The organism is Salegentibacter echinorum (assembly GCF_900129445.1).
GTDB classification, from domain to species: Bacteria; Bacteroidota; Bacteroidia; order Flavobacteriales; family Flavobacteriaceae; genus Salegentibacter; species Salegentibacter echinorum.
Map to the genome: position 1 here is coordinate 230,687 of NZ_FQVT01000001.1, position 57,202 is coordinate 287,888.

57 protein-coding genes and 1 pseudogene (1 of these 58 only partly in view) are annotated in these 57,202 nt (G+C 36.8%); 23 read left to right on the forward strand and 35 right to left on the reverse strand.

All coding sequences use genetic code 11. The annotated features are described in order from the left end of the window. From BUA71_RS01085 to BUA71_RS01105, 6 genes are all read right to left on the reverse strand, one after another. Positions 1-698, reverse strand: the 5' portion of a protein-coding gene (locus BUA71_RS01085) for a cupin-like domain-containing protein (RefSeq protein WP_072875868.1). Its footprint begins 166 nt before the window's first position; only the first 698 of its 864 coding nucleotides appear in the window; it begins with the start codon at positions 696-698; its stop codon lies off the left edge, out of view. Positions 699-948: 250 nt separating this feature from the next. Further along, positions 949-1,440 carry a YdcF family protein gene (locus BUA71_RS01090; protein WP_083572011.1) on the reverse strand — a complete coding sequence of 164 codons (492 nt, stop codon included), beginning with the start codon at positions 1,438-1,440 and terminating at the stop codon, positions 949-951. 98 nt (positions 1,441-1,538) lie between these two features. Next, positions 1,539-2,216 carry a hypothetical protein gene (locus tag BUA71_RS01095; protein WP_072875870.1) on the reverse strand — a complete coding sequence of 226 codons (678 nt, stop codon included), beginning with the start codon at positions 2,214-2,216 and terminating at the stop codon, positions 1,539-1,541. A gap of 187 nt (positions 2,217-2,403) precedes the next feature. Further along, positions 2,404-2,559, reverse strand: a complete 156-nt coding sequence (locus BUA71_RS17455; RefSeq protein WP_139277046.1) for a lmo0937 family membrane protein — start codon at positions 2,557-2,559, stop codon at positions 2,404-2,406. A gap of 456 nt (positions 2,560-3,015) precedes the next feature. Then, positions 3,016-3,657 carry a flavin reductase family protein gene (locus BUA71_RS01100; RefSeq protein WP_072875872.1) on the reverse strand — a complete coding sequence of 214 codons (642 nt, stop codon included), beginning with the start codon at positions 3,655-3,657 and terminating at the stop codon, positions 3,016-3,018. A 348-nt stretch (positions 3,658-4,005) separates the two neighbouring features. Next, complete coding sequence (locus BUA71_RS01105) at positions 4,006-4,251, reverse strand: hypothetical protein (protein ID WP_072875874.1); 246 nt, start codon at positions 4,249-4,251, stop codon at positions 4,006-4,008. Between the two features lie 220 nt (positions 4,252-4,471). Between BUA71_RS01105 and BUA71_RS01110 the strand changes: the two genes are divergently transcribed. Further along, complete coding sequence (locus tag BUA71_RS01110; RefSeq protein ID WP_072875876.1) at positions 4,472-5,830, forward strand: FAD-dependent oxidoreductase; 1,359 nt, start codon at positions 4,472-4,474, stop codon at positions 5,828-5,830. Between the two features lie 81 nt (positions 5,831-5,911). On the opposite strand, the gene BUA71_RS01115 is transcribed toward BUA71_RS01110, so the two are convergent. From BUA71_RS01115 to BUA71_RS01130, 4 genes are all read right to left on the reverse strand, one after another. Then, on the reverse strand, positions 5,912-7,396 hold the full coding sequence (locus BUA71_RS01115) for a potassium/proton antiporter (protein WP_072875878.1): 1,485 nt from the start codon (positions 7,394-7,396) through the stop codon (positions 5,912-5,914). 88 nt (positions 7,397-7,484) lie between these two features. Continuing rightward, positions 7,485-8,147 carry a peptide-methionine (S)-S-oxide reductase MsrA gene (gene msrA / locus BUA71_RS01120; RefSeq protein ID WP_072875880.1) on the reverse strand — a complete coding sequence of 221 codons (663 nt, stop codon included), beginning with the start codon at positions 8,145-8,147 and terminating at the stop codon, positions 7,485-7,487. 328 nt (positions 8,148-8,475) lie between these two features. Further along, positions 8,476-9,249 carry a zinc ribbon domain-containing protein gene (locus tag BUA71_RS01125; protein ID WP_072875882.1) on the reverse strand — a complete coding sequence of 258 codons (774 nt, stop codon included), beginning with the start codon at positions 9,247-9,249 and terminating at the stop codon, positions 8,476-8,478. Positions 9,250-9,251: 2 nt separating this feature from the next. After that, entirely contained in the window at positions 9,252-10,346 is a 1,095-nt protein-coding gene (locus BUA71_RS01130; RefSeq protein WP_072875884.1) for a Nif3-like dinuclear metal center hexameric protein, read from the reverse strand. A 230-nt stretch (positions 10,347-10,576) separates the two neighbouring features. On the opposite strand from BUA71_RS01130, the gene lpxK reads away from it, so the two are divergent. Then, positions 10,577-11,581: a tetraacyldisaccharide 4'-kinase gene (lpxK, locus tag BUA71_RS01135; protein WP_072875891.1), complete on the forward strand. Its 1,005-nt coding sequence runs from the start codon at positions 10,577-10,579 to the stop codon at positions 11,579-11,581. 102 nt (positions 11,582-11,683) lie between these two features. Here the strand turns inward: lpxK and BUA71_RS01140 are convergent, their stop codons facing one another. From BUA71_RS01140 to BUA71_RS01165, 6 genes are all read right to left on the reverse strand, one after another. Continuing rightward, positions 11,684-13,912 (reverse strand): tetratricopeptide repeat-containing hybrid sensor histidine kinase/response regulator, encoded by a 2,229-nt coding sequence (locus BUA71_RS01140; protein ID WP_072875892.1) that lies wholly within the window; start codon positions 13,910-13,912, stop codon positions 11,684-11,686. A 39-nt stretch (positions 13,913-13,951) separates the two neighbouring features. Next, the gene (gene gap / locus BUA71_RS01145; protein ID WP_072875893.1) at positions 13,952-14,959 is read right to left on the reverse strand and encodes a type I glyceraldehyde-3-phosphate dehydrogenase; all 1,008 of its coding nucleotides are present in this window, start codon (positions 14,957-14,959) and stop codon (positions 13,952-13,954) included. 15 nt (positions 14,960-14,974) lie between these two features. Continuing rightward, positions 14,975-15,853, reverse strand: a complete 879-nt coding sequence (gene lipA, locus BUA71_RS01150; protein ID WP_072875894.1) for a lipoyl synthase — start codon at positions 15,851-15,853, stop codon at positions 14,975-14,977. Between the two features lie 209 nt (positions 15,854-16,062). Further along, positions 16,063-16,635 (reverse strand): RNA polymerase sigma factor, encoded by a 573-nt coding sequence (locus BUA71_RS01155; protein WP_072875895.1) that lies wholly within the window; start codon positions 16,633-16,635, stop codon positions 16,063-16,065. Beyond that, positions 16,626-17,729 (reverse strand): glycosyltransferase, encoded by a 1,104-nt coding sequence (locus BUA71_RS01160; RefSeq protein ID WP_072875896.1) that lies wholly within the window; start codon positions 17,727-17,729, stop codon positions 16,626-16,628. Before BUA71_RS01160 ends, BUA71_RS01155 begins: the two co-directional genes overlap by 10 nt. Positions 17,730-17,738: 9 nt before the next feature. Then, positions 17,739-17,942, reverse strand: a complete 204-nt coding sequence (locus tag BUA71_RS01165; protein ID WP_072875898.1) for a membrane or secreted protein — start codon at positions 17,940-17,942, stop codon at positions 17,739-17,741. Between the two features lie 325 nt (positions 17,943-18,267). Between BUA71_RS01165 and BUA71_RS01170 the strand changes: the two genes are divergently transcribed. Continuing rightward, on the forward strand, positions 18,268-18,579 hold the full coding sequence (locus BUA71_RS01170) for a rhodanese-like domain-containing protein (RefSeq protein ID WP_072875900.1): 312 nt from the start codon (positions 18,268-18,270) through the stop codon (positions 18,577-18,579). A gap of 96 nt (positions 18,580-18,675) precedes the next feature. Here BUA71_RS01170 and BUA71_RS01175 read toward each other — a convergent pair whose 3' ends face one another. The 4 genes from BUA71_RS01175 to BUA71_RS01190 all read right to left on the reverse strand — a co-directional run bounded on the left by BUA71_RS01175 (position 18,676) and on the right by BUA71_RS01190 (position 24,271). Then, complete coding sequence (locus tag BUA71_RS01175) at positions 18,676-19,890, reverse strand: hypothetical protein (protein WP_072875902.1); 1,215 nt, start codon at positions 19,888-19,890, stop codon at positions 18,676-18,678. Between the two features lie 386 nt (positions 19,891-20,276). Further along, complete coding sequence (gene uvrB, locus BUA71_RS01180) at positions 20,277-22,286, reverse strand: excinuclease ABC subunit UvrB (RefSeq protein WP_072875904.1); 2,010 nt, start codon at positions 22,284-22,286, stop codon at positions 20,277-20,279. 243 nt (positions 22,287-22,529) lie between these two features. Further along, complete coding sequence (locus BUA71_RS01185) at positions 22,530-23,366, reverse strand: ABC transporter permease (RefSeq protein WP_072875907.1); 837 nt, start codon at positions 23,364-23,366, stop codon at positions 22,530-22,532. Continuing rightward, positions 23,366-24,271: an ABC transporter ATP-binding protein gene (locus BUA71_RS01190; protein ID WP_072875909.1), complete on the reverse strand. Its 906-nt coding sequence runs from the start codon at positions 24,269-24,271 to the stop codon at positions 23,366-23,368. Before BUA71_RS01190 ends, BUA71_RS01185 begins: the two co-directional genes overlap by 1 nt. Positions 24,272-24,367: 96 nt before the next feature. Here BUA71_RS01190 and BUA71_RS01195 point away from each other — a divergent pair, with 96 nt between their 5' ends. Continuing rightward, positions 24,368-25,438 (forward strand): hypothetical protein, encoded by a 1,071-nt coding sequence (locus tag BUA71_RS01195; protein ID WP_072875911.1) that lies wholly within the window; start codon positions 24,368-24,370, stop codon positions 25,436-25,438. Between the two features lie 501 nt (positions 25,439-25,939). On the opposite strand, the gene BUA71_RS01200 is transcribed toward BUA71_RS01195, so the two are convergent. Genes BUA71_RS01200 through ribD form a run of 4 tightly spaced genes read right to left on the reverse strand, consistent with a single transcriptional unit; the run spans position 25,940 to position 29,100 of the window. Next, positions 25,940-26,551, reverse strand: a complete 612-nt coding sequence (locus BUA71_RS01200; protein WP_072875912.1) for an IMPACT family protein — start codon at positions 26,549-26,551, stop codon at positions 25,940-25,942. Between the two features lie 38 nt (positions 26,552-26,589). After that, positions 26,590-27,462, reverse strand: a complete 873-nt coding sequence (locus BUA71_RS01205; protein ID WP_072875914.1) for an EamA family transporter — start codon at positions 27,460-27,462, stop codon at positions 26,590-26,592. Beyond that, entirely contained in the window at positions 27,459-28,067 is a 609-nt protein-coding gene (locus BUA71_RS01210) for an HAD family hydrolase (RefSeq protein ID WP_072875916.1), read from the reverse strand. Before BUA71_RS01210 ends, BUA71_RS01205 begins: the two co-directional genes overlap by 4 nt. Continuing rightward, complete coding sequence (gene ribD / locus BUA71_RS01215; RefSeq protein WP_072875918.1) at positions 28,060-29,100, reverse strand: bifunctional diaminohydroxyphosphoribosylaminopyrimidine deaminase/5-amino-6-(5-phosphoribosylamino)uracil reductase RibD; 1,041 nt, start codon at positions 29,098-29,100, stop codon at positions 28,060-28,062. The genes BUA71_RS01210 and ribD overlap by 8 nt, the downstream gene beginning before the upstream one ends. Positions 29,101-29,128: 28 nt before the next feature. Here ribD and BUA71_RS01220 point away from each other — a divergent pair, with 28 nt between their 5' ends. Further along, entirely contained in the window at positions 29,129-29,617 is a 489-nt protein-coding gene (locus BUA71_RS01220; protein ID WP_072875921.1) for a GNAT family N-acetyltransferase, read from the forward strand. A gap of 193 nt (positions 29,618-29,810) precedes the next feature. On the opposite strand, the gene BUA71_RS01225 is transcribed toward BUA71_RS01220, so the two are convergent. After that, entirely contained in the window at positions 29,811-30,047 is a 237-nt protein-coding gene (locus tag BUA71_RS01225) for a DUF1456 family protein (RefSeq protein ID WP_072875922.1), read from the reverse strand. 23 nt (positions 30,048-30,070) lie between these two features. Further along, a complete protein-coding gene (locus BUA71_RS01230) occupies positions 30,071-31,366 on the reverse strand; it encodes a DUF2254 domain-containing protein (RefSeq protein WP_072875924.1) in 1,296 nt (431 codons plus the stop codon). A 178-nt stretch (positions 31,367-31,544) separates the two neighbouring features. On the opposite strand from BUA71_RS01230, the gene BUA71_RS01235 reads away from it, so the two are divergent. The 3 genes from BUA71_RS01235 (at position 31,545) to BUA71_RS01245 (ending at position 34,102) form a co-directional block, all read left to right on the forward strand. Next, positions 31,545-31,988 carry an Hsp20/alpha crystallin family protein gene (locus tag BUA71_RS01235; protein ID WP_072875926.1) on the forward strand — a complete coding sequence of 148 codons (444 nt, stop codon included), beginning with the start codon at positions 31,545-31,547 and terminating at the stop codon, positions 31,986-31,988. A gap of 643 nt (positions 31,989-32,631) precedes the next feature. Next, a complete protein-coding gene (locus BUA71_RS01240; RefSeq protein ID WP_072875928.1) occupies positions 32,632-33,351 on the forward strand; it encodes a porin family protein in 720 nt (239 codons plus the stop codon). A 106-nt stretch (positions 33,352-33,457) separates the two neighbouring features. Continuing rightward, the gene (locus BUA71_RS01245; protein ID WP_072875929.1) at positions 33,458-34,102 is read left to right on the forward strand and encodes a type ISP restriction/modification enzyme; all 645 of its coding nucleotides are present in this window, start codon (positions 33,458-33,460) and stop codon (positions 34,100-34,102) included. A 25-nt stretch (positions 34,103-34,127) separates the two neighbouring features. Here BUA71_RS01245 and BUA71_RS01250 read toward each other — a convergent pair. Further along, a pseudogene (locus BUA71_RS01250) lies at positions 34,128-34,796 on the reverse strand (ATP-binding cassette domain-containing protein). 382 nt (positions 34,797-35,178) lie between these two features. On the opposite strand from BUA71_RS01250, the gene prfA reads away from it, so the two are divergent. From prfA to BUA71_RS01265, 3 genes are all read left to right on the forward strand, one after another. Next, a complete protein-coding gene (gene prfA, locus BUA71_RS01255; RefSeq protein WP_072875930.1) occupies positions 35,179-36,255 on the forward strand; it encodes a peptide chain release factor 1 in 1,077 nt (358 codons plus the stop codon). 68 nt (positions 36,256-36,323) lie between these two features. After that, positions 36,324-37,142: an orotidine-5'-phosphate decarboxylase gene (pyrF, locus tag BUA71_RS01260; protein ID WP_072875931.1), complete on the forward strand. Its 819-nt coding sequence runs from the start codon at positions 36,324-36,326 to the stop codon at positions 37,140-37,142. A 73-nt stretch (positions 37,143-37,215) separates the two neighbouring features. After that, on the forward strand, positions 37,216-37,989 hold the full coding sequence (locus BUA71_RS01265) for an ABC transporter substrate-binding protein (RefSeq protein WP_072875932.1): 774 nt from the start codon (positions 37,216-37,218) through the stop codon (positions 37,987-37,989). Here the strand turns inward: BUA71_RS01265 and BUA71_RS01270 are convergent, their stop codons facing one another. Further along, positions 37,990-38,172, reverse strand: coding sequence for a Lacal_2735 family protein (locus tag BUA71_RS01270; protein ID WP_072875933.1), 183 nt, complete (start codon positions 38,170-38,172; stop codon positions 37,990-37,992). Positions 38,173-38,306: 134 nt separating this feature from the next. Next, positions 38,307-39,005 (reverse strand): DUF4197 domain-containing protein, encoded by a 699-nt coding sequence (locus BUA71_RS01275; RefSeq protein ID WP_072875935.1) that lies wholly within the window; start codon positions 39,003-39,005, stop codon positions 38,307-38,309. Between the two features lie 541 nt (positions 39,006-39,546). Here BUA71_RS01275 and BUA71_RS01280 point away from each other — a divergent pair. Continuing rightward, a complete protein-coding gene (locus BUA71_RS01280; protein ID WP_072875937.1) occupies positions 39,547-43,017 on the forward strand; it encodes a methylmalonyl-CoA mutase family protein in 3,471 nt (1,156 codons plus the stop codon). An 11-nt stretch (positions 43,018-43,028) separates the two neighbouring features. Here the strand turns inward: BUA71_RS01280 and BUA71_RS01285 are convergent, their stop codons facing one another. Both BUA71_RS01285 and BUA71_RS01290 read right to left on the reverse strand, forming a co-directional pair. Continuing rightward, entirely contained in the window at positions 43,029-43,223 is a 195-nt protein-coding gene (locus tag BUA71_RS01285) for a hypothetical protein (RefSeq protein ID WP_072875939.1), read from the reverse strand. 95 nt (positions 43,224-43,318) lie between these two features. Further along, a complete protein-coding gene (locus tag BUA71_RS01290; RefSeq protein ID WP_072875941.1) occupies positions 43,319-43,801 on the reverse strand; it encodes a hypothetical protein in 483 nt (160 codons plus the stop codon). A gap of 89 nt (positions 43,802-43,890) precedes the next feature. Here BUA71_RS01290 and BUA71_RS01295 point away from each other — a divergent pair, with 89 nt between their 5' ends. Next, positions 43,891-44,529: a MarC family protein gene (locus BUA71_RS01295; protein WP_072876836.1), complete on the forward strand. Its 639-nt coding sequence runs from the start codon at positions 43,891-43,893 to the stop codon at positions 44,527-44,529. 97 nt (positions 44,530-44,626) lie between these two features. On the opposite strand, the gene BUA71_RS01300 is transcribed toward BUA71_RS01295, so the two are convergent. Beyond that, positions 44,627-45,025 (reverse strand): hypothetical protein, encoded by a 399-nt coding sequence (locus tag BUA71_RS01300; RefSeq protein WP_072876837.1) that lies wholly within the window; start codon positions 45,023-45,025, stop codon positions 44,627-44,629. Between the two features lie 114 nt (positions 45,026-45,139). Here BUA71_RS01300 and BUA71_RS01305 point away from each other — a divergent pair, with 114 nt between their 5' ends. The 4 genes from BUA71_RS01305 to BUA71_RS01320 all read left to right on the forward strand — a co-directional run bounded on the left by BUA71_RS01305 (position 45,140) and on the right by BUA71_RS01320 (position 48,452). Further along, entirely contained in the window at positions 45,140-45,592 is a 453-nt protein-coding gene (locus BUA71_RS01305) for an Lrp/AsnC family transcriptional regulator (RefSeq protein WP_072875943.1), read from the forward strand. Between the two features lie 473 nt (positions 45,593-46,065). Then, a complete protein-coding gene (locus BUA71_RS01310; protein ID WP_072875945.1) occupies positions 46,066-46,263 on the forward strand; it encodes a DUF1328 domain-containing protein in 198 nt (65 codons plus the stop codon). 175 nt (positions 46,264-46,438) lie between these two features. Beyond that, the gene (locus BUA71_RS01315) at positions 46,439-47,863 is read left to right on the forward strand and encodes an alpha/beta hydrolase family protein (protein ID WP_072875947.1); all 1,425 of its coding nucleotides are present in this window, start codon (positions 46,439-46,441) and stop codon (positions 47,861-47,863) included. Then, entirely contained in the window at positions 47,847-48,452 is a 606-nt protein-coding gene (locus BUA71_RS01320) for a DUF1684 domain-containing protein (protein ID WP_245812532.1), read from the forward strand. The genes BUA71_RS01315 and BUA71_RS01320 overlap by 17 nt, the downstream gene beginning before the upstream one ends. 53 nt (positions 48,453-48,505) lie before the next feature. On the opposite strand, the gene crcB is transcribed toward BUA71_RS01320, so the two are convergent. Both crcB and BUA71_RS01330 read right to left on the reverse strand, forming a co-directional pair. Beyond that, a complete protein-coding gene (crcB, locus tag BUA71_RS01325) occupies positions 48,506-48,880 on the reverse strand; it encodes a fluoride efflux transporter CrcB (RefSeq protein WP_072875949.1) in 375 nt (124 codons plus the stop codon). Positions 48,881-48,886: 6 nt separating this feature from the next. Then, on the reverse strand, positions 48,887-49,918 hold the full coding sequence (locus BUA71_RS01330) for an SRPBCC family protein (RefSeq protein WP_072875951.1): 1,032 nt from the start codon (positions 49,916-49,918) through the stop codon (positions 48,887-48,889). Between the two features lie 518 nt (positions 49,919-50,436). On the opposite strand from BUA71_RS01330, the gene BUA71_RS01340 reads away from it, so the two are divergent. After that, a complete protein-coding gene (locus BUA71_RS01340; RefSeq protein WP_139277047.1) occupies positions 50,437-51,471 on the forward strand; it encodes a Gmad2 immunoglobulin-like domain-containing protein in 1,035 nt (344 codons plus the stop codon). A gap of 72 nt (positions 51,472-51,543) precedes the next feature. On the opposite strand, the gene BUA71_RS01345 is transcribed toward BUA71_RS01340, so the two are convergent. After that, positions 51,544-52,611 (reverse strand): branched-chain amino acid aminotransferase, encoded by a 1,068-nt coding sequence (locus BUA71_RS01345; RefSeq protein WP_072875957.1) that lies wholly within the window; start codon positions 52,609-52,611, stop codon positions 51,544-51,546. Positions 52,612-52,902: 291 nt separating this feature from the next. Here BUA71_RS01345 and BUA71_RS01350 point away from each other — a divergent pair, with 291 nt between their 5' ends. From BUA71_RS01350 to dnaJ, 5 genes are all read left to right on the forward strand, one after another. After that, positions 52,903-53,409 (forward strand): DUF4920 domain-containing protein, encoded by a 507-nt coding sequence (locus tag BUA71_RS01350; RefSeq protein WP_072875959.1) that lies wholly within the window; start codon positions 52,903-52,905, stop codon positions 53,407-53,409. Between the two features lie 5 nt (positions 53,410-53,414). Then, complete coding sequence (gene mnmD, locus BUA71_RS01355; RefSeq protein ID WP_072875961.1) at positions 53,415-54,089, forward strand: tRNA (5-methylaminomethyl-2-thiouridine)(34)-methyltransferase MnmC2; 675 nt, start codon at positions 53,415-53,417, stop codon at positions 54,087-54,089. 70 nt (positions 54,090-54,159) lie between these two features. Continuing rightward, entirely contained in the window at positions 54,160-55,068 is a 909-nt protein-coding gene (locus tag BUA71_RS01360; protein ID WP_072875963.1) for a TIGR01777 family oxidoreductase, read from the forward strand. A 360-nt stretch (positions 55,069-55,428) separates the two neighbouring features. Further along, a complete protein-coding gene (locus BUA71_RS01365) occupies positions 55,429-56,022 on the forward strand; it encodes a nucleotide exchange factor GrpE (RefSeq protein ID WP_072875965.1) in 594 nt (197 codons plus the stop codon). A gap of 30 nt (positions 56,023-56,052) precedes the next feature. Next, positions 56,053-57,183, forward strand: coding sequence for a molecular chaperone DnaJ (gene dnaJ, locus BUA71_RS01370; RefSeq protein WP_072875967.1), 1,131 nt, complete (start codon positions 56,053-56,055; stop codon positions 57,181-57,183). Positions 57,184-57,202: the final 19 nt, after the last annotated feature.

A 57,202-nucleotide genomic window follows, 5' to 3' on the forward strand; every position in this document is an offset into this window, starting at 1 on the left:
AGGCTCATAGAAAAGCCGGGGGTTAAGTAGCGCATATAATGCCAGTATCCTTCTGGCATATATAAAACATTGCCATGTTCTAAATGAGTTTTAAAACCTTTAGCTTGTTTTAGTGCTGGCCATTTTTTGTAATCTGGGTTTGCAAAATCTATATCCTCCCGTGTTATTAAAGAGTGCGGGATTTTGTAGAGGTAATCATTCTGCTTTTGGTCAAACAAAATAACCTCCTTTTTTCCGTGGAAATGAAAATGAAATATATTGGCTAGATCTATGTCATAATGCATAAAGGTATAACTATCTTCCCCGCCAAAAAACAGCATAGGTAAGCCTTTCATTAATTTTATACCAAAATCTGGATAAGAATAATCTTCCTGAAGTTGCGGTACTTCCTTTAAAATATTCCAAAGAAAAATACGATATTTGGTAGGTTCTCTTTTTAGCAAAGCAATATATTCGCTCATTTTCATCGTGGCGTGTGCCTCGTTAAAACCATCTTCGTGGCTCACAGGCCTATTATCGTACAAAGGGACTTCTTTATCTCCGGCAACTTTTGCCATATAGTCAAGGTCCCACTTCTTAAAAGCCGGCCAATCTTCAACAAACCGCTCAATGACCACCGGTTTTTGAGGTTTAAAATAATTTTTGATAAAATCTTCCTTACTTATGGTTTTTACCCGATCTATTTGTTGTAGTTGCATAGTGTCTTAAAAACTACAAAATTACAAAACATTTAAGCTGCGGCTTGTTAAATGAAACCTAAGTAATTTACATAAGTCCTGACGTGCAAGCAGGATGAAATTTTAAAATCAGTTTAGAATACAGCAAAAGATTAATGAAGAATTAATTGGATGGGGCCTGGTGTAGTAACGATGTTTTCAATGAACGTTTAATTGAATTTGTCCACAGAAGAAGTCTAAATGGCTTTAACTTTTAATTAAAGAGCAGTTCCTAATAATACAATCCGTTTTGTTTTATTGTAGCAATGGCTTGTTGTTCGTGTTTTTCTAAAGCTGCTAATTCTGTCTTTTTTAACCCGCTATCTACACCTTTAAATTCCATCTCATAATTGGCGAGAATCTCATTAAATATCAATTTTACTCGTTCTACGTGAAATTTGGAAGTAATTATTGTGAGTTTTACTTGCCCTAAGTTAGATAAAATAGCCTTGATCTTTACGGCATCATCCACGGTGTTTTTAGACAAAGCTATTTCGGTGAAATCTTGTTCTGATAGTCCTTTATGGATAAGATATTCCTTGCAATATTCTGCGTGGGGTTTTTCGGCGGTGTTAAATTGTGGCCCCCAACCGCCGGTGCATAAAATTAATTGACCTTTTTTAAATATGGCTTTGCAGTAATCCAGACGGGTTTTGGAAATAGTGCTCAATGCTCCCTCCGGACTGTTGGGAGCTCCCAGGGTAATCAGGATATGTGATTTCATTAGTTAGTTTTTATTAATCTCAATTTATTTTGATGCTAAAAGCCACGATACTAAAAATAAGATCGTGGCTTTAGTTTTTCAAGAAATATGTGTAAAACTTACTTCACTTTTACATCGGTAAAAAACAATTCAAAATCACCATCTGGCGATTTATGTGATTTTGATATTTTTAAACCTTTATAGTCTTCAAAATCTTCCCAGGTAGTCGGCATTTCACGATTACCATCGGCCGATTTGTAAATCCATTCCTGTAACAGCAAGTCATCCTCATAGTAAATTACATAAGTATCACCGGGGGTATAACCACCGTTATCACCGTAAGAAACTTCCAAATAATTCATTTCTTTTTTGCTAATAGGTGCATTTCCCATTTTCTCTTCAGAAATATTTGCGTCACTCCAAACCATTTGAAATGGGAATAAAAGCCAGTAAGAATCGTTCACAAATTTTTGATCCATCTTTTTTTCTTCTTCATTCAAATTGTTTTTTCTCGTATAAGTGCGACTAATATCGCCTTCGGTTAACCTTATTTCATCAGTTTGTGGCTTCCATGTCCAGGAGCGGCTGGTGCGCAAGGAATCATCAGATTTTACATTAAATGTAAATTGAATCTCCTTTACATTTTTAAAATTGTTAAGTCCATGAGCCTCGGCGATTTGCTGCTCAATTTTTTTAGAGGCATTGGCTCCATCTAAATCCATGCCCTCTGCTTTTTTATTGTTTTTGCAGCTTAAAAGACCAATGCTTAAAAAACTGAGAAGTAATAATTTTTTCATTTTCTATTTTCTTTAGTTTTACGTACTGTAATTGTTCGATAACTTCTAGAAAACCCGGTCCTAATTACCGAACAATGCTGTTTAAATATACAAAACTCTTATTTAAAATAGTATTTATCTTTTTAGCAAAAACAACAAAACCTTTGAATTTGCTTCAAAGGTTTTGTTCTTCATCAATTTTTTAAGATTACAATCTTCTGCCGGTTAATAATTTATAAATTATTAGAATAACCGCTATCACAATTAGGATGTGGATAATACTACCCAAATCTGGAAATGCAAAGTATCCTACAAGCCATCCAATAATTAATAATACTACGATAAGCCATACTAAATCTCTCATTTTGATTGGTTTTTTTAGTAGCTAAACGCTACTTTGGTTAATGTTGATTAGTGTTAATGAATAATCTATTTCGAAACGAATTTAGATATTAAGGTAAAATACAAAAAACAATTTAACGAGTGTTTAACGCAGATGTTAAAATTTATGAGGGTTGTTTGTGATTTTTCGAGCTTGTAATTTACAATAGCTGTTTTTTAAAGGTAGGCTAGAAAAACTGAAGTGTTCATGATATTTTAATAAAATGAATAGAACTCTTCTAAAATCTTTAAGTCAGCTAAAATCAGTGAGGTTTTGTTCATTTATAGACTTTTTTATTAGTTAAAGCTCGTTTTAGAAGAATTAAAAACGAAAATAGACGTAAATAGATGATTTTTTAGTCAATGGAAAATCTTTAAACCAGTTATAGTTAGTTTATTCTTCAATACGTCTTTAAATGCATTTTTCAGAATTAATCTTTTACTTAAAAAAGGATTTTATTTCCTGCCCGGGACGCGCATAATGGAAACGGTCTAAAAGTTTTGGCAAAGCATAACCGTCCAGGCCATTAATTGCCACTGTTTCTGCATCGTCCAATCGCAACCATCCATCTGTAGCCTGGATGCCTTCGTCAAAATAAATGTGTTTAATAGCGCCAATAATTAAAACGGTATTATTCTCTTTAATTGCATATTCATTGACATATTCACACCCTAATTTGATGTTAGATTGGGTTACATAAGGCGCAAAAAAGTCATCCAGATATTCTTCTTTCAAACCGGTATGCTGAAATTCAGAAATATCCTCTTCATATTTTGCGGCTGTTTGGTGTGCATTTTCAATCATATCCTTTTGAATGTGGTTAACCGTAAAATAGTTATTTTCTTTAATATTTTTATACGTATTTCTGGAAACATCCTGGGTGGGGCGGGTAACAAAACCCAATAAAGCGGGGTTGCTACCTAAATGGGTAACCGAACTAAAAACCGCCACATTTATCCCAGATTTTTCAGATTTTGTAGCAATAAGGTTAGCAGATTTATATCCCGTAACGCTATTTATTAAGTTTAAACGATAGACCTTCTCCATCCTTTCAATTTCTTTAGCGGTAATATGTTTCATAAAAAATAAGTTTAAAATAAAGTCGTTAGAAAAAGTTTCTGTGATCGAGGTTAAGAAGCCTGTGCTAATTCTTATTATTTTGAAATAGTCTAAGCACCTAATTTTTTAAAAGTTTTGCAACTAATTAATGTGAATCCGAAATCAAGGTTTACCTACAATTAACTGATAATCAATTTTTTTAAAAACATCATGCAAAGCTCGCCAGGCTGTTCGCATAGGGGTTTAAAGACTTAAAGCAGTGATATTTAAAACTATACGTTTTTTTATTGTGTTATCTGCGTGAAAATATGTTCTGAAATTCAGTGAATTATCATAGCTGATACATCACAAGGATTTAAGTTTTTACCTCTAATCCTGATTTTCTAATTTATTGATCCGCATTTCATACTCCTCCATGGCTTCCCGCACGGAATCTACATTATCTGAAGATTTTTGGTGCGCAGCATTCATAGTCTTTTCCAACTCCTTATCGGGATGTTCAAATAAGTCGGTGATTACGTGGTTTATTTTATCGAGAATGCTTTCCTGGCTGTTTTTAATATCCTCTAATTTGTTTAAGGTAGCTCGCATTTGATCAATTTTAGCCTGATCCATTTTATTATGTTTTAGAATTAATAAATTAATTTAGGTTATTCTTTACACATCTAAAGTGCAATTAACCCTGATTTAAGGACTTTTAAATTAATTTTAGGAACTGGTTAAGTAATTATGATCCAGGCCAGGCTATTATCTAATATATTTTCCTGACCAATTTGAAAGAGAGTAAAGTCAATAGAATTAAGTATTTTCGTAGCTAAAAATATTCTTTCCTTTTATGCAAACACCAAAGAAAATTGCCGTTGTAGGCTCTGGCCTGGTAGGATCCTTACTGGCTATTTATTTAAGAAAGGCCGGTCACGAGGTTGAGGTTTTTGATCGCCGGCCAGATGTGAGAAAGGTTAAGTTTTCAGGAAGGTCTATCAATTTAGCGATGTCTAACCGGGGGTGGAAAAGCTTGCGGGCAGTTGGTATTGAAGAGGAGATAAAAAAACTGGCCCTTCCTTTAGATAAAAGGGCATTGCACGTGGCTGATAAGCCTTTATATTTTCAGAAATACGGGAAAGAAGAAGAAGCTATTTATTCGATTTCCCGTGGTGTACTCAACAGGAAAATGATTGATCTTGCTGAGGAATCAGGTGCTGAATTTAGATTTGAGGAAAAAGTTTGGGACATCAATCTTTCCGAAGCAAAATTATATACCGGCGAGAGCGAAAAAGGGGAGTGGAAGGAATATGAATTCGATCTTATTTTTGGTACCGATGGTGCCTTTTCCCGGGTGCGCCATAAGATGCAGAGACAAAGCCGCTTTAATTATTCCCAGCATTTTATAGACGTAGGTTACAAAGAGCTGCGTATTGCCGCCAATGCAGATGGAAGCCATAAGCTGGATAAAGGTTCTTTTCATATATGGCCCCGGGGCGAATTTATGCTAATAGCCATGCCAAATTTAGACGGCAGCTTTACCTGTACTTTATTTATGCCTTTTGAAGGAGAAATTTCTTTTGAAAGCATTAAAACCGAAACTCAGGCTACCGCTTTTTTTGAAGAACATTTCCCCGATATTAATTTAGAAATCGAAAACCTAAAACGTGATTTCTTTAAAAACCCTACAAGCTCCATGGTTACTATTAAATGCTTTCCCTGGTCATATTGGGAGAAAGTGACCCTGGTGGGGGATTCTGCCCACGCCGTGGTGCCTTTTTACGGGCAGGGAATGAACGCCGGTTTTGAAGATATTTTAGTGCTCTATCAAAAGATGGAAAAATACGGTGATGATTGGGAACAAATTTTTAAGGAATATCAAAATGACCGGAAACCAAATGCTGATGCCATAGCAGAATTGAGCTATCGTAATTTTATAGAAATGAGCAGCAAAACAGCCGATCCTGATTTTTTACTTCGGAAGAAAATTGAAAAAAACTTTGCCGATAAGCATCCCGATGCCTGGGTGCCGCTGTATTCCCGGGTTACCTTTTCAGATAAATCTTATGCTGAAGCATTAGCTATAGGGGACTATCAACGTAAAATAATGGATAAGGTGATGCAGCTTCCAGCTATAGAAGAACGGTGGGATTCTAAAGAAGTAGAGCGTACTATTTTAGATTTATTGGCAAAGGAAGTTAAAACCTCGTAGAGAGATTTGCAATTACGGTATTATTTAATCTTTTTTTGAGTTCCGGGCATTCAGGAATCTTGTTCTTTTAATCGTAGATCTTTATTCAAGCTCTGCCATTTCCGGTTCAAGATCCAGGCTTTCATAAACCTGTCTCATGGTTTCCCGGTCTTCGGTAAGTACCACTAACATATCGTGAGCTTCAATTTCAGTATTCCCATTGGGGGTTAGAAACTCTTCATTTCGGGAAATCATGGCGATAATTGCTTTCCTGGGAAATTCAAGCTGTACAATACGTTTTCCTACGGAGTGATTATGCTCGGGAATATCAATTTCTCTTAAGACAGACTTTGCGCCTTCAGCCATAAAAATATCTACCGGAGATTTTTGTTTTGCCCGCATTGGTAGCGCTACATTTAACCATTTAGCTACTACCGAAAGCGTTGTCCCCTGAATTAATACAGAGGTGAGGGAGACAAAAAATACGATGTTAAAAATCATATCGGCTTTCTCTATCCCAGCCAGTAATGGATAGGTAGCAAATACTATAGGTACAGCACCTCTTAATCCTACCCAGCTCACATACCAACGGCGTCGCATCTTCATTTTAAAGAAACTCAAGCTAAGGAATACACCCAATGGTCGTGCGATAAAAATAAGGAAAAATGAGATTAGGATTCCCACGCCAATCACGGGAACAATATGTGAGGGATAAACCAAAAGGCCAAGGGTAAGGAATAGCACAATTTGCATCAACCAGGCCAATCCGTCAAACATCCGCATAATGGTTTTCTTGTGGATAATATTGTGGTTTCCCAGATATACACCACTTAAGTAAACAGCCAAAAATCCGTTTCCGCCCAGGGCATCGGTAGCAGAAAAAACAATAAACATGAGAGCGATCGCGAGGACGGGATAAAGTCCTTCAAAATCTAAGGTAATTTTATTGATAATAATTTTACTTAGTTTTCCGAAGAGAAATCCCAGAGCAACCCCAATTAGAATCTGTTGTAGAAAAAGCGGGATGATACTATAAATACTTTGATCCTGATTAACTACCAATCCCAAAAACGCAATAGTTAAAAAATAGGCCATAGGGTCGTTACTACCACTCTCCAGCTCTAAAGTGGGTCTTAGATTGGTTTTTAAAGCCAGGTTTTTAGATCGTAAAATAGAAAAAACAGCGGCGGCATCTGTAGAAGATACAATGGCGCCCAGCAACAGCCCTTCATAAATACTAAAATCTGTAATATACCAAACAAATACCCCAAGACTTACCGCGGTAAACAATACGCCTAGAGTAGAAAGCGAGATTCCCTGCCACATTACCGGTTTAATGGTTTTCCAACTGGTGTCCAGCCCTCCAGAGAAGAGAATAAAATTTAAGGATACAATCCCTATGAATTGGGCTAGTTTGGGGTCATTAAAGTAAATTCCTGCAATACCTTCAGACCCGGAAAGAATACCTACTGCTAAGAAAAGTACCAGGGTTGGTACGCCAAAGCGATAGGAGGTTTTCCCGGCAAGAATGCTCACAAATAATAAAATAGAACCAATTAAAAGAATATTCTCTATAGTAATGTTCATCTTATTTGTTTTGTGAGGCAAAAATAAACATTCGGCTCTTTTAGAGAGTCGAATGCGTAATTAAAAAATTGTTTTTATTGAATAAAGCTTAATGGGCTTCCTTTTTTAGGATATCTGGAAACTTATCTTTAAACCTGTTTAACCGTGGGATAGAAACTTTTTGAATATAGGGATTGTTGAGATTGTTCTTTTCATAGTTTTGGTGATAAGCTTCGGCTTTCCAAAATTTCTGAAAGGGTAGAATCTCAGCCGCTAGTGGCTTTTTATAATTTTTTGCAACATCCTTTTTAACTTTCTCTATGGTTTGTTTTTGTTGTTCATTTTGAAAAAAGATAAGTGAGCGATACTGTGAGCCAATATCGGGTCCCTGGCCATTCACCTGGGTAGGGTCTTGTGAACCGTAATAAACTTCTACGAGCGTTTCGAAACTCACAACATTAGGGTTGTAAATTACTTCAACCGCTTCGGCATGTCCTGTTTTACCGGTATTACTTTTTTCATAAGTTGGGTTTTTGGTGTGCCCCCCGGCATAACCGGAAACTACTTCTTTCACACCTTCTACACTTTCATAAATGGCTTCAACACACCAAAAACATCCGCTGGCAAAATAGGCTTTTTCAAATCCATCTTCCGCTTCTACTTCAACCGGATCGGCATTGGCAATTTCTGGTTTGGTGACTGTTTTTTGTTGTGCATTGTTTCCGCAGGAAATTAGTAGAAATATAAATGTGGGTATAAAAAAATGTTTCATGTGTTTATAATTTTAATCCCAATGTGGGAATTTGTCACAGGCGTATAACTATCTCCCTGTATTTTGCTAATTTTTTGCATCCAGCACCATGCCGGTTTCAGCTGCTTTTGTTTAAAATAAGAGTAGAACCTTATAATTAGGTAATATTCTTTTTCTTTTTATGGCTTATTTTTGAAAAGCCAACTCTAAAAGCTTTGTAAAAGCTGTATTTAGTAAGAAATAAAGTTAAAGCTTAAATCTTTTAAAAATGTGAAAAGCTTGTTAATCAATATAGATAAAAAAAGCCTCTAAAATGGAAGCTTTTTTGATGCAATATATTTACAAGGAATTATGAGAAAAATTTCTGCATTTTTTCTTGTTCTTCTTTTGCCAGCTCTTCGTCAACCAGGATTCGGCCACTGTGCTCATCTGTAATGATTTTTTTGCGTCCCGCAATTTCCATAATCACCTGCGGCGGAATTGTAAAATAAGATCCTCCAGATGCACCACGCTCTACCGGTACAATGGCTAGTCCGTTTTTTACATTATTCCGAATTCTTTTATAGGCTTTTATAAGACGCTCTTCGATATTTTTCTCAAAATCTTCAGACTTCTTGATCAACGATTTTTCCTCTTTTTCCGTTTCAGCAAGGATATCGTTTAATTCACTTTTTTTATGCTCCAGGTGTGTTTTACGTTCTTCCAGGCGTTCTTTGGTTTGCTCGATCACCTGATTCTTTTGTTCTATTTGAGCACGATATTCCCTAATGTGTTTTTCGGCAAGTTCGATTTCCAATTCCTGAAATTCCACTTCTTTGCTTAAAGCGTTAAACTCACGATTGTTACGAACATTTTTTTGCTGCTCAGAATACTTTTTCATGGTCGCTTTAGACTCATCAATAAGATTCTTCTTGCTTTTAATATCGTTTTCAATGACCTCAATATCGGCATCTAATTTTTCCAAACGCTTGTTCAATCCAGCTACCTCGTCTTCTAAATCTTCAACTTCCAGTGGAAGCTCGCCGCGTACGTTCCTAATTTCATCAATTCTGGAATCTACCAGCTGAAGATCGTACAACGCTCTTAACTTCTCTTCTACAGTAACATCGTTCTTTTTTGCCATAGTTATATATACTTGATTGGATTGGTGTTTGTATCTGCTAAAATAAGTGCAAAATTACTAATTTTTTTTGTAAGATAAGAATGTAATAAATCTTTTGTGAATTGCTCACTTTCATAGTGGCCAATATCTGCCAGTAATAGGTCTTTATCCCCTTTATAAAAGTCGTGGTATTTAAGGTCTGCCGTGAGATACACATCGGCTCCGGCGGCTTTTGCGTTATTTATTGCAAAACTGCCACTACCTCCCAGTACCGCAACTTTTTTGATAGTTTTTTCTCTAAATTCAGAATGCCTTATACAGCCACAATTAAAAGTAGATTTTATGCGCTGCAAAAAATCCTTTTCATCTTCGGCATTTTCCAGTTCACCAATCATTCCCATGCCCAATTGCTGATTTTTATTTTCCAGGGCTGTGATTTCATAAGCTACTTCCTCATAAGGATGCGATTCAAAAAGCCTTCTTATAATTTTAGGTTCTAAATGTGCAGGGAAAGTCAGACCAATTTGAGTTTCTTCTTCAAGATGCACCTCCCCACGGTTGCCAATTACGGGATTGGCGGCCTCATTGGGCTTAAAACTACCCTCACCTTGTAGGTTAAAACTACAATGATCATAATTCCCAATACTACCGCCACCAGCTTCAAAAAGCGCTTTTCTTACCTCATCGGCCTGTTTATTTGGAACAAATGTGGTTAACTTTTTTATGCTATCTTTCCGCGGAATCAGGATCTTGCGATTTGTTAAGCCAATTTTTTCAGAAATCATATCGTTCACTCCTTTGTATTGATTGTCTAAAGCGGTGTGAATGGCGTAAATTGCAATATCGTGCTTAATGGCTTTTAGAATTGTTCTTTCCACATAATCCCTTCCCGTTAATTTTTTTAAGCCTGAAAATATGATTGGATGAAAACTAATAATAAGGTTGCAATTTTTTTCAATGGCTTCTTCTACCACACTTTCTAAAGTGTCTAAAGTGATAAGAGCGCCGTTTACTTTGGCTCTTTTATCGCCTACCAGAAGCCCCACATTGTCAAAACTTTCGGCATAGGCCGGTGGTGCGAAATCTTCTATAATATCAATTACTTCTTTTATAAGCATTTTGTTTTCGTTTTTTACTGAAACAATAGATTTTTTACCCGATTATCGAGACTATTCCCGATTCTATAGCTATGGGGATGTATCAAAACTAAAATATCTTTCTATATTATCCATCAGAGGCTTGCCCTGAGGTAGTTTTTACTAAATTCGTAGTATCTATTTTTACTAAATTCAATTGTTTTCGGCTTGGTCCGGTTAACTTCAAATATAATTATTATAGCCAGTTCTGTATGAAGATTTTAAGAAAATTGCTCTTTCCTTTTGCCTTACTATATGGGTTGATCATGTGGATTAGAAATTTCTTTTATAACTCCGGAATTTTAAAATCCCGGGCTTATACCTTACCGGTAATTTGTGTGGGAAACTTAAATGCTGGGGGAACCGGAAAATCTCCAATGATAGAATACTTGCTGAAGTTTTTGCTACCAAAATTTAGAGTAGCCAGTCTTAGCCGCGGTTATAAGCGCAGTACAAAAGGTTATCATTTACTAAGTGGTGAGGAAACCGCCGGGGAGGTGGGGGATGAGCCTTTGCAATTTAAGCGAAAATTTAATCGGGCGATCGTTGCAGTGGAGGCGGATAGACAAAATGGAATATTTCAACTAAAAAATCAAAATCCGGAGGTTATTCTTTTAGATGACGCTTTTCAGCATAGAAAAGTAGAGGCAGGGCTTAATATTTTACTTACGGCTTATGGCGATCTCTATGTCGATGACTTTATGCTGCCCACCGGCAATTTAAGAGAGCCTACCGCTGGGGCAGAACGCGCTAAGATTATTATTGTGACTAAATGTCCGCCGAAGTTGATAAAACCTGAAATGGAGCGCATACGTCATAAATTAGAGCTTCGGAATTATCAAAAATTGTTCTTCAGTTTTATTGATTATTCAGATAGCGTAATTTCAAAAGAAAAAACCCTGAAATTGGAGCAATTAAAGGCTAAACAGGTTACATTAGTTACCGGAATTGCCAATCCCAAACCCCTAACTTTATTTTTAGAAAAGAAAGCTATTGGGTTTAAACATTTAAAATATAAGGATCACCATAATTTTTCGGCTTCAGAAATCGCTCATTTACAGGAAAAAGAATTTGTTTTAACGACAGAGAAAGATTACGTACGGCTGGTAGATCATTTTGAGCGTGAACAATTATATTACCTACCGGTTCAGTCTGCTTTTTTGGCAAATGAAAAAGAATTTCAACAGGAAATTTTGGATTTTATGCATAAAAAATGAGGTGCGTTTACACCTCATTTTCTTTGGCTAATTCAAACTATATATGTTCTAAATCAATATATAATTTAATTAGCTCAATTTTGCAAAGCCCGTGCCAAATGACTAGGAAGTGCGGGTACTTACTGCTAATTGCTTGTTAATCTTGGCGAAAAATTCTTCTGTTTTATAAGGTTTGGGAATAATATCATTAAAACCGTTTAAAAAGAATTCATCTAAATTATCATCTAAGGTCACCGCGGTTAGTGCTATAATTGGAATTTTGGAATCAAAATTTCTAATTTGTTTTGTAGCTTCAATTCCGCTAATTCCCGGCATATGAATGTCCATAAGTACCAGGTCGAATTCACTGGCTTTTACTTTGTCTACAGCGATACTACCATTGTCTGCAACCTCGCATTTCACTTTGTGTTTTTCCAGTATTTTCCTGGTGATCATCTGGTTGATCTTGTTATCTTCTACGATAAGAATTTGGGAATCGGTTAATAAATCATTTTCTTCTTCCTGTACCGGCGAAGCAGGGGTAGGCGCGGTATTGGTCGTTTCTTCTTTGGCTTCAAATTTTAACCTAAAATAAAATGTAGAACCTTTTCCTAGTTCACTTTTCAGGCTTATGTCACTACCAAGTAGGCTAAGCAAATTTTTTACAATAGATAAGCCCAGGCCGGTGCCACCAAATTTTCGATTTATTTGAGTGGAACCCTGGGTGAAATTTTCAAAAATCGCTTTCTGCTTTTCCTTGGTAATGCCTTCTCCGTTATCTTTTATTTTAAAGTCTAAAAAGATAAACTTTCCTTCGGAATGATGTTTAGAAACTGTAATCCAAATGTCGCCATCTTCAGTGAATTTAATGGAGTTACCGATAAGGTTAATTAAAATTTGCGAAATTTTAAGCGGGTCGCCTTTTAGTTCTGTCGGGATTCGTTCATCATAATCCAGATGAATTTTGGTGTTTTTATCATCGGCGGAATTTTTTAAAGCAATCAATACATCAGAAATACGCTTTTTAAGATCAAAAGAAGCGTCCAGTACTTCCATTTTGTTTGCTTCCAGCTTATTCAGGTCTAAAATATTATTGATAAGAGAGAGTAAATATTCCCCCGAAAATTTTAAGGAATTCAGGTGTTCTTTTTGATTTTCTGTCGGACTTTCTTCCAGTAAAAGATGAGTGAGGCCCGTTACGGCATAAAGAGGTGTCCTTAGCTCGTGTGTAATGGTAGATAGAAACTGCGCTTTGGCCAGGGAGGCTTTTTCGGCATTTTCTTTGGCTTCGGTTAGTTCGGTGTTTTTCTTCTGTAATAACTCGTTTGCTTTAGCCCTTAAATTATTGTTTTTGTAGAGGGATAATGTAAGCAGTGACAAAATAGTGATTAGAGCTACACTTAAAATTGTAGTAAGTTTATTAACCTTTAAGGTGCGTTCCTGCTCGGCATTTTTTAAACTGAGTTCATTTAAACTATTCTGTAGCGCATCTATTCCATATTTGGTATTGGCTTCAACCGCCATACTGGATTTATTCAGGTTGAAAATAGAATCCCTCCGCTCGTTACTTTTCTTTAAATTTAAAAGTGCCTGACTCAAGTTACCCTGATCTTCATAAATTTCACTGAGTAATTTTTCACCGCTCATGATCATCCCGCCAAAATTATCTTTAAAGGCAATTTTTAGGGAACGTCTTATGTCTTCTTCTGCCGCCTGGTGTTTACCTAAATTTAAATAGGTCCTGGCGCGATAATAATAAAGACGAGACCTTTCATAGGTATTGTCGCTATCAACAAGTTTTTTTTCGGCGGAATTTAGATTGTTTAAAGCAGTATTAAGGTTGTTGTCAAGATTTAAGTTGATGATAGCCCTGTTTAATTCAATAATCCCTAAACAAGCAGGGCTATTTTGTTCAGCATAAATATTTTCTGCTAATTTCAGGTATTTTTTTGCTCGATCTTTTTCTCCCTGTGAACTATATATCTTTGAGAAATTGATATAGCTAAAAGCCAGTCCCTCTTTATCATTAATTTTTTTTTGCACCATTACTGCGCGGTTCAATTCCGTTACAGCTTTATCATAGTCCCTTCTTATATAATATAGTTTCGCCAGGATGCTACTGGAGAGGGCAATAAACTTTTTGTCATCTATGGATTTTGATAGTTCCAGGGAAGAATTTAACTGCTCAATAGCATTATCGAAATCCATAGTATTTACCGATACCTCGGCGTCGTTCAATAACTGTTGAATTTTTTCCTGGGTAATTTCCTTTTCCTGGGGTTCCTCTTGCGACAATGCATAGGTAGTACCAAAACAGCAAACGATAAAGAGTATAAGTAGAAGGTTCTTCATTCAGGAATTTCGGCTAAAACTTAATCGTGATAAATATAGTTATTTATGCGTAAGTACTGAAATTAAATCGATAAGACGATTGGAATAACCGATCTCATTATCGTACCAGCCAATTAATTTAACAAGCTTTCCGCCAATCACAGAGGTCATTTGCGCATCAAAAACGCAGGAATAGGGGTTGTGGTTAATATCTATGGAAACTATGGGGTCTTCAGTATAACTCATAATTCCTTTGAGTGAAGTTTCCGAAGCATTTTTAAACAGCGCATTAATTTCAGCAATACTGGTCTCCTGGCTCACATTCAAAGTCATATCGGTAAGAGAGCCGTTGGGTACCGGAACGCGAATTCCGCAACCACCAATAACATCACTAATATCTGGAAAAATTCCCGTTAAAGCTTTTGCGGCTCCGGTAGTGGTAGGGATTATAGACTGCGCGGCTGCCCGGCTCCTTCTTAAATCCTTGTGTGGTTTATCGTGCAAACTTTGATCTGAAGTGTAAGAATGCACCGTGGTAATATAGGCCTGTTCTACCTTAAAATTCTCGTGAATGAGCTTTAGCATAGGCGCCGCATTGTTGGTAGTGCAACTCGCATTGGACACGATTTTTTCACTGCCGTCCAGAATATTATCATTCACACCAAGCACCACCATTTTTATCGTTTCATCCTGTGGCGGAACCGATAGAATCACTTTCTCTGCACCGTTTTCAAGGTGCCCCTCCAGGTCTTTATAGGTCTTGAATTTCCCTGTGGCTTCTACTACAATATCCACCTTATAAGGTTTCCAGTTAATTTCCTGTGTTGTACCTGCGTTAAGCACAGGGATGCTATTTCCATTGACTAAAAGTTTATTTTCTTCTGAAGAAATATTGGCTTCTAAAACCCCGTGAATACTATCGTATTTTAGCAAATGGGCCAGGGTTTTAGCATCTGCAATATCATTGATGGCAACTACATTTATATTTTCATTTTCAATGAGCAACCTAAATAAACTACGCCCAATACGGCCAAAACCGTTTATGGCAATATTGATACTTTTTGTCATGCTTATTTTTAAGACTTAGTCAATATGTTTGTGCGCTTTGTAAGAAGATCTAACTAGAGCGCTACTTTCTACGTGGCGAAAACCGAGATCGAGCCCTATGGCTTCATATTTCTTAAATTGATCTGGTGTGATAAATTGCTTTACAGGTAAGTGTTTTTTACTGGGTTGTAAATATTGGCCAATGGTTACAACATCTACATCGGCATCGCGCAGATCGTGCAGGGTTTGTATAACTTCTTCTTCTCGTTCTCCCAAACCAAGCATAATTCCAGATTTTGTTCTATTCACTCCCTGCTGTTTTAGATAGCGAAGCACTTCCAGACTTCTGTCATATTTCGCTTGAATTCTAACTTGTCGGGTCAACCTTTTTACGGTCTCCATGTTATGGGAAACAACCTCTGGTAACACATCTACCACGCGGTCTATATTGCGCTCATTTCCCTGGAAATCTGGAATAAGTGTTTCTAAAGTAGTGTTTGGGTTCATACGACGAATCGCTTTCACGGTTTCTGCCCACATAATAGATCCCATATCTTTTAGGTCATCTCTATCTACGCTGGTCACTACCGCATGTTTAATCCCCATAATTTTGATAGAACGGGCCACTTTTTCGGGTTCATCCCAATCTACAGTTTCCGGTCTGCCGGTTTTTACACCGCAAAATCCGCAGGAACGGGTACAGATATTACCTAAAATCATAAAAGTAGCCACACCTTCACTCCAGCATTCTCCCATATTTGGGCAACTACCAGAAGTACAAATAGTATGCAAATCATACTTATCTACAAGGCTGCGAAGTTCGGTGTATTTTTTGCCGGTAGGAAGCTTAACACGAAGCCATTTAGGTTTTGCTTTTGGCTTTGTTTTTACGGGATTTATCGTCTCTGTACTCATAGTTTTAAAAATCTTTTTCAAATATACAATAATCTCTTAAACTGCATAAATACGAATGTTAACCCTTAAAAGACTTAGTAAAAGTTTCAAATAGGAATGAAAAAGTAACCGCTATTTTAAAACAGTTTCTTCATTTTCAACAGCAAAATTTAAAGAATTATTGATTAATTGGTTTAGGTTAATCCTTCTCTGGTAACAAGGTTGAATAATTAATGGCTTTTTCGTTCTTTGATAACCTTAAATAATAATTTTTTAGCTCTCAGTAATTTAACCTTGACGTTGTTCATAGGTTCTCCCAGGTTTTCTGCGATTTCTTTATAAGATTTTTCCCTGAAATATCTAAGCTGAATTACTTCCTGGTAATGAGGTTTCAGTTTTTTGATATCGCGTAGCAATTGCGCTAAATTTTGTTCGCTAATTAATTTATCTTCAATAGAGGGGGTATCATCTGGGATGCTGTTTACCTTATCATTTTGTTCTAAGGTAGTCTGGGAATAGAGCGAGGATTTTTTCTTCCGTAGCATATCTATGTGAATATTCTTGGAAATAGCTATGAGCCAGGTGCTAAATGAATAGGAATCATCAAAAGTATCAATTCTATTAAAAGCTTTAGAGAAAGTTTTTATCGTAATATCTTCAGCCTCATACTCATTGCTGGTTTTTTTAAGTTGAAAGCCATAAACCAAATCCCAAAAGGTGTCGAGTAGATAGTTAAAAGCAGGCTGATTTCCTTCTTTAGCGGCTGAAATTTTGCTAAGAAGCAATTTTTTGTCTATTTCCAATGCTTTGGTTTTGAGATGCTATTCGCTATAAAAATGCTAAATTGGGTAAATATTAAAATTACTTCTAAAAACGGAAAAAACCAAACTACGTCTGTTTCTTCAAACTGTTTTGCAGCCTTAGTATAAATTATGGCTTGGGTAATTAAGACCACGGCAGCCACTATTAAGGTTATTTGCCAGTGAAATTGTAAAACTAAGAGTAAGAAAAACAAAATCCAGAAGAAAAATCGTGCACTATAAAATAAAGTGAGTAAAAATTTATCTTTGCGCTTATAATGGCCGGCCACAGATACATGCCGCCTTTTCTGATGTAACCAGGTTTTAAAATTTTTCTTCGGAATGCTTCGCGTACTGGCCTCAGGATGATAACACAATGCTGTATTTTCTTTGGTTGCAGCCTCATTTACAAAAAGATCATCATCACCAGAACGCAGGTGCAGGTGATTAGCAAAACCTTTTTGTGCATAAAATTGTTGCGAAGTATAAGCGAGATTTCTTCCCACACCCATGTAAGGGTTACCTAATTTAGCATAAGAGAAATATTGAATTGCGGTAAGTAAAGTTTCAAAGCGAACTAATTTGTTTAAAAAAGAACGGGTGTCTTTAAAATAACCACCATAACCAAGTACAATAGATTTTTTACCTTGAAATTGACCAGACATATACCTGATCCAATTTTTACTCTGCGGAGCGCAATCGGCATCGGTGAAAATTAAATAAGGATTTTTTGCTTTTTTGATGCCCAGGGTTAGCGCATATTTTTTATTGGCCCAAAACGCTTCATTATTTTGAACATTTACAGATTTCACCCTACCGTCTAATGCCTGAAAGTCTTCAATAACCTCCAGGGTGTCATCCATCGAGGCATCATTAATTATAATGACTTCAAAATCTGGATAATCCTGCTCTAAAATTGAAGGCAGGAAAGTCTTTAAGTTTTCGGCTTCGTTTTTAGCACAAACGATTACCGAAACAGGGGAATTCAAATTACTGGGAGCAGAAGGTTTTTCATTTACAAAAGAGAAAAACGCAAAATAGAAGCCTAAGATTATGAGGGAAATTAGGATAAATATTCCCAGTAAAATTGTTGCCATGCACGCTAATTAGGCTTTTCTCTCTCCAGAGCAATCAGACATTTGTTCCGGCATTTTTCCGCACATACTGCAAGCTTCTCCTTCTTTATTTAAAAAAGGACTTTGGCTGGCGCAGGTACCGGCAAATTTTCCGTTTTTCTTACCCCATATTTTAATAGCTATCCCAGCAAAGGCAAGACCTAAAAGTACAATGGTTATCAGTAATAATTTCATTTTCTCAATTTTTTTCGGCTTAAAATCTTTTTAAAAACTTCAGCCTAATAGTGATCAAACTCCTAATACAGAAGTCTGGTTAAATTGCTGTGCAAAGATAACAATAAAAAGACTTTTTAGAAAATTGTAGGAGATAATTGCGATGCTCTTTTTTCGTATTTTTATTATAAATGCTAAAGACTTTTTGCCCAGGTTTTTATTCTAAAACTCATCATTTTTTAAATCCCCGGCGTTATAAAAGCTGCTTTTTTAAAACTTTCAATATATTTACTTTTTTAAATTTTCAAATGAATATAGCTTTAGTGCTAAAACTAAATATAAACTTATGAAAGAACTAAATCAACAAGAGTGGAAAGAGCAGCTGGAAAAAGATGATAATGCGGTGCTTTTAGATGTTCGAACCGAAGAGGAAGTTGCAGAAGGCTACATCCCAGATGCTAAAAATCTGGATATTTATAAGTCACAGGAGTTTATGGGAGAAGTAGAAAAAATGGATAAGGATAAAAACTATTATGTTTATTGCCGCTCTGGAAAACGCAGTGCCCAGGCCTGTACTATTTTAGATCAAATGGGAGCCGCCAATACTTATAATTTGGAAGGCGGATTTATGGAATGGAAAGGAGAGAAGAAACAGTAAACGGTTGGCGGTCTCAGTTTGTAGTAAGCAGTCTCAGTAAACAGTGGGCAAATTTACCGACAGTCCCTGTTAACTGAAACTGCCAACTGAACGGCGTTACTGCCTTCTGTCAAGTAGTAACCAACGAGTTCCAATACTTAAGATGGTTAAAATTTCTCCATTAGCTATACTTGTTATATTGGTGTTATTCTGAATATCATCCAGGGTATCTCCATTTAAGAAATTAAAAGAAGTGCTACTACTACCCATCCCTATTAAAACTATTTCCCGACCTTTAAAGTTGGAAGCATCTGGAATTGTGATAGATGATGCATTATTCGTGATTCGTAAATAGTAAACTTCGGGACCAATAATATAATTTCCAGTTTGATTTCCTGTACTCACATAATTCCTGGTGTGATTGGCTTTCCAGCTTACGTTGCCCTGGTCGTCGCTTACCAAAATATCACCTTCTTTTCCGCGGGAATCTGGTAGGGTGTATTCCTCAGCCTTAGATTTCCCTATTCCCACAGGACCTTCAAAATAACCGGCAAATACCCTTGAGCTGGGATTACCTTCCGCGCGAGCGTAAATCCCGTAGATATGTCCTCTACCTGTATTTGTTCCTATCTCGGTGAAAATACCGTAGTTATCGCTATTGGCTCCTTCTGTTCGGCCTACCCGATTGTAAATCCCATACATATCCCTGCTACCTGAGGCTTTGTTGGTTACGTTGTAAATACCATAGCGTTCGGCTTCACCATCAGTTGAAACACTTAGTTTAATACCATATTTTACCGCATCGGTTTTACTACGGTTAGTAATTTCCATTCCGTAGGTATTCTTTGTCTTTTCAGGATTGTTGTTGTCTATTTCCAAACCCTTTTTAATGTCTTTGGGATCACCGGGATTAATCGCAATTTGAAGTTTACTCTCCAGTGCTTCAGTCCCAATGCCTATATTTCCATTTCTGAAGATATCATCTGTTATATTCCCGGGACTTTCGGTAGTACCAATTTTATAAAAATTACTGGCTTTAGCATCTGAGACGATAGATTTCCATTGATTTTCCTGTTGGTGCCAATAATAGAATCCGGTAGGAGAATTATTATAATTTTCGCTTAGAAATACTAACATCCCGTGTTGCGCCAACCCAGGATTTTGCGCCGGGAATTTTGTTATCCTCGGAATAAGAATTCCGTCAATATTCGCCGGATTACCCTCATTAGTAGCCACAATGTCCAGTTGAGCCCCGGGATTGGTAGTACCAATTCCCACCTGACTAAACATACCGGTTGGAAAAAGTAGTAGGAAAATTATAAACGCCCTCATCCTGAAAAAGCTTAATTGTTGTAAGAGCTTGTTTAAACTGACTCCTTTCTGATTTCCAATGTTTTGTGAACCATGGCGTTGTCTAAAAATTGTTGAATATCCAGATATTCAACAATTTTTATACTTAGCCAGAACAACAAACTCTTGAAAATCAGTTTGAATTGACTTTAAACAGGCTCTAATTCGGTTAACTGTACTTTATCCCGAATTATTCACAAATAATCGGGGTTATAAAGTTAAAGTTAGTTTTTGCGCTTATTTTCTTCGGAAAAAATAAAAAATAACGGGATTTCCCTCTGTTTTCTTTTAACTCAAAAGAGACCTCGCAGGTTTCTGAAACTGTGAGGTCTAGTCATTTAACCTGGTTTTTCTTATTGAGAATTAGCCTAAACCTGGGCTTCTTTTACTTTATTCTGAAGCATTTTTATTTCATCCCGCAATTTTGCTGCTTCCATAAAATCCAGGTCTTTAGCCGCTTTTTCCATTTCTTTGCGCCTGGCCCTTATCCGCTTCTCTAAATCGGGTTTACTCATATAAGCCACTTCGGCTTCGGCAGCTTCGGTGGTCAGCGGTTTTTCAGCATCATAAACATCCAGTTTTTCTTTGATTAAAGTGCTGTTTTCAATTTTCTTAACCAGGGGAGTTGGGGTAATATTGTTCTCCTTATTATAATTTATCTGCTTGGTTCTTCTATATTCGGTTTCATCGATGGTCTTTTGCATACTGTTGGTGATTTTGTCGGCATAAAGAATCGCTTTTCCTTCTACGTGCCGCGCTGCTCTACCAATAGTTTGAGTTAGGGAACGGTTACTTCTAAGGAAACCTTCTTTATCGGCATCAATAACCGCCACCAGGGAAACTTCTGGGAGATCCAGGCCTTCCCTAAGTAGGTTGACACCAATAAGCACATCAAAAATCCCTTTCCGAAGATCTTGCATAATTTCTACCCGTTCTAAAGTATCTACATCTGAGTGAATATAACGGCACCTAATATTTATTCGGGTAAGGTATTTCGCCAATTCTTCGGCCATTCTTTTGGTAAGGGTTGTGACCAGCGTTCGCTCGTCTTTTTCTACCCGCGCCTGTATTTCTTCAATAAGATCGTCTATTTGATTAAGGCTGGGCCGCACCTCGATAACAGGGTCTAAAAGTCCGGTAGGTCTAATTACCTGTTCCACATAAACTCCTTCAGAATTTTGTAATTCATAATCTGCCGGGGTCGCACTTACATAAATCACCTGGTTTTGCAGTGCTTCGAATTCTTCAAATTTTAATGGGCGGTTGTCCATAGCGGCAGGCAGCCTAAAACCATATTCCACTAAAGTTTCTTTCCTGGAACGGTCGCCACCGTACATAGCGTGAACCTGCGGAATGGTTACGTGACTTTCATCTACTACCATTAGGTAATCGTCTGGGAAATAATCTAAAAGACAGAAAGGCCGCGTGCCGGGTTGTCTTCCGTCTAAATATCTGGAGTAATTCTCAATTCCCGAGCAATAGCCTAATTCTCTAATCATCTCTAAATCAAAGTTAGTCCGCTCGTCCAGGCGTTTTGCTTCCAAATGTTTCCCAATATCCCGAAAATAATCCACCTGTTTTACCAGGTCGTCCTGAATGTCGTGAATGGCATTTTGCAACACATCTGGCGACGTTACAAACATATTGGCGGGATAGATATTTAGGCGCTCATATTTCTCGATAACATCATTGGTGCCGGGATCAAAAGCTTCAATTTCTTCAATTTCGTCACCAAAAAAATGAATTCTGAAGGCATTGTCGGCATAACTCGGGAAAACATCTACGGTGTCCCCTTTAATCCGGAAGTTTCCGTGCGTAAATTCTGCTTCGGTGCGGGAATATAAACTCTGTACCAGTTGATGTAAAAATTTGGTTCGGGACAGTTGCATATCTCTTTCAATAGAAACCACGTTTTTACGAAATTCTACCGGGTTTCCAATACCGTAAAGGCAGGAAACCGAGGCAACTACAATCACATCTCTTCTTCCGCTTAATAACGAAGAAGTAGTGCTAAGCCTCAATTTTTCAATCTCCTCGTTGATAGAAAGGTCTTTTTCAATATAAGTTCCTGAAGTGGGAATAAAAGCTTCCGGCTGATAATAATCATAGTAGCTCACAAAATATTCCACCGCATTATCGGGGAAAAATTGTTTAAATTCTGAATAAAGCTGGGCTGCCAGGGTTTTATTATGGGCAAGTACCAGCGTTGGTTTTTCCACCTCCTGAATTACATTGGCCACAGAAAATGTTTTTCCCGACCCTGTAACCCCGAGTAGGGTTTGATACTGTTCATTTTTATTGATTCCGCTTACCAGTTCCTCAATAGCTTTTGGCTGGTCCCCGGTTGGTTTGTAATCTGATTCTATCCTAAACTTCATGCTTCTCTCCTTGTTCTCTGCAAAATTAAGCAATAATCCTGCCTTACGGAACCCGAAACCTTTCCTTAACACTTAATATATAGTATAGCAGACAAAAAGCCTGAAGTCTGTAATATTGGACACTACGTTAATCTATTAAGCCGCTAATACACAGAGTCACAATGAGGCACAAAGTAAATTTTTAAAGCTTCTTAGTGATTTGATGCCTTGGTGGATATTCCCCGATCGCGGAAATATTAAGTTTTACAAATCTCTTTTTTGAAGTAATTTATAAGATAAGAATACAAAAATTGCGGTCCATAATAATACAATAAGCAGTTGATCCCAATGAATCCCGTAATCCTTATCGATTTTTGAACCTATTTGTGTAGCTGCTGCCTGTACAGCGGTGAGCCTGGTAAAAGGTTCTTTAATAAGATTGCCCATAGATTCTAGGGGGAAGAACCTTGAAATTTGATCGGCAATATTGGTTCCCCTAAAAACCTGCCATTTTAAAAGTCCATAAATGATACTTTCTATAATCCACCAGATGAATAGGAAACCAAGCGCAAAAGCCGAACGTTTAATAAGAATACCTAAAAACATACAAAGCGCGAAGAAACCTGTAAGATTTATAAAGTAACCAATCATGTATTCCATATCAGAAAAAATGATGGAAGCTTCGGTAAAGTCTGAAAAAGAAAGCCCCAGGATTAGCGAAACTATAAACAGAAAAACAGTAGAAATTAATGAAAAAACAATGACTGTGAGAAACTTGGAAGCGATAAACTCTTTTTTGCTTAGTCCGTCGATTAGGTTTTGCTTCAGGGTCCTATTGGTGTATTCGTTAGACATCATAGAAACAATCACAATGGCGAGGAATAATTTAAGCAGGGATGCGATATAGGTGTTGAAATGCCAGATATAGGGAAAATTGAAAATTCCCTGGTCGGCTACCCGAAAGTTGACACTTCCAAAATTAAACTCCACCGAAGCGATTAACGCAATAAATGTGATTAAAATAAAATAGGTAAGCGTTAAAATTTTTGCTGAACGGCTATAGCGTAATTTGTGGTATTCTATTTCTAAAAGTCGTAGCATTATGCGGTAGGATTTTGATTGGTTAATTGCAGGAATTGCTCTTCCAGGCTTTCTTTTCGTTTCACCAGGTAAGAAAGGGAAAGTCCTTTTTCAAATAAATATTCATTAATGGTTTCGGCTGCCATTGGTTCCTTTAATATAGCTGTAACTACATCATCTTTTTCTGAAACCTTATCGATACCGGGATGTTCTTTTAGTAACTGTTGCAGGCGTTGCAAATCTGCCGCCTGAAGTTTAAAAAAGCCGTGGCTGGCGTTAATCGCATCTACCGGGCCGCTATACAGCTTTTTCCCTTTTCTTATAATTACTACGTGGGAGCATACTTTTTCCACTTCGTCGAGTAAATGGGACGCAAGCAGGATTGTAGTGCCACCGGCGGCAATTTTTCGTATAATTTCACGAATTTGATGAATTCCCTGCGGATCCAACCCATTGGTAGGTTCATCTAAAATAAGGATTTTAGGATCGTTCAATAGGGCAGAAGCTATGGCAAGTCGTTGTTTCATCCCCAGTGAAAAAGTGCGGAATTTACTGTCTTTTCTATCTAATAAACCTACAATTTCCAGTTTCTCATCAATTTTATTTTTTGGTACTGCTTTAATTTTACAAACCAGAGCCAGGTTTTGCGCTGCGGTCATATAAGGATAGAAATTGGGATGCTCTATAATCGCACCTACTTTCTTTAAGGCTTCGTGGGTATCTGTACTTCCGTCAAACCACGAGAAATTGCCTGAAGTTTTATTTACTACATTAAGCACCATGCCCAGGGTGGTAGATTTACCGCTACCGTTGGGCCCAAGAATCCCATAAACGTTTCCTTTTTCTATAGTAAATGAAAGCTGATCTACTGCCGTAAGTGCTCCGTACTTTTTGGTGAGGTTTTTTAAACTTAAAATTGTTTCCAAAGTGAAGAATTTTTGTACGTGTATGACGATGAAGTTTGATAAATGTTACAGAATTTGCTATAGAAAGCTTAAATTTGAAAAAAAGCAGACCCAAATATGGAAAAGAAACTGATGTCTAAGAAAAAGCCATCATTTGCCGTAAATGAACGTCTTAACCGATATCTGGCCAAACACAACAGAAATACCAAGATCCCTGTGTTTTACGATGATCTATTAAGATTTTCTGGCTCTGTGGTGGTTTACGATCAACACGATGAGGATACATTTTGGGTACGCTGTTACTATCCAGATTTTGAACGCGAAGAAATTGATGTAAGCCTAAAACAGGTTTATAATATTATGCATTCAGATGGAAGCGACGATTCACTGGAATTTTTAACCGTAGATTCTATAGACTACTGCACTTTTGGGAATTCTAAACCCTTCAGGGTCAAAGTAAGGAATATTTTAAATGATAGTTTCACTTATTTTTATGTAAAAAAAGCTGATGCCTCCAGAATCTATGGCCTCGAATTTGAACACTTGCTTTCTCCACACCGAATAAACTTTTTGGTTTATAAAGACACACTTATAGAGGAGCACATTGCGGGGATACCGGGAGATGTTTTTATTGAAGATCATTTGCCTGCCTGTGATAGCAGGGCGCAAACACAAATTGCCAAACAGTTTGTGAAGTTTAATGAACGTTGTACAGTTAGGCTTTTGGGAGATATGCGCTCCTATAATTATGTAGTTATTCCCACCCATGATTTTGATCACGTAGAATATAAAATTCGTGCCATAGATTTCGATCAGCAGTGTTTTGAAGGTAATTTTAAAGTTTACAAACCGCAGTTTTTTAAGGAAAACCTTAAAATGGTACAGCTAGTACAGGAAAAATTACAGGAATCTTCCATAGAACAATATCGAAAAGAAGAACGTTCCCTGCTGGCAAAAAGGATTATAAATACTAAGCCTCGTTATAAAGAACTGCTGCGTTGTATGATAAATGACAATGTTTCTACCCAAAAAAACGTAAAAAAATTAAGAAAAGAACTTTATATTTATACGAATGATATGAAGTTTAAACGAGCCAGCACTATGGGGCAAATATTGCGAACCGCATTAGATTTTGTTAGGCGTAATTATGAAAACGTAAATATGAAACGACTTCTGGAGAGTTCATAACTCGAGTTTAATTTTATTGGGGGCCAGAGATCGCCAATGGAGTAGTTTTACCTGATAAATTGTATCAGGAACAGGTTGTTATACTAAAATTGCTGTTATGGATAGAAAATTATTTCAGAAATTTTCATGATTGACGAAATATTAAAACAACATAACTAATTGTAATTTACCTCTGAGATTTGAAACAACCTTTTTTCATTTTCTTTGCTCGTCCAAAGAAAACGAAACAAAAGAAAAGGCACTTTTTCCGAGGTATTTTTCAGCATAGCTGAAAACCAGTTTTGTTTTGCTAAAATCTTTCCAGAGCTTCAAGATTTTTTAACGCAAAACAAAACTTATACTGCGCAAAAAGATTTCAAAGCGCTGCTTTGAAACGTAAATTGTGCCGCTATAAAATGATCTCTTATTAGCATTATTTTCTTAGGTTGAACTGGGCTTCGTTGTAGTTCATTAACTTATTTACCAACTGTAAAATTCTATAGGACCACTAAGTTATACCAACTATAAACCGGTTATATTCTTGATTCCAACTTTATAAGTGGTATCAAATTTTTCAAAAATAGCATCAGCTTCACTTTTTCTTACCGAGATGTAAATTTTACAATCCAAAGCTAATTTTTGTTCGATAACGTTTAAATTGTGTTCTTTTATAAGGCGCATCACAATATTCATTTCGGGATAGTCAAAATGAATTTCGAAAACTTCATCTATAGTATAAGTGACAATATTGCCTTTTTCTAAAGCTAGCTGTGCTGCGGTTTTGTAAGCATTTATAAGTCCGCCAACCCCTAATTTCACCCCGCCAAAATAGCGCACCACGACAATGAGGATATTTGTGACTTCAAAGGATTGAATTTGGCCATAAATGGGCATTCCGGCCGAGTTTGAGGGTTCCCCGTCATCATTGACGCGATAATGAAAATCTGACTTTCCCAACTGCCAGGCAAAGCACCAGTGCCGGGCTTTATGATGTTTGTTTTTTAATTCTTCTAAATGAAAATTTGCCTCTTCCTCGGTTTTCACCGGAAAAGCATATCCAAAGAATTTTGAATTTCGGTCTTTAAAAAGTGCTTCCGGCGAAGCTTTGGTAATTGTTTTATAGGTGTCTTTCATTTTGGTTTGTTTTACCCATAGGGGTATTCGTGATAGGGCTACTGGCTACCCGCCACCAGTATAATACTTATTATCGCCAATGCAAGTCCCAGCCAGTTTTTCTTCAGTAGAATTTCTTTAAAAAGCACAATTCCGGTTAGGGTAGAAGCCACGACAATTCCTACATGATTAAGTGTAAAAATAACAGAATTTTCAAAGCCTTCGGTACGCAAAGCCATCACCAAAAAATAAATGGAGAAATAATTGGGAATTCCAAGTGCCAGACCTCCCAGCAGGTTTTTTCGGGATATTTTCAATCTTCCGAAGAAAGCCTGTGCGCTTAAAATGCAAATTCCAATGCTACCCGCAACGGCAAAAATAGTGGATGAGAACAGACCAACATCTACCGCAGAGACGTAAAAGTTTTCTAAATAATTAAGGCTGGTATCGATAATCCCCGAACCAAAAAATACGAGAAGCGGAAAGATGAGGTTTTCTTTTTTAATTTTTAAACCTTCCCTGGTCTTTATGGAACTAAGATAAACTGCCAGAAGGGCCAGGCAAATACCTATTGCTTTTAAAAAGCCAAAACTTTCGTTGTAAATAAAAATTCCGCAAAAAACAGGAATCGCCAGGGACATTTTTGTAGCTACAGAAACTACCGATAAACCACTGCGTTGGGTTGTAATTGCAGCTAAATTAAAAACTGTGATAAATAAAAAGCCAAGTATTAAGGCTCCCGGAAACCATTTTTCTGATGGAATTCTTAAAATATCCTCACTGCTTTCTATATACCCAAAAAAACCGATAGTACAGGCGATAAAATAATTGAAAATGATAGCCTGCAGGGTGTTTACCTCATACTTTTTAAAGTATTTAAATACTACAAAAATAATGGTGGAGGAGAGGATACTAAGCAGCAGAAAGGTCAAAACAGTTCTTTTTTGGCCCTAAAGAGGTCAATTACATCTTCTTTGGTGGGATCAATATTCCAGGTGTGGATTCCCAGCGCTTCTGCAGCACCGGTGTTTTCTTTAGTGTCGTCTATAAATAAACATTCTTCGGGATTTAAATCGTGATTTTTAAGCACAAACTCATAAATTTCGGCATCGGGTTTTCTAAAATTGATTTCGTGCGACAGGTAGAATGCGTCGAAATAAGATTTAAATTCATCGAAAAAACTTACGTTTTCCTTGATCCAATCTATGTGAATTTCATTGGTGTTGCTCAACAAAATAAGTTGATATTTTTTTTCACTCGCCAGTTTCTTTAAAAATTCAAACCGATATTTTGGAAAATCTACCAGAACGGCATTCCAGGAATCTAGGACATCAGCTTGTTCCAAAACTTTATATTCTTCCTGATAGTGCTGAAGGAATTCTTCTGAAGAAATTAAGCCTTTTTCATACTCCTGGTTGAGATCCCGGGTTTTTGGAGTGATTTCTTCAATTTTAAACTTTTTCATTTCTCGTAAAGTAGCCGGTTTATCCAGGTTTACGAAAACATCGCCAAAATCGAATATTAAAGTTTTAATCATTTCTATAAGTTTTAAGAGTGTCGTTTAAAATAGCTTTTTTAGTCTTTAGTTTTCCGGAAAAGTTTGGGGCTTTTATACCATTTTTAAATTCAGCTGAACCTGTAAAAATCCGCGCTTCGTCCCAAAGCTTTGCGTTTATAAAATGCTGCAGTGTTTTAGCGCCACCTTCAATAATCACCGATTGTAATTGATGCTGATAAAGTTTTTCACAAATTTGGGCAGGAAGGTTTTCTGAAAAATTTAATTGTTCAAAAATCAGCTTTTCGTTTTCTAAAACTTTATTTTTTTCAGTAAAAACAATGGTTTTAATACTGCCATCCAATAAAGCCGATTCTTTTGGAATTTTCAAGTTGCGGTCTATAACCACGCGCACGGGATCGCTGCCCTGCCAAAGCCTGGTGTTAAGATTGGGGTTATCTTCAATTGCCGTTGCGGTCCCCACTAAAATGCTTTCCTCTTCACTGCGCCATTTATGTACCAGTTGTTTGGAATATGAATTGCTAATCCAAACCGGTTCTCGTTTCTCCTGAACGTTTGGTGCTATATAGCCGTTTGCTGTTTGCGCCCACTTTAGGATAATATAAGGCCGTTTTTCCTGGTGGAATGTAAAAAAGCGTTGATTGAGTTCTTTACACTGCTTTTCTAAAATTCCTACCTGAACGTCACAACCAGCTTCCATAAGTTTTTTGATGCCTCGTCCTGCAACTTTCGCAAAGGGATCTATGGTTCCTATAACCACCCTTTTTATACCTTTCGAAACGATAAGGTCACTACAAGGAGGAGTTTTACCATAATGGCTACAAGGCTCCAGGCTAACATAAATAGTAGCTTTTTTTAATAATGACTCATCTTTAACAGAATTTATCGCATTAACTTCGGCGTGCGGTTCTCCGGCCTTGTGGTGCCAGCCTTCACCAATTATTCGATCGTTATAAACAATTACACTGCCTACCAACGGATTGGGATATGTGGTTCCCAGTCCATTTTTGGCCAGTTGCAAACAGCGATTTATATATTTTTCGTGTACCTTCACGCCTCTAAAATAGGATTATTTAATAAGAATGAGTACACCAAAAATACGAGAAATTCAACCAGAAGACAATCAGCAGGTTGCCAGCGTGGTTCGGGAAGTTTTAATGGAAATGGGCGCGCCAAAAGTTGGGACTGCCTATGAAGATGTGGCCTTAGACGATATGTACAATACTTATAGGGATGACAGAAAGGAATATTTTGTTGTAGAAGAAAAGGGAAAAATTATTGGTGGTGCCGGGATTGCACCTTTGCCCGGGCTGGAAGAAAAGGTTTGCGAATTACAAAAAATGTATTTTTTACCGGAAGCCCGGGGGAAAGGCCTCGGTGTGAAAATAATGGATACCTGTTTGCAATTTGCTAAAGAACAGGGTTTTGAGCAATGTTATATAGAAACCCTACCCTATATGAAAGATGCGCGTAGATTATATACTAAAACCGGATTTAAATCTTTAGACAGTCCAATTGGAAACACCGGTCATTACAGCTGCACCATGTGGATGTTAAAAGATGTTGATTAGTTGATTTGGTGATTTGCTAATGTGTTGATGTTGTAGTTGGTTAATTCGTTATTCGGTAAAACTGTAACAAGTTGGCCAGTAGGCAGTCGCAGTCACAGTATTCAGGATTGAACACCGAATACCAAATTAAGATTGCCGCACTCCTTCGTCATTCGCAATGACAGACCCACAACTCACAACCGACAACCGAATCCTACTTTTTCTTCGGCATGGGGCCTCGTAGATGAATTATTAACCCATTTAGGAAATTGCGTAGAAATTGATCGCCACATTCCATATATTTTGGATGGTCCTCGGCCCTAAAAATCGCGCCCAGTTCACTTTTTGTAACTTTAAAATCTACCAAAGCACAAATCTTTACGATATCATCATCGCGTAATTTGTGGGCTACCCTTAGTTTTTTAAAAATATCGTTGTTCGTTAATGCCATCTTCTATCTTTAATTTTAATGCTTTAGATCTTTATGTTTAATTCTTCTGCAATATTACGAATTGTATGTAGATCGGTCTTGTTTTTAATGTTCGCCTTTCCATCTTCCAAAAAGTTTTGTGCTTCTGCGTCTATAACTTTAAGATAAGCCTCATCGGCAGTTTTTTGTTTCTTCAGAAAAATAAACATTAATCCTACTTTTTGAAGTATAATAATATCGTGCTTACAGTAGGCTCTAATGGGAGCAAATACCTGGTAGCAAAGTTCGCCAAAACTCACACTTCTAATTTTAATTAAAACGTTCTTGCCTTCTTCATCCAGAAAATAAGAGTCATCGCGTTTTCGCATTCTAAGCGCCAGTAGTTCTGTTAAATAATCCAGAGCGTTAAGAGCGGTACCGGGATCATTAATCCCCGGGGACATTGCTTTTACGATTACTTCGGTAATTTGTTTAAATGCCAGTACATAATTTTGAGTTACAAGTTCTCCCCGGCCCAGGCTAAAATTAGATAATATCTTGTTTACAGCATCTTCATCCAGCTTTTTTTCAGATTTAAACATGGGGGTTCCCCTGGGTATAAAACTACCCTTAATTGGTATTATCTCTATCCTGGTAGCTGACTCGTCACAAATGCCGGCAATATTATCGGAAGATAAATCCTGAAAATAACCACTTTTTTCTGAATAATATTGCGTCCAATCTTCAGTTTCAGGGAAAATAGTGAAAAGCTCTTTTTCGCTCTCCAGCAGGAAATTTAAACGCTTTCGTGCCTGGTTGTAGATTCGGTCTAAAATATTATCTATCTGAATGCTTTGCGAGATATTATGGATAAAATAAATAAAAGCACTTAGACAAAGCACGGTAAATAGAATTCCTATTAATACAGAAAAACCGGGCACCTGGTAAGAATTACCTTCCGGCTGAATGGACTGCGAAACAAAAATGCAATAAATGATGGTAGCTAAGTAAATTCCCAGGATTATTTGATGATTTTTATCAGAGATGAGTCCCGGGAGTAGGCGGGGAGAGTAATTGCTAGCCGATTGGTTAAGCAAAACCATTACCATGGAAAAACTAAATACCATCATAGAAATAAGGCCAGTGATACAGGCTGTTAAAATACTTAGGGCGGTGTTACCGTTGTCAACCACTAAAATTGGAGCAGCGTCGAGGAGATATTTGGAGGCTCCCAGATCTTCTAAATAAATGATGAAAAGTGCAAAGAAGAATCCGAAAATTGCAAAGAGACTGGGATAAAAAGCAATTTTACTCCTTAAATCTTTGAGCCAAATAAAAATGCGGTTGAAAAAGTATTTCATTCAGTTTTTTGGGAAAGTTAAGCAATAATGCCTAAAATCAATTATTCTTGGATTAAAAATGACAATATGACATCATAAATAGGGTGAAATATGTCAAAAAGGCATAATATTGTAATTGGCGCTTAAATTGCTATTTATATTTCAAATAATAATAAATAACATTTTAAAATATAAAGCTATGAGTTTAATAAAAAGAAACGAGGCCAATTGGCTGCCAACCAGTTTTGACGATATGTTTAAAAATGATTGGTTAGGAGGAACTACTAATGTTAACAGTATTGGAACCCGAATTCCGGCGGTAAATATTCAGGAAACCGAAGACGGATTTAACGTAGATGTTGCCGCACCAGGAATGAGCAAAGAAAACTTCAACATTGAGCTAGACAAAGATGTGTTGACAATTTCTTCGGAAGAAAAAAAGGAAAAAGAAACTGAAAATAAAGAAGGGAAATTTACCCGAAAAGAATTTAGTTATTCAAGCTTTAAACGAGCTTTTAGCCTACCAGACTCTGTAGATACCGAGAAAATTTCGGCTTCTTATAAGGATGGGGTGTTGGAAATTAGCCTTCCGAAGCGGGAAGAAGCTAAGGTGCAGCCTAAAAGAATGATTGATATTTCATAAGTTTAGATTGGTTTTTTGATTAGTTGGAGCGCCCAGGATATGGGCGCTTTTTTTATGCAGAAACTTGTTGTTTTTTAGTTAGGGAGTTTATTGAAAAAAATAGCCACGAATATCTAAAGTTGAGATAGCTCATCTATAATTTCTTACCACTAAGTACAAAAGCACGAAGATGCACAAAGAAAACTTTGTGTTTTCGCTGGTTTTTTTGAGTTTTGGTGGCTAAAGCCAGTTTTTTCTAATCTTAAATTAGAATCATTGATGTCCGATAAAAATATAACCAATTAACATGTTCTCTTTTATAGCAAAGCCCAAAAGCGATTTCATAATTATCCTCCTTGCTATTAAAAATCTTCACGAAAAAGAGTTAATTGAAGTATATCACTTATGAAAAAAGCTGGATTCTCAGTTAGTTATACTTTAGTCTTTTCTCTTTTTTCTTGCAGCGAAGCAATTTTGTTTCTTTACCGGACAATAGTGATTAGAAATATAAAATCTGTTTCAAACCGTTGCGAAAAAAGTTTTTCTCTTATATAATTATACGCAAATAGAAATTTGTTCGTTAAAAGAAACAACAGCTTAGGTGATTGTTTTAGATAATCAATATATTTACCGGCCAAATTAAACGTGATTTTATACCTACATTATGAATAGAAATTTTTTACTAATTGTACTAAGTGTTTTATGTTTTTCGGCTGCCCAGGCCCAGGAATATAGTTTTGGGGTAAAAGCAGGAGGGAACTATTCTTTGGGAGGAGAATTGGAAGCTTTTAGTCCTAAAGTGGGTTCAACCCCTCCAAAATCTATTGGGGTTTATGAGGGGCAATCTAGCATAGGTTTTCAAGCGGGAGTTTTTCTTGAATTAAGATTTAATAAGTTTTTTGTAAGACCTGAAATATTATTCAATCAGTTAGAAAGCGAATATGAATTACCGGGATATACATCTACATATTCTATAGAGAAGTTAAACATTCCATTATTGTTTGGTTATGAAATAACGGACAATTTTGATGTTTTCGCGGGACCAGCATATAATAACATTATTAATTCATCTTTCGATGGCACTAGAAAACCAAATGCTACTATTGTAGTTCAGGATACACCTCTCGCGGGTCAAATTGGGGTGAAATGGACTTTTCTTAAAAGATTTGAAATTGACCTTCGTTATGAACATATGTTAACTAAAAAACAGATTACAACATATAATATGGATAGCACCTTATTCGTGGGAGGTTCAGGTTCTTTGACGCAAATTTCTTTCGACGATCCTCGCTTAAATCAAATTATGTTAAGCCTTAGCTTTAAAATTGGGGATAGCGAGTCTAATACCGGGCGTAGGCGAAGTGCCCAAAGTTGCTATTTTTAAATAAAAGATGTTTCAAAATATTAAAAAGCCTTAATTGATAAATTTCAGTTAAGGCTTTTTATTTTAGGAATAATGCCGTAAACTACGGGGTATTTAAAGCTGTGTTATGAATGTTGCTGAAGCGATTAGTAAAATATTTAGTTTAGAATTTTATATAAAAACTCCTCCCGAAGGGAATGTATGCTTTGCCCAAAATGAGGAAGTACGCGATGACTTTAGAACTTTTTTTACGCTAACAAACCTTCTTAATTATATTCACGGAATTTTAGCTTCAGCTGAATACCCAAAGCTTAAAAATGAACTTTTAGAATCCAAATTTCAACAGATTACCATCCCTGAAAGTGAGCAACTATTTTGGGATTTAGTGCGGGAAGGGGAAGCATTAAGAATAGAAAATCGGGCAAAAGCGAAAGACCAAAAGTCGATAAGTATTAGTTTCCCAATTTCAGGAAAGAATAGGGTTACCCGGGAGGTTTTTGAACTAAATGAGGAATTAGAAAACGGAGAGCCAGGCGGTGTCTTGAGTGAAACCGAGATCGATACCGGAAAGCTTTGGATCAACGAAAAGCAATATTTTGATAAAGTACCCAAAATTGCCTGGGAATTTCAGTTAGAGACTTATTCTCCGGTGGGGGAATGGTTACTGGAGCATAAAAATCAGGAATTAAAATCTGGGGAAATTTTTGAATTTCAGGAAATCCTCGTGAACATAGCCGAAACCGCGATGTTGAGAAATGGGAGAGAGGCGTAAATTATTTTTGTAAAAGTATTTCAATTTATTCGTTGGAAAACGTGCCTTCTTGCAAATAAGCGTAATCTTCCAGCGCTTTTTTATTTTTAATAAGTTGGGTGCTTCCATTTTTTAAAAGGTATAGTTCGTCGCTCATTTCTAAAATATGCCGGTACATATGATCGCTGATTATTATAGCTTTATTTAATTTTTCGGTAAGTAGTAGTGCTTTAATCTTTTCAATATAAACCGGGGAAAGGTGTGAGAAAGGTTCATCTAATAATAGAAGATTTGCTTCAGTCTTTAAACAGGCGTAAATCTCTATAACACGCTGTTCCCCGCCAGAAAGATCCCGCATTTTATAGTTAAATTAAGTTTTGAATTTTGGAAAGTTCCGAAGAAATTCCTGCCAGTCAATTTTAAATAGATTGAAAACCTGTTTAAGTCTGAGTTTTGGCGCAATAAAACTGTGTTGTGGTAGATATTTTACGAAACCAGTTTTAAACATAGGCTTTAGAAACGGATTTTTGTCTATTCTAATCAATTGATGCCTGGCTTGCAGGCTTCCGAAGAAAATATTGAGCAAGCTGCTTTTTCCGCAGCCATTGGAACCTAAAATTCCGGTGATTTTACCAGGTTCAGCTTTTAAGTAAACTCCGTTAAGAATTTGTTTTTCAGAAAAATAAAGCTCGATATTATCAATTTCAAAAATCATAAAAACCGGGTGTAAATTAGATTGGAGAGTATAAGCAGAATGAGGTCTAACAGAAGACTAAAAGAAAATAGGACGGTACTACTTAAAGCCAGATTTTGGTAAAAATAAAGCAGATGCTTATAATTGTTTTTGTAGATATAATAGATTAATCCTATGATGACAAGTTTAAAGAGAATGATAAAAACGGCAGGATTCCCCAGAAATAAAAACAGGAAATTAAGTAGCAAGGACGCTAGGAAAAACTGCCTGTAAAAATAGAAAACTGCTCGTATTTTATGCATAAATGGAAAGTTGATAACTGTTTAAATTTACAATTTATTTTTCGATCTTATATTTCAACCAAAATATCGTAAATTTGTTTTTCTAACAGCAGTACCATTATATGATAGATAAGCTTAATATAGTAAAGCAGCGTTTTGATGAGGTAAATGATTTGATAATTCAACCAGATATCATAGCCGATCAAAAACGATATATAGAATTAAACAAGGAATATAAAGATTTAAGGGCTTTAATGGATGTGCGTGAGTTTTATATGGAACTCACCAATAATATTGAAGAAGCCGAGGAAATTATCGCCGATGGCAGCGATGCCGAAATGACCGAGATGGCAAAACTTCAATTGGAAGAAGCCAAAGAGGAATTGCCAAAACTGGAAGAAAAAATTAGGATGATGTTGGTGCCTAAAGATCCAGACGACGCTAAAAATGTGGTGGTGGAAATTAGGGCAGGTACCGGTGGTGATGAAGCCAGTATTTTTGCCGGCGACCTTTATAGAATGTACACTAAGTATGTAGAAAGTAAAGGCTGGAAACACAATATTGTAGATTACAGTGAAGGGACCAGCGGCGGATTTAAAGAGATGATTTTTGAAGTTTCCGGTGAAGATGTTTATGGAACCATGAAGTTTGAAGCGGGCGTACATAGGGTACAGCGAGTACCGCAAACAGAAACCCAGGGTAGGGTACATACCTCGGCAGCTACAGTTATGGTATTGCCGGAAGCGGAAGAGTTTGATGTGGAAATAGACCCAAATGATGTGCGTATAGACTACTTCTGCTCTTCAGGGCCCGGAGGACAATCTGTAAACACCACATACTCTGCAGTGCGATTAACCCACGAGCCTACAGGATTGGTGGCGCAATGCCAGGATCAAAAGTCCCAACATAAAAACAAAGATAAAGCCTTTAGGGTTTTACGTTCGCGTTTATATGAAATGGAACTCGCCAAGAAACAGGAAGCCGATGCCGCAAAAAGGAATTCTATGGTATCCAGCGGGGATCGTAGCGCGAAAATTAGAACCTATAATTATTCCCAGGGAAGGGTTACAGATCACAGGATCAACCTAACTTTGTATGATCTTTCCAATATCATAAATGGTGATATTCAAAAGATAATTGACGAGCTGCAGCTAGTCGAGAATACCGAGAAGTTAAAAGAAAATTCCGATTTATTTTAAAAACATTTACCTCCGCTTCGGCGGGGGTTTTTTATTGATAATTTATAAACCCGAGAAAGCAAATAACGATGTCTTCAAAAGAACTAACCGAACAAATTTTAAAGAAAAACTCTTTTTTATGTGTGGGCCTTGATGTAGATATAGATAGGATCCCCACCTATCTATTATCTGAAGATGATCCTATTTTTGCTTTCAATAAAGCTATAATCGATGCTACAAACCGGTTTTGCGTGGCTTATAAACCCAATATCGCTTTTTACGAAGCCAATGGTGTAGAAGGATGGAAAGCTTTAGAAAAAACCATAAATTATATTCACGACGAGTTTCCCGAGATGTACACTATCGCCGATGCCAAGCGCGGTGATATTGGTAATACTTCCCGAATGTATGCAAAAACATTTTTAAATGATCTGGGGTTCGATTCGGTGACCGTAGCGCCTTATATGGGCAAAGATTCTGTAGAACCCTTTTTGGAAATTGAAAATCGCCATGCTATCCTACTTGCGCTAACTTCCAATGAGGGATCTGCCGATTTTCAAACGCAAAAAATAGACGGAGAAGAACTTTATAAAAAAGTTATTAGGACTTCTAAAACCTGGGAAAATGCCGAGCGTTTAATGTATGTAGTTGGTGCAACCAGGGCAGAATATTTAAAGGAGATTCGCGAAATAATTCCTGAAAATTTTCTACTAGTGCCGGGCGTTGGCGCACAAGGTGGTAAGTTGGAAGATGTATGTAAGTATGGAATGACCAAAGATGTAGGTTTGTTGGTGAATTCTTCCCGAAAAATTATTTATGCTTCAGAATCTTCAAATTTTGATGAAATTGCCGGCGCAAAAGCCGAAGTCCTGCAACAACAAATGGCCGAGGAGTTAAGGCAGTTGTAATCTTATTTTGTGGATTTAGTTGCGGGTTCTAAGATATTTCTTAGAGTAACCCTGTCTTTATATTATATTTTCTATGACAATCACAGATCAATTAGGACGTAAAATCCAACTTTCGGCAACACCAAAAAGGATTGTTTCCCTGGTGCCAAGTCAGACGGAACTTCTTATAGACCTGGGCCTGGAAGAAGAATTAGTGGGTATTACCAAATTTTGTGTGCATCCCAAACAACTTCGGGAAGTCAAAAAAGTGGTTGGTGGAACAAAAGAGGTACACCTGGAAAAAATAAAAACTTTAAACCCAGATTTAATTCTTTGCAATAAAGAAGAAAACACCAAAGAAATGGTGCTTGCATTGGAGAAAATAGCACCGGTACATGTTTCAGATATTATTGAAATAGGAGATGCTTTCAGCTTAATGCGTCAGTATGGCGAAATATTTAAAAAAGAAGCTTTAGCAAAAACCATGATCACTACTATAAAGCGAAAAATGAAAGTTTTGCAGGAAAGCCTTTCAGGAAAACCTATTAAAAAAGTAGCTTACTTTATTTGGAAAAAACCGCTTATGGTGGTTGGAAAAGATACGTTTGTAGATAAATTATTAAGTCTGAATAATTTTGAAAATGTCTTTAAGGAAAGTAGATACCCTGCAACAACTTTAAAGGAAGTAAAAGAAAAAAATCCCGATTTACTGTTATTGTCTTCAGAGCCGTTTCCATTTCAGGAGAAACATAAAACATATTTCTCTGAAGTAGATGCTGAGATTATGCTAGTTGATGGAGAATATTTTAGCTGGTATGGCTCACGCCTGGCCGGAGCAATGGATTATTTTAAAAAATTACGGGATTAGTCAATATTCAATCTCGCTATATTCCATTCTTCGCAGCTCCCGCATGATTTTTTTCGCTCTCGCGTTCAATCGGTCACTTTCTTCTTTATCGTATAATGCCAATTTGTAAGCCTTATGCATAAGGTGCGTGTATTTATCGCACATGCATTCTTCTTTAGTTTTAGATTCAAAGATTTTAAACATAATTTAGTTTTAGTCTTTGACGCAAAGATAGGCGAACTTAGCAAAAACCTTTGCTAAGTATGCGTTAAGGTTGAACTAAAAATCTGAATATGATATCATCTATTGTTAAAAAATTAATGAATTAATGCTGAAAATTAATCCTGTAGGGCAAAAACCTTGCGTAGGAGACTGGTAGTTCTTGCAGAAACTTTCTCCCTTATCTCCTTTTCTTCCACAGCGATCATAGTATAAACACCCTTTAATGCTTCATTGGTTACATAGTCAGCTAAGTCGGGATTAACGCGAGAAGTAAGAGGTAAACTATTGTATTTCTGAATAATATTACTCCAAATTTGAGTCGCGCCCACTCTTTCTAAAGAGTTAGTCACTACAGGATTGAATTTGTCGTAAAGTTGAGTTTCTGTCTTATTGGTTAGATATTTTGTAGCAGCATCATTTGGGCCGGTTAAAATATTACGGGCATCGTTAAAATTAATTCCTTTTACCGCACTTACAAAAATAGGTGTTGCTTCTTTCACTGCAGATTCTGCCGCCCGGTTTAAAACCTTTAAGCCTTCATCTGCCAAACTACTAAGCCCTACATCGCGTAAAGTTTTATCTACTTTTTGCAACTCTGGTGGAAGACTAATTCTCACTAATTCATTGCGATAGAAACCATTCTCTTCGGTTAATTTTGTCACTTGTTTTTCAATTCCCATATCGAGTGCCTGGCGTAAACCTGAAGCTATTTGGTCATTACTAAGTCCCGCTTGCGGATAATTTTGGGCGATAGTTTGTAACTCGGCACAGGAAGAAAGTACGAGTACGCTAACAAAGAGAATAATCTTTTTCATCGGTTTATTTATATTTTAAGGCTTTAAATTGAATAAATAGCTGCAGGATGGAACATATTCCTTTTAAGTTGCTATTTTTTACTCAGCATCTTGCCGGTGTTTTGCGTCAAAGATATAAATTTCAAAATTACACAGCGGCAGGATATGGTTTGGCATCAATGGAGTCCAAAACGTTATAATTAATTTTTTTGATTCAGCTGAAATTACCAATTTTTAAATCAGTGAGGTCTCGACTGCGCTCGACCTTACATAAGACATTGTATTTTAGTTAATTATAATGTCACTTCGAGCGCAGTCGAGAAGTTTTTCTATGAATTATTTAATTCTATAATTATTTAGAATGTTATTATTTTGCATAGTGAATTCTAATTTAGCAGAACTAATTTATTCATTAGAAGAGAAAAGTTCCGCTATCAATCGGAATTGATTCTTTAATCTTCACCTGTTTCCGATCTATAAAATCATCATAAAAATTTTTAAAATTTAATACTTGGTTGCGATTTTCGTAAATTGCAGCTTCAAAATTCAGAGATAATTAATAATGGAACAACAAAAACCATATACCCCTAAAAATAAAATACGAATTGTAACCGCTGCCTCCCTTTTTGATGGTCACGATGCGGCAATAAATATCATGCGTCGAATAATTCAGGCTACCGGCGTAGAGGTGATTCATCTTGGTCACGATAGAAGTGTAGAAGAAGTTGTGAATTGCGCCATTCAGGAAGATGCACAGGCAATTGCCATGACTTCATATCAGGGCGGGCATACCGAATATTTTAAATATATGTACGATCTGCTTCAGGAGAAAAACGCAGGTCATATTGCTATTTTTGGCGGCGGCGGCGGCGTAATCCTTCCGGAGGAAATAAAGGAGTTAATGGATTATGGAATCACCAGGATTTATTCTCCAGACGATGGCCGGGAAATGGGGTTGCAGGGTATGATTAATGATATGGTGAAAAGAGCGGAAAGCCCATCCCCAACCCTTCCCAAAGGGAAGGGAGTGGAAGACGGGCTTAAGAATAAAGACGTCAACACGATTGCAAGATTAATAAGTATTGCAGAAAATAATCAGGAAGAATACCAGAAAATAGCTAAAGAATTTAACTTTAACTCCTCCCCCTTGGGGAGGTCGGGAGGGGCTTGTCCCGTATTAGGAATTACTGGAACTGGCGGTTCCGGAAAATCCAGTTTGGTAGATGAATTGGTACGTCGGTTTTTAAGTGATTTTCCGGAGAAAAATATTGGGATTGTGTCAGTAGATCCTTCTAAACGGAAAACCGGTGGCGCGCTTTTGGGAGACCGAATTAGAATGAATTCCATCAACAACGAACGGGTGTATATGCGTTCCCTGGCTACAAGGCAATCTAACCTGGCGCTTTCTAAATACGTAGCCGAAGCCGTTGAGGTCTTGAAAATCGCCGGTTATGATCTTATTATTTTAGAGACATCTGGGATAGGGCAGAGTGATACTGAAATTATGGATCATTCTGATGTTGCTCTATATGTGATGACTCCTGAATTTGGTGCCGCTACCCAACTTGAAAAGATCGATATGCTCGATTTTGCCGATTTAGTGGCCATTAATAAATTTGATAAACGCGGTGCCCAGGATGCTTTGCGTGATGTGAAAAAACAGTACCAGCGCAATCATCTGTTATTCCATGAAGATGCAGAGAAATTACCGGTTTTTGGCACCATCGCATCTCAGTTTAACGATCCCGGTATGAACACGCTGTATCGTCAAATAATGGATAAGATTGCTGAAAAAACTGATAGTGACCTAAATTCTACTTTTGAAATTTCTGCGGAAATGAGCGAGAAAATCTTTGTGATCCCGCCAAAAAGAACCCGCTATCTTTCAGAAATTGCCGAAAATAACAGAAGTTATGACGAGAAAGCAACAAAACAAGCCGAGGTTGCTCAAAAACTCTACGGTGTTTTTAAAACCATAGAATCGGTTTCGGGATTAGACCTAACCGATAAACAGGAACAATATTTAGATAAAAACGGCTTAAATCAGGATGAAATTTATGAGTATGCTGAAGCATCGCAAAAAGATTTTCTAAAATTGCTTTTTGCTGAATTCGACCGGGTGAAGATGGATTTAGATCCTTATAACTGGGAAATGATCCAGGCCTGGCAGGAAAAGGTGACTAAGTATGTAGAACCGGTTTATTCATTTAAAGTAAGGGATAAAGAAATAAAGATAGACACGCATACCGAGTCATTGTCCCACACTCAAATTCCTAAAGTTTCCCTGCCAAAATACAAAGCCTGGGGCGACATTTTAAAATGGTGTTTACAGGAAAATGTTCCCGGGGAATTTCCATACACCGCAGGGCTCTATCCCTTTAAACGCCAGGGTGAAGATCCTACCCGGATGTTTGCCGGGGAAGGCGGGCCAGAGCGTACCAATAGACGTTTTCATTACGTAAGTATGGGACTGCCTGCAAAAAGGCTTTCTACCGCTTTCGATTCGGTTACCCTTTATGGGAATGATCCAGACGAACGCCCAGATATCTACGGAAAAATAGGGAATTCAGGGGTTTCTATTTGCTGTTTGGACGATGCTAAGAAATTATATTCAGGATTTGATCTTGCCGATAAAATGACTTCAGTAAGTATGACCATTAATGGTCCTGCGCCTATGTTGCTCGGTTTTTTTATGAATGCTGCGATAGACCAGCAATGTGAAAAATACATTACAGAACATCAACTTGAAGATAAGGTTGAAGCTAAACTAAAGGAACTTTATGACGACCGGGATATTGAACGTCCTATTTATCAGGGAGATTTACCGGAAGGAAATAACGGACTCGGATTAATGCTTCTGGGAGTTACCGGAGATCAGGTATTGCCACAAAAAGAGTACAATAGAATTAAAGAAAACACTATTAATGTAGTGCGGGGAACGGTACAAGCCGATATTTTGAAAGAAGACCAGGCGCAAAACACCTGTATTTTTTCTACGGAATTCGCCTTGCGTTTGATGGGCGATGTGCAGGAGTATTTTATTAAAGAAAAGGTAAGGAATTTTTATTCGGTTTCCATTTCAGGCTATCACATTGCCGAAGCCGGTGCCAATCCTATTACGCAACTCGCCTTTACGCTGGCCAATGGCTTTACCTACGTAGAATATTATTTAAGTAGAGGAATGGATATTAATAAATTTGGTCCTAACCTCTCCTTTTTCTTTTCTAACGGAATTGATCCCGAATATGCCGTAATAGGTAGGGTTGCCAGGAAAGTTTGGTCTAAAGCTTTAAAACATAAATACGGTGCCAATCCAAGAGCACAGATGTTGAAATATCATATTCAAACTTCCGGAAGGTCGCTTCATGCCCAGGAAATTGATTTTAATGATATTAGGACTACCCTGCAGGCGCTATACGCCATTTATGACAATTGTAATTCCTTACATACCAATGCTTACGATGAAGCGATTACCACGCCTACAGAAGCATCTGTAAGAAGGGCAATGGCTATTCAGTTAATCATTAATAAGGAATTAGGGCTTGCTAAGAACGAAAATCCTATTCAGGGTTCATTTATCATAGAAGAATTAACCGATCTGGTTGAAGAAGCCGTGTTAACCGAGTTTGATAGGATCACCGAAAGAGGTGGTGTACTTGGCGCGATGGAAACAATGTACCAGCGTGGGAAAATCCAGGAGGAAAGCTTGCATTATGAAACTTTAAAACACAACGGCGATTATCCTATAATTGGAGTGAACACCTTTTTAAGTTCTACAGGTTCTCCAACGGTAACTCCGGGGGAAGTAATTAGAGCGACGGAAAAAGAGAAACAACACCAGTTAAGAACTTTGAATACCTTGCATAAGGCCAAAGAAGATTCTGCCGAAGAAGCTTTAGAACGCATTAAAAAGGCATCAATTCAAAATGAAAATATTTTTGAAGAATTGATGGAAGCCACGAAAGTTTGTTCTTTGGGTCAAATCACCCAGGCCATGTTCGAGGTAGGCGGACAGTATAGAAGAAATATGTAAGCAGAGAGCCACTATTGCAAAGCTTTTCGCTTTGCAATAGTGTGCGAATCGCTTATCCCGAAGCGCGGAGCGACATCGGGATCTTTTCCTGTTCCAATGTTCTCTGGAGCTTTTTGCTTTGTAATAGTGAGCGAATCCCTTACCCCGATGAGCAGAGCGACATCGGGATTTTTTTTGTTTCCAATATTTTTTGAAGCTTTTAGCATTTTGAAATACGTGCAAATCATTTATTCCGAAAAAATGAAATAAGATTGAAATTCTGTCGCTAGAACTACCTTGTTAAAGCGCTACTTTAAAAATCCTATTCAGGATCATCGGTATTAAATGGATTATCGAATGGGATATCATCATCGGGGTCTTTATCGTCATAATTTACTCCTGGCGGATTGAATAAACCCCATCTATCGATGATATAATTCCACGGGTCGAAAGTTTTGACCCATTCAGCAAAAAGAATTCTAAATTCTTCAATTGTTTCTCGCAGTAGATGCAAGTATTCCGTTTCTTTAAAGTTGGCAGCAAAAAAGTGATTACAAGACACATAAATATCACGCGCACTCTTACGAATTATTGCGGCATTTTCCATTTGTAGATCATATAAATCGGCTCCCATAGCTCCGGCAATTTTCGCCGGTAGCCTAAGGGCGTCGTCCATCATAAAGCCTCCGGTACTTTTTAACATTTCGTCGTCTTCAGGAATTAAATCGACAATTCTATGTACCATTTGTAAGATTTCTTCTGCCTTTTGGTAGAGAGGTTCTTTCCTAAAATTTACATTTTTCATATAGCGTTAAAATTTTACTTTTTTTGTTGCCGCAGTCTAAATTTCAGATTAATTTTGCGGCTTCTAAAAACTGCCAAAGAGATAAATCTATGGAAAATATTTGGGTTTATGCAATAGGCGCTTTCACTGCTTTCTTCGCGATTAACAATCCCGTGGGGAATATTCCTATTTTTTTAAGTCTTACCAAGCAAGCAGATGGCAAACGTAAAAAGTTTATTGCAAAAAAGGCCACTTTTACAGCTTTTATAATCGTAACAGGATTTATACTGCTGGGCAAGTATATTTTTGAACTTTTTGGCTTGACGATTCCTGCATTTAAAATAACCGGTGGTATTCTGGTATTTTTTGTAGGATTTGAAATGATACGGGCGCAGCAATCCAGTATTGATAATCAAACCGAAATTGATTTCAATGAGGGCATTTCTATCTCACCTTTGGCTATTCCTATTTTGGCCGGTCCAGGAACAATTGTTACTGCGATGAACTATACTACGACTGCCAGCTATTTAGAAATGGGGGTTATTGTCGCGATGTTTGCTTTAATTATGAGCCTCAATCATCTTGCTTTTATCTCCAGCGATTATTTGGTACGTTTTATTGGACAAAATAAAATCATAGTGATCGAGAAGATAATGGGCTTGATCATCGCAATTATTGGGACTAACATGCTTATTCAGGGAATTCAATTAGCGTTTTTTGAAGATCTTATCCTTACTGAAATGCCTTAATTTAAAAAAAGCAGGATTATCAGTTAGTTAGAGTTTAGTCTTTTTTCTTGTAGCGATCTTGTGTCAATACCGCACATTAGTGAAATAAAAAACTTCCCTATTTATATTGAGACATCCATTCCGAAGTCATTTTATCGAAAATATGAATCTCTTTTCGAAGCAGGTGTAGAAACTCAATTTCTTTTACACCGCTTATTTCTATTTTTTTACATTGCAATTTGATGTTTCTGGCTGCCTTATGCAGTTTTTGAATATGCCGAAGCCTACACTGCGGATTAGAAGAACCTACCACAGAAGCAATCCCTGGTGCAAGCTGCAGGGATTCAGTAACCAGGTTCCCGGCAAACCGATGTTGGTTTTTTGAAGAAATATCCATTTCATAAACGTGCTTTCCATCACCAAAGTAGGACGCCACTGCGCGCGCTATTTTGAATATTTCGAGGGCTTTACGATAAACCGGTAAGTGATATGCGTTATTTGAAAAAGACTGCGACACGATAAAAATTTTATATAAAATTAGACAGAATAATTCAATTTTATCTTTAACTATTAAAGTCAAAATCGTACTTTGCTTTAATTTTAAAGATATAAACCGGTAATTACCTTAAAAATGGAAGTAGATCATATTAATTGGGCAATTTTAAAGCGTTTGCAAGAAAACGCGAGATACTCTTTTGCTGAAATTGGAAGAGATATAGGCTTGAGTTCACCGGCTGTCGCAGAACGGGTTAAGAAAATGGAAGATGCCGGCCTTATACGTGGGTATAAGACGCAAATTTCTTATCAAAAGACAGGTTATCAACTCAAAGCGATTATAACATTGCGGGCGTTTATGGGTAGATTAAAACCGTTTTTAGAAAAAGTAAAAGAATTCAGCGAAGTGAACAATTGTTATCGCATCACCGGAAATGAAAATATTATTATGGAAGTGGTATTGCGGGATCAGGGACATTTGGAGGAGTTTATTGATAAGTTAATTACCTACGGAGAAACAAAAACCCATATCGTCTTATCTCAGGTAGTGGAATTTGCGCCTTTAGATGATTTCGAAAAACAAAGGTGATTTTTCGATTTGGGGAAGAGAGTCTTAAGTTGGAAAAGAAAAATAGAAAAGAGAAAATGATTATAACCATTATTATTGAGGATTCATCGTTGTTAAAGCTATATCGCTAAGAATTTGAAAATTGGGTTTCTTAAATATTTCGGATCAACCGGCATTTTGTATTAATTGTGATAGATTACTTAAAATATGAAATGTTTTTGCCATTCCTTTAACCAATATTTGAAAAATCATTTATCTAATTATCGGGAATAAATTTAAATTCAAATAGAAAGTTTTGTAATATAATATATCTATCTCTTTTATTGTCAGTAAATTATAAGCTTCTGATTTTTCTGAAAGTTTGAGGGTGAGGTTCTTAGTGTCATTTAATAAACCTGTGCTAAAAAATATAGCCGTTAAAATAAAGCAAATTGTAATTTCGTTAGCATAGTTGCGACTACTCTGTGCTTAAATTTGTAAAAAAGAAAAGAATTATGAGAAAGCACAGTATGTTATTTTTAGCTGTAGCAATATTAGCAGGAGTATTAGGATTTTCAGGATTAAATTTTGCAGGGATTGAAGTGGTAAGAATATTATTTCTAATTTTCGCCGACTTATTAGTGGTTTCGTTACTGGCCCGCCTTTTTTTTGATGACAAAAAGATGAAAATGCAGCGCGTTAAAAGTAAATAAGTAAAAGTATTAAAGTGCAAGTTAGACCTAAGTAAGGAAATATGAGCTTAGTTTGATAAATTGGATTGATATTAATGACTTGAGAATTATTTAAAAAGCCTTCATAAAATTGAAGGCTTTTTTATTTCTTCCTTTTTAAATGCAATGCTTATATTTATAAAAGATTTATTGCGATATGAACAGAAAGTTAAGCTTATTTTTATTTACATTTTTATTTACCTTTATTAATATTCAAGGGCAGGAAATAAAATTGCCGAAAGGAAGAATTATAGATTCTATTCCTGCAACAGATAGCACAGCGAGTTCCTTCGCGCTTTATTTACCTCAGGATTTTACAATAGAAAAACAATGGCCGGTACTTTTTGTTTTTGATGCAAAGGGTAGAGGAAGACCCACAGCTCAACTTTTTAGGCAAATTGCTGAAGAGCAATCTTATATCATTGCCTCGGCAAATGTGGATGTAAGACAGGACTCACTGCAAAATAATGTAAAGAAAGTAGGAACTATTATAAATCAAGTGGCGGGAATGCTACCTTTAGACAAACAGCAAGTATATACCGTTGGGCTGGGGGCCGGGGGGAAAGTGGCCACGGCATTAAGTCTTGTTTACAGTAATATTGCCGGTGTGCTGGCAGTAGAAGACGCCTGGCTTAACACTAATCTCCTAAATGAATCTAACCGGTTTATGTATAGTGCTATTGCCTGCAATTCCAGAAATTCACAATTTACTCTACAGGAAATAGTAGGCTATTTGGATGAAAGAGATCACCCTACAGAGTTAAATTATTATTTCTGTGAAGAAAAAGTAGAATGGCCGGCTGCCGATGTAATCTATAATTCGGTCTCGGGATTTACTTTACAGGCCATTAGAAGTGGGAAACGTAATAATGATCTAAAATTAATTAATGAATTATACCAAAATGAGGTAGCCTTTGCCGAGAGGCTTAGACGTAGCCGTAATTATTATGCTGCATTTCAGAAACTGAAAATGATAGAAGATAAATATGAGGACCTCAGTCTTGAGATCGCATTGCGTGATAAGCTTAAGACGATAAGAAGAAATAAAGCATTTAAACAACAGCGTAGGGAATACAGACGCACTGCGAGAAGGGAACAGGAAAAAAGAGAAGAATACCGTTATTATTTAGAAGACGATGTAGCCACAGCAAATTTTGAAAATACCGGTTGGTGGGCACAGCAATTTCAGGAGCTGGAACAAAAAAAGAAAAAGGCTACCGGTGAAGAGGCAAGAATGGCGGCCAGGACTTTGGGCTTTTTAGATGATTTAAGCAAAGAACTTTATGACGATTATGTGAATGCTCCGGTTATTGCCCGTGCAAAGATTTTTGTGAGCGTCTTACGTACAATTTTCGCTAAAAAAGATCCCGAAGCTTATTTGAATATAATTAAAATTGCCGGTCATGATGGGGATCACGAAACTGCATTACTATATCTGGAAGATCTTTTGAAAACGGGTTTTGATGATATGGAAGCACTTTATGATATCAAAGGAATTCTGGATCTCAAGCTAAGTAAACCCTACAACAAAATAATTAAAGAATACCTGGGAGATGCTAAATATTTTGAAGCCGAACTATAGTCAGTGGCGTTTTGCAGTTTTTATAATGCTGTTTCTTGGAAATTTAGGTTTGGCGCAGGAGGTTGATGCTGTTGCATTTCAGAAAGAAATGAACGAGAAATTCATGAATCCTGAAGAAACTCCGCTTTCTAGTCAGGATCTAAAGAATTTTAAAACCTTGGACTTTTTTCAGGTTAATGAGGATTACAAAATAATGGCAAATTTTGTGAGAACTCCGGCAGAAGCTCCTTTCCTTATGCAAACCACTACAGAGAGGACTCCGGTTTATGTAAAATATGGGGAATTATATTTTACTTTAAAGGGGAGGGATTTTAAGCTTAATGTTTACCAAAACCGTGAACTTTTATTAGATTCTGAATATTATAATCACTTATTTTTACCTTTTACAGATCTCACGAATGGAGAAAGTACATACGCGGGCGGTCGATATTTAGATTTAAAAATCCCTACAAAATCTGCTATTAGCCTGGATTTTAATAAGGCTTACAACCCTTACTGTGCATATAACGGTAAATATTCCTGTCCAATTCCACCAGCCGAAAATGATATGAACATCGCGATTAAAGCAGGTGTTAAAAATTATAAGTAAATGTTTTAAAATAGGTGGAGGATTGTTTTTTCTGAAATCGTCCCCATAAATGATTAGGCTAACTTAGAAAGGTATAAACCCAGGATTACGGCCAGGATTCCTAAAAGAATGCTTCCGAAGCAATAAAGAAAGAAATTTAAATAATCCCCCGAACGTAAAAACGCTTGATTCTCCATAGCAAAACTGGAAAACGTAGTGAAACCACCACAAAAACCAACGACGAAAAAAAGGACCAGGTTAGAGCTTAAAATTTCGGTGCGGGAAGCTAAGCCCAAGACAAATCCAATAACTAAACTGCCTAAAATATTCACGCCAAATGTGCCAAAAGGAATGGCAAAACCATCCTGGTTTAATATTTTGGTAACTAAATAACGCAAAACACTACCCAAGCCACCTCCGAGAAAAACAATAATCGCGTGTTTAAGCATAGGCTTTTATTTTACGGGAATATAAAGATGGGTAACAAGCTTAGCAGGATTGGCAACCTTATTTGGCGAATTTTGATATACCTCAAAACTATGCGCGTCTTCTTTAATTTCAATATTATTTTTCTCTAAATAATCCCTGGCAATGCTCCAGGCTTCCCTTAAATTTTCATAATCTCCTTTTAAGGTTGTTTTCAACACCTTCTGGTTTGGCATAAATCCGGTTAAAACTTCACTTTTCGCGGGGGTGATCACTTCACTTGGGGTAAAAAAACCAGCTGAAAAAATAACAGTACCGGCATCGTTATTCCATTCGTTGTATAGTACAAAAGGATTTCCATTTTTTTCAATATTGTTTTCCTCCATATAAGAAGAAATCTCACTTAACATGGGTGCCATCTTACGATCTACCATGCCTATTTTACTTGCGGTAGTTGTGTACATATAATAGCCGCCACCGTATCTAATGATGCCATCTACATTAATGGTATATTTATCCATTTTATTAAGGATTACGGTTTCCAGTTTTTCGAGTCCGCGTTTAAGTTTAGGACGCATCATTTGCGGGATTGTTTCATCTTTAAAGATAAAAGCCAGTTTTTCCATAAAATTCTGCTTTCCTTTTATTCCCCAGGTGACTTCGGTGCCTTCTTCAAACTCATCGAAATTCCAATAGAGATCGCTATTAGCTGTACCAAAGCTTGTTTCAAAAGAAAATCCCTGCTTGATTTCGGCGAATGGTTTTGCAGAAATGGTTTTTATTTTACCGTCTTCAAAATTTGAACTTTTCCAGGAATATAAGGCGCTATCACCGCTTGTTTTTGCTCCATATTCAATAATTATATCTTTATCTTTACTGGCCCAGGGTCCCCAGTTTTCCCAGTTTTTAAAATCGTTTACTTCATTAAATACCATTTCTGCCGGGGCAGGAATCACTTTTGTCTCTTCTATTTGAAACTCCCCATCTTTAGTAGCAATATAAATAGAACCCGCAATAATGACGATTAATAATAAAAAGAAAAGGTATTTAAAAATTTTCATAGGTACTGTTTTATAAAGCGAAGATACTTAATTTAACATAATTTGTTACTAAAGATTAGACGACATCACTTAGAGCCTACTTAAAAATTTGTACAATATTTTTATAAGATAGATTTATATGTGCGCTAGTGATTAAGGGTAGTTTTAATTATAAACAGCAGGCCTAAGAATAGAAGAAAGCCAATTAAAACAAAAAAGCTGCCTTTATAATGTTTTTTGTGCAGCACAGAGTCTTTTTTGTAGCTGCTGCTAATAACAATTATAAAAGCAATTAAAAATATGCCTGCAAATATTAATTGACCAGTACTAAACATGTTATTTTAATTTTTGCAAAGTTAAGATTTTAGAGCTTATTAGACTATTTTAAAAGTAAAATAGCAGGTGAGGATACGCAGTATAAATAATATTGAAGTTTTGAAATCTAAGTCGTGTTATTGTGAAAATTGAAAATAAAGTTTTATTTTTCTTCAGAAGCCAAAATTAGTAGAATCCCTCAAAATCATTTAAATTACAACAAAATGAAATTTATAGTAAGTTGTTTATTAATCGTCCTTTTCTCTATTGCCTGCAAATCTAAAGAAGACGATGCTGCAAAAACTAATGCTTCAGAAGAGAATAAGGTAGCGCCCGACACTACTAAGAATAATGAAATAAAACATTACAAAAATAAAACCTGGAAGTTTGCTTTAGAATTTCCTTCAAACTTTAAAGCTTTTGAAGGAGAACTTCCCGGCAATAATCCTGTGATTAATTTTTATTTAGAAGATCCTAAGATTGATTTGCCGCTTAAAATTCACGAAGATCCAGGATTCGCTTATATCGCTATGTTTCCAAAAGGTTTTGGTGTAGATGCACCCTCTGGGAAGAGTAAATCGATTAAAGATTGGGCGGGAAATCTTCAATTATCATTTCATATTAATGAATTGGAATCCAGGGTCTATCTTTTAGAAAATGGAGAACCCTGGGCTTATTTCATAAAATTTCATCAGCCACCGGAGCAATGGAGTGAAGCTTCGGGAATTTTTGTGCATTATCCAGTTAAAGATTTTAAGTCTTCCTGTATTTCCCAATTGGGAGAATCTAAACCTATGGAAGATTGTGATACTTTGGCACAAGATAGGGTAGTAAACTCTGGAACTGTAAATCAAAAAAGTAAAGCCAGGTTAGATGCTTTGCTAAATACGCTATATTTTTTTAGGGAAGAGGACATGGAAAGAGCAAAACTTTCTAATTTGATTGAAATTGAAAAACCTTTACCTAATATGGAGGTAAGTTCACCACTAAAAATCACCGGAAAAGCACGGGGAACCTGGTTTTTTGAAGCCGATGCGCCTATAGAAATTGTAGATAAAGATTACCAAAGTTTAGGGAAAAGCTATATTAAAGCTACCGATAAATGGATGACTGAAGATTTTGTGCCATTTTTTGGTACCATAGAGTTTGAAGCTCCCAGCGACGAACGTGGCTATATAATATTTAGAAAAGCTAATCCTGCTGGTAAGCCCGAATTTGACAGGGTTTACACCTGGCCGGTATTATTTCCTCCAAAATAAGTGTTTGAAATAAAAAAGCCTCACTGTAAATTTCTTGCAGTGAGACTTATAAATATTATAAAAACAACTTATTTATTTCACCTGATATCTCCAACCGTATTTATCTTCAGCTTGATTATATTGAATTTTCATTAGCGTGTCTTTAAAAGCTTTTCCGTAGGAATCTTCAAGCTTGGGCAACTCAAATTTTTCATTTTTATACCCAAATCCTACGATTGGGTTAATTACCGTAGCAGTTCCAGAACCAAAGATTTCTTTTAATTCTCCGCTTCTTGCAGCATCCACAATTTCGGCAACTTTCACCCGTCTTATTTCAACTTCTATATTCATATCCTTCGCCAGGTCTATAACACTCTTTCTGGTTACCCCATCTAAGATTCTATCGCTGGTGGGCGCGGTAACAAGTTTGTCGCCAATTCTAAAGAAAATATTCATAGTTCCCGCTTCTTCCAGGAATTCGTGGGTATTGGCATCAGTCCAAATTATTTGTTGGAAACCGGCTTCCTGCGCTAAATTAGTGGGATAGAATTGCGCGGCATAATTTCCTGCCGCCTTGGCAGCTCCAACCCCGCCATTAGCCGCCCGGCTGTATTTTTCTGAAAATTGCACCCTCACCTCGCCGCTGTAATAAGCCTGGGCAGGAGAACAAATAATCATAAATTTATATTTTGTTGAAGGACTGGCAGACACGCATTCTTCAGTAGCAATTACAAACGGTCTAATGTATAAGGAGTTTCCGAAACCTTTTTTAATCCATTCTTTATCCAATTTTAATAACTCTTCAAGACCTTTAAAGAAATACTCTTTCGGAAATTCTGGCATAGCTAATCTAGCCCCAGATTTGTTGATCCTTTCAAAATTTTGCTGTGGTCTAAATAACCAGATTTGATCTTTATCGTCCTTATAGGCTTTCATCCCTTCAAAAACGGCCTGGCCATAATGAAATACTTTTGTCGAGGGATCTAATTCAATAGATCCGTAAGGTTTAATCTCCGGGTTTTTCCAGGTTCCATCTTCATAATCACAGGTAAACATATGGTCGGTGAAAATTTCACCAAAAACCAGGTTATCAAAATTGATTTCCTCAATTTTAGATTTTTGAACTTCTGTTATCTTTAGTTGGTTAGCGTCGTATTTCATTATTATTAATTTAGCTAACAAATTTACCTAAATTAAAGCAGAATTAAAATCTAAAATTTCAGTAAATTATCCTGGGATAGGGCCAGGAGCATAATTTAAAAAGATTAAGTTTGTTGCTAGTTAAGCTCTGGAATAAGATAAAAACGGGATAAATCGATTATTGAGTAAGTTCGTTGGATATACTGTTCTGTTTCTTTCTTTGTCATTTAAATATAAATACAATTGCGAATTGTATTAATCTTAAAGTAAGTGTATTTTTATTCTGAAATAATAATGTTGATTTGAAAAAATATGAAAAAAATAGTAATATTATTTGCACTAATTTTTATTGCTTTTTCCTGCCAGGAGAGAGGATCAAAGAAAGCAGCTGAAGAGACGGCGATGAGTGAAAATGTAGATTACACTGCCTTTGGAGCCGAAATAGATAAGAAAAGCCCCTTATCTGCTAAAGAAGCCCTTCAGGAATTTAATAGTTTAAAACCCGGGGATAGCGTAGGTTTAAAATTCACCTCCAGCATTAAAAGTGTGTGTAAAAAGAAAGGATGTTGGATGATTTTAGAACTTTCCGAGGGCGAAAATGTGCGGGTAACTTTTAAAGATTATGGTTTTTTTGTGCCGAAAAACAGTGAGGAGACCGAAGTAATTGTTGAAGGGAAAGCATTTTTGAATAAAATATCTGTGGAAGATCAAAAACATTATGCTGAAGACGAGGGAAAACCCGAGGCAGAAATAGCAGCCATCACTTCCCCTAAACTAACTAGAGCTTTTGTTGCAACCGGGGTACTTTTAAAAGAATAAAGAAATTGGAAAGAAAAATAATTAAAACCGGCGACGGCTCTACGACCATTCAACTATCAGAGTGGGACGAGCAATATCATTCCAAACACGGCGCCATACAGGAAGCCAAACACGTTTTTATTAAAATGGGGCTGGACTATTGGCTGGATAATTTTAGTGAGAATAAGTTAGCTATTTTAGAAATTGGCTTTGGTACCGGTCTTAATGCATTTATTACTTTTTTAGAAGCAGAAAAGCATCAGCTATCCATCAATTATACCGGAGTAGAAGCCTATCCGGTGGCTAAAAATGAAATTGAGGCTTTAAACTATCCTAAATTACTTTCCGCAGAAAATAATGCACCCATTTTCCAAAAAATGCACGAAACACCCTGGCATAGTTTAGAAAAAATTTCTAAAAATTTTAATTTGATTAAACAGCAAAAACGCTTTGAAGAAATAGATGATATTGCAAAATACGATCTCGTTTATTTTGATGCTTTCGGTGCAAGGGTGCAACCAGAATTATGGACCGAAGAGATCTTTGCAGCCATGTATCGAGCCATGCGCAAAGAAGCTGTTTTAGTAACCTATGCGGCAAAAGGCAGTGTAAGAAGAGCTCTACAAAAGACAGGTTTTACCGTTGAAAGACTAGAAGGACCGCCGGGAAAGCGAGAAATGTTAAGAGCATTAAAAAACTAGGTTGTTTTGTTGTTAAAACTACAAAAAGGATTAGTTAAGCTTTAAACATCTCGTTATCTTGTAAAGAAAAATGCGTGTACTAATTACAGGAGCTACAGGTTTAATCGGTTCGAAAATTAGTAATGCCTGTCGTGAAAAAGGAATTGATGTTCATTATCTAACTACCAGCAAAGATAAGATTGAAAACCACCCCGATTATAAAGGTTTTTACTGGAATCCCAGTGAAGGTGAAATAGACGAAAAAGCTATTGAGGGCGTTAATATTATTATTAATTTGGTAGGAGCCAGTATTGCTGAACGTTGGACAGATGAACAGAAAAAAAAGATCATAAAAAGTCGCACAGAGACTGCTAATTTACTCTACAAATGTTTGCAGGAAAATAAGAATGAGGTGCAGCACCTTGTTTCTGCCAGTGCTATAGGTGTCTACCCCAGTTCTTTAGAGAAATTATATACTGAAAAAGATCAGGGCGTTGATGATTCTTTTGTGGGCGAAGTAGTAGTAAAATGGGAAGAAGCCGTAGATAATTTTAAAGATCTTGGGATTGAAGTTGCTAAAATACGAATAGGCCTGGTCTTAGCTAAAAACGGCGGAATGCTGCAAAAGCTTAAAGAGCCGGTGAATTTTAGTGTAGGTTCTCCTCTTGGTAGCGGTAAACAATGGCAAAGTTGGATACATATTGAAGATATTAAAGGGATTTTTATGTATGCTGTGGAAAACAAACTTACCGGAGTGTATAATGCAGTGGCGCCAAATCCTGTCACCAATAAGGAAATGGTGAATTTCTTGGCTTCACAAATGGGAAAACCGGTTTGGTTGCCGAACGTGCCAAAAGTAGCTTTAAAACTGGTGCTTGGGGATATGTCCAGGCTTGTGTTGTCCAGTCAGTTAGTGAGCAATGATAAAATTGAAGAAGCCGGTTATCATTTTCAATACTTAAACCTTTCCAAAGCCCTGGAAGATCTTATAGACAACTAAATTTATATCTTGAATAAAACTACTTTAAAGTTTTACTGAATAAAAACAGCCATTAATTCACGAAATATCTCAGAAGAGAGTTCGTAATTAATGGCTTTTTATTTCATAAATTTTTTGTGCGTTATTTCCATAACGTTGTGGGCAAGGATTGCAGAAAGCGAAAGAACTATATTGTCCTGATAAAATTATTAAGCCTGTACTCTGAGTTGATAGAAATGTACAGTAGGATAATTTCAATTATTATACAATCATTCCCAAAACTTAATTTACAAGAACTTCAGGTTAAATGACATTTTGACACTTTACCATAATTGGCAATGAATTTGTCTTTCTTGAGATTGTATTAAAAATACCATAAAAATGAGCAAAGATAAAAACAATATACCCGAAGAAGAGCAAAACCAATCAGTGAAAAATCAGGTAGAAGATACCATAGATGAAGCTATTGATGAGGTAGAGAGAGCAAAAGAAGAAGAGGGAGAAACACCAGAGGATGCCGAGTTTACTGAGGAAGAGAAACTTAAAGAAGACCTGGGTAAAGAAAAGGATAAATTCTTAAGACTTTTTGCTGAATTTGAAAATTATAAGAGAAGAACTTCTAAAGAGCGACTTGATTTATTTAAAACTGCCAACCAGGAAGTAATGACCGCCATGTTGCCAGTCTTAGATGATTTTGAAAGAGCTTTAAAAGAAATGAAGAAATCTGGTCAAAAAGACCTAGTTAAAGGGGTGGAATTAATTCACAATAAATTACGGGAAACCCTTAACAGCAAGGGACTCGAGGCAATGAAAGTAAAGGAGGGAGATACCTTTGATTCTGAACTTCACGAGGCCATAACACAGGTTCCTGCTCCTAAAGATAAACTTAAAGGCAAGATAGTTGATGTTGTAGAGACAGGTTATAAACTGGGAGAAAGAATAATTCGTTATCCTAAAGTGGTAACCGGCAAGTAAAAGCTTTTTTAGAATCTGCAAAAATAGACAATGAAAGACGATTATTACGACATATTAGGTATAAGTAAAAATGCTTCGGCGGCTGAAATTAAAAAGGCATATCGAAAAATGGCTTTAAAGTATCATCCTGATAAGAACCCAGGAGATACCGAAGCTGAAGAAAAATTCAAGAAATCGGCAGAGGCTTATGAAGTATTAAGTAATGAAGATAAGCGTGCCCGTTATGACCGTTTTGGTCACCAGGCCTTTGAAGGTGGTGCTGGCGGCGGCGGCTTTGGCGGCGGCATGGACATGGACGATATTTTTAGCCAATTTGGAGATATTTTTGGCGGCGGCTTCGGCGGCGGTGGAGGTTTTTCTGGATTTGGTGGCGGTTTTGGTGGTGGCCAAAGACGTGCTAAAGGAAGTAATCTAAGAATTAGGGTTAACCTTACTTTAGAAGAAATCGCCAATGGTGTCGAGAAAAAGATAAAAGTAAAAAGAAAAGTCCAGGCGCCCGGTACAACCTATAAAACCTGTACCACCTGTAAAGGTACCGGCCAGGTAACCCGGGTAACCAATACTATTTTAGGAAGAATGCAAACAGCTTCCCCCTGTACTGCTTGTAGCGGTTCTGGACAAATTATAGATAAAAAGCCTGGTGAGGCCGATGCACACGGATTAATCCAGAAGGAAGAAACTGTTTCCATTAAGATTCCTGCGGGAGTTGAAGAAGGTATGCAGCTTAAAGTTGCCGGAAAAGGTAACGATGCCCCCGGCAATGGTGTTGCAGGGGATCTCCTGGTGGCTATTGCAGAAAAAGAACATGAAAGCCTGCAAAGAGAAGGTAATAATCTTCACTACGATTTGTATATAAGTCTTTCTGAAGCTGTTCTGGGAACTTCCAGGGAGATCTATACTGTGAATGGAAAGGTGCGTATAAAAGTAGAAGAAGGCGTACAATCTGGAAAAATTCTTAGGTTAAGAGGAAAAGGAATTGGCAGCCTTAATGGTTATGGAAAAGGCGATTTGCTGGTTCATGTAAATGTTTGGACTCCTAAAACGTTAAATAAAGAACAACGTGATTTCTTTGAGAGAATGGCTCAGGACGACAACTTCCAGCCAAATCCCAAAAAAAACGATAAATCATTTTTTGAAAAAGTTAAAGATATGTTTTCTTAGAACCCCGGTTTTAAGAAAA

Excerpts from the sequence above, each read along its gene's own strand:
- BUA71_RS01165 (WP_072875898.1), bottom strand. The coding sequence starts at position 17,942 with ATGAAATTATTACTGATAACCATTGTACTTTTAGGTCTTGCCTTTGCT.
- dnaJ (WP_072875967.1), top strand. The coding sequence starts at position 56,053 with ATGAAAGACGATTATTACGACATATTAGGTATAAGTAAAAATGCTTCG.
- BUA71_RS01115 (WP_072875878.1), bottom strand. The coding sequence starts at position 7,396 with ATGAACATTACTATAGAGAATATTCTTTTAATTGGTTCTATTTTATTA.
- BUA71_RS01105 (WP_072875874.1), bottom strand. The coding sequence starts at position 4,251 with ATGGATCAGGCTAAAATTGATCAAATGCGAGCTACCTTAAACAAATTA.
- BUA71_RS01280 (WP_072875937.1), top strand. The coding sequence starts at position 39,547 with ATGGAACAACAAAAACCATATACCCCTAAAAATAAAATACGAATTGTA.
- BUA71_RS01140 (WP_072875892.1), bottom strand. The coding sequence starts at position 13,912 with ATGAAGAACCTTCTACTTATACTCTTTATCGTTTGCTGTTTTGGTACT.
- BUA71_RS01170 (WP_072875900.1), top strand. The coding sequence starts at position 18,268 with ATGAAAGAACTAAATCAACAAGAGTGGAAAGAGCAGCTGGAAAAAGAT.
- uvrB (WP_072875904.1), bottom strand. The coding sequence starts at position 22,286 with ATGAAGTTTAGGATAGAATCAGATTACAAACCAACCGGGGACCAGCCA.
- BUA71_RS01285 (WP_072875939.1), bottom strand. The coding sequence starts at position 43,223 with ATGCTAAAAGCTTCAAAAAATATTGGAAACAAAAAAAATCCCGATGTC.
- BUA71_RS01230 (WP_072875924.1), bottom strand. The coding sequence starts at position 31,366 with ATGAAATACTTTTTCAACCGCATTTTTATTTGGCTCAAAGATTTAAGG.
- BUA71_RS01195 (WP_072875911.1), top strand. The coding sequence starts at position 24,368 with ATGGAAAAGAAACTGATGTCTAAGAAAAAGCCATCATTTGCCGTAAAT.
- BUA71_RS01095 (WP_072875870.1), bottom strand. The coding sequence starts at position 2,216 with ATGAAAAAATTATTACTTCTCAGTTTTTTAAGCATTGGTCTTTTAAGC.
- BUA71_RS01270 (WP_072875933.1), bottom strand. The coding sequence starts at position 38,172 with ATGTTTAAAATCTTTGAATCTAAAACTAAAGAAGAATGCATGTGCGAT.
- msrA (WP_072875880.1), bottom strand. The coding sequence starts at position 8,147 with ATGAAACATTTTTTTATACCCACATTTATATTTCTACTAATTTCCTGC.
- BUA71_RS01125 (WP_072875882.1), bottom strand. The coding sequence starts at position 9,249 with ATGGCAAAAAAGAACGATGTTACTGTAGAAGAGAAGTTAAGAGCGTTG.
- crcB (WP_072875949.1), bottom strand. The coding sequence starts at position 48,880 with ATGCTTAAACACGCGATTATTGTTTTTCTCGGAGGTGGCTTGGGTAGT.
- BUA71_RS01100 (WP_072875872.1), bottom strand. The coding sequence starts at position 3,657 with ATGAAACATATTACCGCTAAAGAAATTGAAAGGATGGAGAAGGTCTAT.
- BUA71_RS01245 (WP_072875929.1), top strand. The coding sequence starts at position 33,458 with ATGAATGTTGCTGAAGCGATTAGTAAAATATTTAGTTTAGAATTTTAT.
- BUA71_RS01185 (WP_072875907.1), bottom strand. The coding sequence starts at position 23,366 with ATGCTACGACTTTTAGAAATAGAATACCACAAATTACGCTATAGCCGT.
- BUA71_RS01240 (WP_072875928.1), top strand. The coding sequence starts at position 32,632 with ATGAATAGAAATTTTTTACTAATTGTACTAAGTGTTTTATGTTTTTCG.
- gap (WP_072875893.1), bottom strand. The coding sequence starts at position 14,959 with ATGACAAAAAGTATCAATATTGCCATAAACGGTTTTGGCCGTATTGGG.
- BUA71_RS01305 (WP_072875943.1), top strand. The coding sequence starts at position 45,140 with ATGGAAGTAGATCATATTAATTGGGCAATTTTAAAGCGTTTGCAAGAA.
- BUA71_RS01210 (WP_072875916.1), bottom strand. The coding sequence starts at position 28,067 with ATGATTAAAACTTTAATATTCGATTTTGGCGATGTTTTCGTAAACCTG.
- BUA71_RS01160 (WP_072875896.1), bottom strand. The coding sequence starts at position 17,729 with ATGGCAACAATTTTACTGGGAATATTTATCCTAATTTCCCTCATAATC.
- BUA71_RS01275 (WP_072875935.1), bottom strand. The coding sequence starts at position 39,005 with ATGAAAAAGATTATTCTCTTTGTTAGCGTACTCGTACTTTCTTCCTGT.
- BUA71_RS01175 (WP_072875902.1), bottom strand. The coding sequence starts at position 19,890 with ATGAGGGCGTTTATAATTTTCCTACTACTTTTTCCAACCGGTATGTTT.
- BUA71_RS01220 (WP_072875921.1), top strand. The coding sequence starts at position 29,129 with ATGAGTACACCAAAAATACGAGAAATTCAACCAGAAGACAATCAGCAG.
- BUA71_RS01110 (WP_072875876.1), top strand. The coding sequence starts at position 4,472 with ATGCAAACACCAAAGAAAATTGCCGTTGTAGGCTCTGGCCTGGTAGGA.
- BUA71_RS01235 (WP_072875926.1), top strand. The coding sequence starts at position 31,545 with ATGAGTTTAATAAAAAGAAACGAGGCCAATTGGCTGCCAACCAGTTTT.
- BUA71_RS01330 (WP_072875951.1), bottom strand. The coding sequence starts at position 49,918 with ATGAAAATTTTTAAATACCTTTTCTTTTTATTATTAATCGTCATTATT.
- BUA71_RS01290 (WP_072875941.1), bottom strand. The coding sequence starts at position 43,801 with ATGAAAAATGTAAATTTTAGGAAAGAACCTCTCTACCAAAAGGCAGAA.
- lpxK (WP_072875891.1), top strand. The coding sequence starts at position 10,577 with ATGAAGATTTTAAGAAAATTGCTCTTTCCTTTTGCCTTACTATATGGG.
- BUA71_RS17455 (WP_139277046.1), bottom strand. The coding sequence starts at position 2,559 with ATGAGAGATTTAGTATGGCTTATCGTAGTATTATTAATTATTGGATGG.
- BUA71_RS01200 (WP_072875912.1), bottom strand. The coding sequence starts at position 26,551 with ATGAAAGACACCTATAAAACAATTACCAAAGCTTCGCCGGAAGCACTT.
- BUA71_RS01350 (WP_072875959.1), top strand. The coding sequence starts at position 52,903 with ATGAAAAAAATAGTAATATTATTTGCACTAATTTTTATTGCTTTTTCC.
- BUA71_RS01360 (WP_072875963.1), top strand. The coding sequence starts at position 54,160 with ATGCGTGTACTAATTACAGGAGCTACAGGTTTAATCGGTTCGAAAATT.
- BUA71_RS01130 (WP_072875884.1), bottom strand. The coding sequence starts at position 10,346 with ATGCTTATAAAAGAAGTAATTGATATTATAGAAGATTTCGCACCACCG.
- BUA71_RS01365 (WP_072875965.1), top strand. The coding sequence starts at position 55,429 with ATGAGCAAAGATAAAAACAATATACCCGAAGAAGAGCAAAACCAATCA.
- BUA71_RS01345 (WP_072875957.1), bottom strand. The coding sequence starts at position 52,611 with ATGAAATACGACGCTAACCAACTAAAGATAACAGAAGTTCAAAAATCT.
- BUA71_RS01295 (WP_072876836.1), top strand. The coding sequence starts at position 43,891 with ATGGAAAATATTTGGGTTTATGCAATAGGCGCTTTCACTGCTTTCTTC.
- BUA71_RS01090 (WP_083572011.1), bottom strand. The coding sequence starts at position 1,440 with ATGAAATCACATATCCTGATTACCCTGGGAGCTCCCAACAGTCCGGAG.
- pyrF (WP_072875931.1), top strand. The coding sequence starts at position 36,324 with ATGTCTTCAAAAGAACTAACCGAACAAATTTTAAAGAAAAACTCTTTT.
- BUA71_RS01315 (WP_072875947.1), top strand. The coding sequence starts at position 46,439 with ATGAACAGAAAGTTAAGCTTATTTTTATTTACATTTTTATTTACCTTT.
- prfA (WP_072875930.1), top strand. The coding sequence starts at position 35,179 with ATGATAGATAAGCTTAATATAGTAAAGCAGCGTTTTGATGAGGTAAAT.
- BUA71_RS01340 (WP_139277047.1), top strand. The coding sequence starts at position 50,437 with ATGAAATTTATAGTAAGTTGTTTATTAATCGTCCTTTTCTCTATTGCC.
- BUA71_RS01225 (WP_072875922.1), bottom strand. The coding sequence starts at position 30,047 with ATGGCATTAACGAACAACGATATTTTTAAAAAACTAAGGGTAGCCCAC.
- BUA71_RS01265 (WP_072875932.1), top strand. The coding sequence starts at position 37,216 with ATGACAATCACAGATCAATTAGGACGTAAAATCCAACTTTCGGCAACA.
- BUA71_RS01310 (WP_072875945.1), top strand. The coding sequence starts at position 46,066 with ATGAGAAAGCACAGTATGTTATTTTTAGCTGTAGCAATATTAGCAGGA.
- lipA (WP_072875894.1), bottom strand. The coding sequence starts at position 15,853 with ATGAGTACAGAGACGATAAATCCCGTAAAAACAAAGCCAAAAGCAAAA.